This is a genomic window from Paenibacillus sp. yr247, assembly GCF_900103825.1.
Lineage (GTDB): Bacteria > Bacillota > Bacilli > Paenibacillales > NBRC-103111 > Paenibacillus_E.
On sequence record NZ_FNIF01000002.1, the window covers coordinates 55,485 to 113,155 of the forward strand.

Annotated in this window: 53 protein-coding genes, 1 pseudogene and 1 riboswitch (2 of these 55 cut by a window edge); of the genes and pseudogenes, 12 read left to right on the forward strand and 42 right to left on the reverse strand. The window is 44.9% G+C overall.

Features of this window, described 5'->3' with window-relative positions:
• The 6 genes and pseudogenes from BLT91_RS04905 to BLT91_RS04930 all read right to left on the reverse strand — a co-directional run.
• Positions 1–160, reverse strand: a pseudogene (locus tag BLT91_RS04905) (reverse transcriptase domain-containing protein); its annotated part reaches 196 nt to the left of the window's first position; the annotation flags it as partial.
• A 160-nt stretch (positions 161–320) separates the two neighbouring features.
• On the reverse strand, positions 321–494 hold the full coding sequence (locus BLT91_RS31290) for a hypothetical protein (protein WP_175532093.1): 174 nt from the start codon (positions 492–494) through the stop codon (positions 321–323).
• Between the two features lie 283 nt (positions 495–777).
• The gene (locus BLT91_RS04915; RefSeq protein ID WP_090817493.1) at positions 778–1,092 is read right to left on the reverse strand and encodes a hypothetical protein; all 315 of its coding nucleotides are present in this window, start codon (positions 1,090–1,092) and stop codon (positions 778–780) included.
• Positions 1,089–1,472 carry a glucosidase family protein gene (locus BLT91_RS04920; protein ID WP_175532094.1) on the reverse strand — a complete coding sequence of 128 codons (384 nt, stop codon included), beginning with the start codon at positions 1,470–1,472 and terminating at the stop codon, positions 1,089–1,091. Before BLT91_RS04920 ends, BLT91_RS04915 begins: the two co-directional genes overlap by 4 nt.
• A 102-nt stretch (positions 1,473–1,574) precedes the next feature.
• Positions 1,575–2,858, reverse strand: coding sequence for an MFS transporter (locus tag BLT91_RS04925; RefSeq protein ID WP_090817498.1), 1,284 nt, complete (start codon positions 2,856–2,858; stop codon positions 1,575–1,577).
• A 29-nt stretch (positions 2,859–2,887) separates the two neighbouring features.
• The gene (locus BLT91_RS04930) at positions 2,888–3,643 is read right to left on the reverse strand and encodes a PIG-L deacetylase family protein (protein WP_090817501.1); all 756 of its coding nucleotides are present in this window, start codon (positions 3,641–3,643) and stop codon (positions 2,888–2,890) included.
• Between the two features lie 209 nt (positions 3,644–3,852).
• Here BLT91_RS04930 and htpG point away from each other — a divergent pair, with 209 nt between their 5' ends.
• Entirely contained in the window at positions 3,853–5,733 is a 1,881-nt protein-coding gene (gene htpG, locus BLT91_RS04935) for a molecular chaperone HtpG (RefSeq protein ID WP_090817505.1), read from the forward strand.
• 89 nt (positions 5,734–5,822) lie between these two features.
• Here htpG and BLT91_RS31295 read toward each other — a convergent pair whose 3' ends face one another.
• The gene (locus tag BLT91_RS31295; protein WP_175532095.1) at positions 5,823–5,993 is read right to left on the reverse strand and encodes a hypothetical protein; all 171 of its coding nucleotides are present in this window, start codon (positions 5,991–5,993) and stop codon (positions 5,823–5,825) included.
• 84 nt (positions 5,994–6,077) lie between these two features.
• A riboswitch (cyclic di-GMP riboswitch) is annotated at positions 6,078–6,175 on the forward strand.
• 49 nt (positions 6,176–6,224) lie between these two features.
• On the opposite strand from BLT91_RS31295, the gene BLT91_RS04940 reads away from it, so the two are divergent.
• Positions 6,225–6,413 carry a hypothetical protein gene (locus tag BLT91_RS04940; RefSeq protein ID WP_090817508.1) on the forward strand — a complete coding sequence of 63 codons (189 nt, stop codon included), beginning with the start codon at positions 6,225–6,227 and terminating at the stop codon, positions 6,411–6,413.
• A gap of 306 nt (positions 6,414–6,719) precedes the next feature.
• On the opposite strand, the gene nrdR is transcribed toward BLT91_RS04940, so the two are convergent.
• On the reverse strand, positions 6,720–7,199 hold the full coding sequence (gene nrdR, locus BLT91_RS04945) for a transcriptional regulator NrdR (RefSeq protein ID WP_090817511.1): 480 nt from the start codon (positions 7,197–7,199) through the stop codon (positions 6,720–6,722).
• A gap of 108 nt (positions 7,200–7,307) precedes the next feature.
• On the opposite strand from nrdR, the gene BLT91_RS04950 reads away from it, so the two are divergent.
• Positions 7,308–7,532, forward strand: coding sequence for an alpha/beta-type small acid-soluble spore protein (locus tag BLT91_RS04950; RefSeq protein WP_090817514.1), 225 nt, complete (start codon positions 7,308–7,310; stop codon positions 7,530–7,532).
• A gap of 63 nt (positions 7,533–7,595) precedes the next feature.
• Here BLT91_RS04950 and BLT91_RS04955 read toward each other — a convergent pair whose 3' ends face one another.
• The 5 genes from BLT91_RS04955 to polA all read right to left on the reverse strand — a co-directional run bounded on the left by BLT91_RS04955 (position 7,596) and on the right by polA (position 13,381).
• Complete coding sequence (locus tag BLT91_RS04955; protein WP_090817517.1) at positions 7,596–8,207, reverse strand: lytic transglycosylase domain-containing protein; 612 nt, start codon at positions 8,205–8,207, stop codon at positions 7,596–7,598.
• Positions 8,204–8,800, reverse strand: coding sequence for a dephospho-CoA kinase (gene coaE / locus BLT91_RS04960; RefSeq protein ID WP_090817520.1), 597 nt, complete (start codon positions 8,798–8,800; stop codon positions 8,204–8,206). Before coaE ends, BLT91_RS04955 begins: the two co-directional genes overlap by 4 nt.
• Positions 8,801–8,868: 68 nt before the next feature.
• The gene (locus tag BLT91_RS04965; protein WP_090817523.1) at positions 8,869–9,609 is read right to left on the reverse strand and encodes an MntP/YtaF family protein; all 741 of its coding nucleotides are present in this window, start codon (positions 9,607–9,609) and stop codon (positions 8,869–8,871) included.
• Between the two features lie 99 nt (positions 9,610–9,708).
• On the reverse strand, positions 9,709–10,569 hold the full coding sequence (mutM, locus tag BLT91_RS04970) for a DNA-formamidopyrimidine glycosylase (protein ID WP_090817526.1): 861 nt from the start codon (positions 10,567–10,569) through the stop codon (positions 9,709–9,711).
• A 151-nt stretch (positions 10,570–10,720) separates the two neighbouring features.
• Positions 10,721–13,381: a DNA polymerase I gene (gene polA, locus BLT91_RS04975; protein WP_090819703.1), complete on the reverse strand. Its 2,661-nt coding sequence runs from the start codon at positions 13,379–13,381 to the stop codon at positions 10,721–10,723.
• 133 nt (positions 13,382–13,514) lie between these two features.
• Between polA and BLT91_RS04980 the strand changes: the two genes are divergently transcribed.
• The gene (locus BLT91_RS04980) at positions 13,515–14,264 is read left to right on the forward strand and encodes an HAD family hydrolase (RefSeq protein WP_090817529.1); all 750 of its coding nucleotides are present in this window, start codon (positions 13,515–13,517) and stop codon (positions 14,262–14,264) included.
• Positions 14,265–14,269: 5 nt separating this feature from the next.
• Here the strand turns inward: BLT91_RS04980 and BLT91_RS04985 are convergent, their stop codons facing one another.
• Entirely contained in the window at positions 14,270–16,012 is a 1,743-nt protein-coding gene (locus BLT91_RS04985; protein ID WP_175532096.1) for a GGDEF domain-containing protein, read from the reverse strand.
• Between the two features lie 153 nt (positions 16,013–16,165).
• On the opposite strand from BLT91_RS04985, the gene BLT91_RS04990 reads away from it, so the two are divergent.
• A complete protein-coding gene (locus tag BLT91_RS04990; RefSeq protein WP_254776797.1) occupies positions 16,166–17,782 on the forward strand; it encodes a response regulator in 1,617 nt (538 codons plus the stop codon).
• Positions 17,783–17,842: 60 nt separating this feature from the next.
• Here the strand turns inward: BLT91_RS04990 and phoU are convergent, their stop codons facing one another.
• The 5 genes from phoU to BLT91_RS05015 all read right to left on the reverse strand — a co-directional run bounded on the left by phoU (position 17,843) and on the right by BLT91_RS05015 (position 22,171).
• Positions 17,843–18,502 carry a phosphate signaling complex protein PhoU gene (phoU, locus tag BLT91_RS04995; protein ID WP_090817535.1) on the reverse strand — a complete coding sequence of 220 codons (660 nt, stop codon included), beginning with the start codon at positions 18,500–18,502 and terminating at the stop codon, positions 17,843–17,845.
• Positions 18,503–18,526: 24 nt separating this feature from the next.
• Positions 18,527–19,288 (reverse strand): phosphate ABC transporter ATP-binding protein PstB, encoded by a 762-nt coding sequence (gene pstB / locus BLT91_RS05000; protein ID WP_368086777.1) that lies wholly within the window; start codon positions 19,286–19,288, stop codon positions 18,527–18,529.
• A gap of 2 nt (positions 19,289–19,290) precedes the next feature.
• Positions 19,291–20,148 (reverse strand): phosphate ABC transporter permease PstA, encoded by an 858-nt coding sequence (gene pstA / locus BLT91_RS05005; protein WP_090817541.1) that lies wholly within the window; start codon positions 20,146–20,148, stop codon positions 19,291–19,293.
• Positions 20,145–21,080, reverse strand: coding sequence for a phosphate ABC transporter permease subunit PstC (gene pstC, locus BLT91_RS05010; protein ID WP_090817544.1), 936 nt, complete (start codon positions 21,078–21,080; stop codon positions 20,145–20,147). The genes pstA and pstC overlap by 4 nt, the downstream gene beginning before the upstream one ends.
• Before the next feature lie 173 nt (positions 21,081–21,253).
• On the reverse strand, positions 21,254–22,171 hold the full coding sequence (locus tag BLT91_RS05015) for a phosphate ABC transporter substrate-binding protein (protein WP_090817547.1): 918 nt from the start codon (positions 22,169–22,171) through the stop codon (positions 21,254–21,256).
• Positions 22,172–22,479: 308 nt separating this feature from the next.
• Here BLT91_RS05015 and BLT91_RS05020 point away from each other — a divergent pair, with 308 nt between their 5' ends.
• Complete coding sequence (locus BLT91_RS05020) at positions 22,480–24,312, forward strand: methyl-accepting chemotaxis protein (protein ID WP_175532097.1); 1,833 nt, start codon at positions 22,480–22,482, stop codon at positions 24,310–24,312.
• Positions 24,313–24,416: 104 nt separating this feature from the next.
• On the opposite strand, the gene motB is transcribed toward BLT91_RS05020, so the two are convergent.
• From motB to BLT91_RS05035, 3 genes are read right to left on the reverse strand one after another with little or no spacing between them, the layout of a single operon-like run.
• Positions 24,417–25,220, reverse strand: a complete 804-nt coding sequence (motB, locus tag BLT91_RS05025) for a flagellar motor protein MotB (protein WP_090817554.1) — start codon at positions 25,218–25,220, stop codon at positions 24,417–24,419.
• The gene (gene motA, locus BLT91_RS05030; RefSeq protein ID WP_090819709.1) at positions 25,220–26,011 is read right to left on the reverse strand and encodes a flagellar motor stator protein MotA; all 792 of its coding nucleotides are present in this window, start codon (positions 26,009–26,011) and stop codon (positions 25,220–25,222) included. The genes motB and motA overlap by 1 nt, the downstream gene beginning before the upstream one ends.
• Positions 26,012–26,027: 16 nt before the next feature.
• On the reverse strand, positions 26,028–26,492 hold the full coding sequence (locus tag BLT91_RS05035) for a MarR family winged helix-turn-helix transcriptional regulator (protein ID WP_090817557.1): 465 nt from the start codon (positions 26,490–26,492) through the stop codon (positions 26,028–26,030).
• 306 nt (positions 26,493–26,798) lie between these two features.
• Here BLT91_RS05035 and BLT91_RS05040 point away from each other — a divergent pair, with 306 nt between their 5' ends.
• Positions 26,799–27,665 carry an aldo/keto reductase gene (locus BLT91_RS05040; RefSeq protein ID WP_090817560.1) on the forward strand — a complete coding sequence of 289 codons (867 nt, stop codon included), beginning with the start codon at positions 26,799–26,801 and terminating at the stop codon, positions 27,663–27,665.
• Positions 27,666–27,752: 87 nt separating this feature from the next.
• On the opposite strand, the gene BLT91_RS05045 is transcribed toward BLT91_RS05040, so the two are convergent.
• From BLT91_RS05045 to BLT91_RS05115, 15 genes are all read right to left on the reverse strand, one after another.
• Positions 27,753–28,016, reverse strand: a complete 264-nt coding sequence (locus tag BLT91_RS05045) for an HPr family phosphocarrier protein (RefSeq protein ID WP_090817563.1) — start codon at positions 28,014–28,016, stop codon at positions 27,753–27,755.
• Positions 28,013–29,740: a phosphoenolpyruvate--protein phosphotransferase gene (ptsP, locus tag BLT91_RS05050; RefSeq protein WP_090819711.1), complete on the reverse strand. Its 1,728-nt coding sequence runs from the start codon at positions 29,738–29,740 to the stop codon at positions 28,013–28,015. Before ptsP ends, BLT91_RS05045 begins: the two co-directional genes overlap by 4 nt.
• A gap of 29 nt (positions 29,741–29,769) precedes the next feature.
• Positions 29,770–30,927, reverse strand: coding sequence for a mannitol-1-phosphate 5-dehydrogenase (locus tag BLT91_RS05055; RefSeq protein ID WP_090817567.1), 1,158 nt, complete (start codon positions 30,925–30,927; stop codon positions 29,770–29,772).
• On the reverse strand, positions 30,924–31,361 hold the full coding sequence (locus BLT91_RS05060) for a PTS mannitol transporter subunit IIA (protein WP_090817570.1): 438 nt from the start codon (positions 31,359–31,361) through the stop codon (positions 30,924–30,926). Before BLT91_RS05060 ends, BLT91_RS05055 begins: the two co-directional genes overlap by 4 nt.
• 24 nt (positions 31,362–31,385) lie before the next feature.
• Positions 31,386–33,425, reverse strand: coding sequence for a BglG family transcription antiterminator (locus BLT91_RS05065; RefSeq protein WP_090817574.1), 2,040 nt, complete (start codon positions 33,423–33,425; stop codon positions 31,386–31,388).
• Between the two features lie 65 nt (positions 33,426–33,490).
• The gene (locus BLT91_RS05070; protein WP_090817577.1) at positions 33,491–34,921 is read right to left on the reverse strand and encodes a PTS mannitol transporter subunit IIBC; all 1,431 of its coding nucleotides are present in this window, start codon (positions 34,919–34,921) and stop codon (positions 33,491–33,493) included.
• Between the two features lie 204 nt (positions 34,922–35,125).
• Entirely contained in the window at positions 35,126–35,869 is a 744-nt protein-coding gene (locus BLT91_RS05075) for a LutC/YkgG family protein (RefSeq protein ID WP_090817580.1), read from the reverse strand.
• Entirely contained in the window at positions 35,862–37,403 is a 1,542-nt protein-coding gene (locus BLT91_RS05080; RefSeq protein WP_090819714.1) for a LutB/LldF family L-lactate oxidation iron-sulfur protein, read from the reverse strand. Before BLT91_RS05080 ends, BLT91_RS05075 begins: the two co-directional genes overlap by 8 nt.
• A 1-nt stretch (position 37,404) precedes the next feature.
• Entirely contained in the window at positions 37,405–38,148 is a 744-nt protein-coding gene (locus BLT91_RS05085; RefSeq protein ID WP_090819717.1) for a (Fe-S)-binding protein, read from the reverse strand.
• A 104-nt stretch (positions 38,149–38,252) separates the two neighbouring features.
• Positions 38,253–39,020 carry a DeoR/GlpR family DNA-binding transcription regulator gene (locus BLT91_RS05090; protein ID WP_090817583.1) on the reverse strand — a complete coding sequence of 256 codons (768 nt, stop codon included), beginning with the start codon at positions 39,018–39,020 and terminating at the stop codon, positions 38,253–38,255.
• A 9-nt stretch (positions 39,021–39,029) separates the two neighbouring features.
• A complete protein-coding gene (gene rhaB, locus BLT91_RS05095) occupies positions 39,030–40,532 on the reverse strand; it encodes a rhamnulokinase (RefSeq protein ID WP_090817586.1) in 1,503 nt (500 codons plus the stop codon).
• The gene (rhaI, locus tag BLT91_RS05100; protein ID WP_090817590.1) at positions 40,526–41,746 is read right to left on the reverse strand and encodes an L-rhamnose isomerase; all 1,221 of its coding nucleotides are present in this window, start codon (positions 41,744–41,746) and stop codon (positions 40,526–40,528) included. The genes rhaB and rhaI overlap by 7 nt, the downstream gene beginning before the upstream one ends.
• 33 nt (positions 41,747–41,779) lie before the next feature.
• A complete protein-coding gene (locus BLT91_RS05105; protein ID WP_090817592.1) occupies positions 41,780–43,849 on the reverse strand; it encodes a bifunctional aldolase/short-chain dehydrogenase in 2,070 nt (689 codons plus the stop codon).
• A 384-nt stretch (positions 43,850–44,233) separates the two neighbouring features.
• Positions 44,234–44,845 carry an SLOG family protein gene (locus tag BLT91_RS05110; protein WP_090817594.1) on the reverse strand — a complete coding sequence of 204 codons (612 nt, stop codon included), beginning with the start codon at positions 44,843–44,845 and terminating at the stop codon, positions 44,234–44,236.
• Positions 44,846–45,164: 319 nt separating this feature from the next.
• Positions 45,165–46,448: a Gfo/Idh/MocA family protein gene (locus tag BLT91_RS05115; protein WP_090817597.1), complete on the reverse strand. Its 1,284-nt coding sequence runs from the start codon at positions 46,446–46,448 to the stop codon at positions 45,165–45,167.
• 146 nt (positions 46,449–46,594) lie between these two features.
• On the opposite strand from BLT91_RS05115, the gene BLT91_RS05120 reads away from it, so the two are divergent.
• The gene (locus BLT91_RS05120; RefSeq protein ID WP_254776840.1) at positions 46,595–47,425 is read left to right on the forward strand and encodes a helix-turn-helix transcriptional regulator; all 831 of its coding nucleotides are present in this window, start codon (positions 46,595–46,597) and stop codon (positions 47,423–47,425) included.
• Positions 47,426–47,680: 255 nt separating this feature from the next.
• Here the strand turns inward: BLT91_RS05120 and uxaC are convergent, their stop codons facing one another.
• From uxaC to BLT91_RS05135, 3 genes are all read right to left on the reverse strand, one after another.
• Entirely contained in the window at positions 47,681–49,081 is a 1,401-nt protein-coding gene (uxaC, locus tag BLT91_RS05125) for a glucuronate isomerase (RefSeq protein ID WP_090817603.1), read from the reverse strand.
• Positions 49,082–49,272: 191 nt separating this feature from the next.
• Positions 49,273–50,205: a VanW family protein gene (locus BLT91_RS05130; RefSeq protein ID WP_090817606.1), complete on the reverse strand. Its 933-nt coding sequence runs from the start codon at positions 50,203–50,205 to the stop codon at positions 49,273–49,275.
• A 191-nt stretch (positions 50,206–50,396) separates the two neighbouring features.
• Positions 50,397–51,206 carry a phytanoyl-CoA dioxygenase family protein gene (locus tag BLT91_RS05135; protein ID WP_090817608.1) on the reverse strand — a complete coding sequence of 270 codons (810 nt, stop codon included), beginning with the start codon at positions 51,204–51,206 and terminating at the stop codon, positions 50,397–50,399.
• Positions 51,207–51,365: 159 nt separating this feature from the next.
• Here BLT91_RS05135 and BLT91_RS05140 point away from each other — a divergent pair, with 159 nt between their 5' ends.
• From BLT91_RS05140 to rocF, 3 genes are all read left to right on the forward strand, one after another.
• Positions 51,366–52,139, forward strand: coding sequence for a helix-turn-helix domain-containing protein (locus BLT91_RS05140; protein WP_254776798.1), 774 nt, complete (start codon positions 51,366–51,368; stop codon positions 52,137–52,139).
• 67 nt (positions 52,140–52,206) lie between these two features.
• Positions 52,207–53,439: an aminopeptidase gene (locus tag BLT91_RS05145; protein ID WP_090817614.1), complete on the forward strand. Its 1,233-nt coding sequence runs from the start codon at positions 52,207–52,209 to the stop codon at positions 53,437–53,439.
• A gap of 424 nt (positions 53,440–53,863) precedes the next feature.
• Positions 53,864–54,781 carry an arginase gene (gene rocF / locus BLT91_RS05150; RefSeq protein ID WP_090817617.1) on the forward strand — a complete coding sequence of 306 codons (918 nt, stop codon included), beginning with the start codon at positions 53,864–53,866 and terminating at the stop codon, positions 54,779–54,781.
• A gap of 348 nt (positions 54,782–55,129) precedes the next feature.
• Here the strand turns inward: rocF and BLT91_RS05155 are convergent, their stop codons facing one another.
• Positions 55,130–56,557 (reverse strand): aspartate ammonia-lyase, encoded by a 1,428-nt coding sequence (locus BLT91_RS05155; protein ID WP_090817620.1) that lies wholly within the window; start codon positions 56,555–56,557, stop codon positions 55,130–55,132.
• A gap of 260 nt (positions 56,558–56,817) precedes the next feature.
• On the reverse strand, positions 56,818–56,961 hold the full coding sequence (locus BLT91_RS31300) for a hypothetical protein (protein ID WP_175532099.1): 144 nt from the start codon (positions 56,959–56,961) through the stop codon (positions 56,818–56,820).
• A 178-nt stretch (positions 56,962–57,139) separates the two neighbouring features.
• Between BLT91_RS31300 and BLT91_RS05160 the strand changes: the two genes are divergently transcribed.
• Positions 57,140–57,671: the 5' portion of an ornithine--oxo-acid transaminase gene (locus BLT91_RS05160; RefSeq protein ID WP_090817622.1), read on the forward strand. 668 nt of this gene lie beyond the right edge of the window; the window shows 532 of its 1,200 coding nt (coding positions 1–532); its start codon is at positions 57,140–57,142; the stop codon falls past the right edge of the window.

A 57,671-nucleotide genomic window follows, 5' to 3' on the forward strand; every position in this document is an offset into this window, starting at 1 on the left:
GTTCCATTCTCTATGCTTTGGCGAAGGGAATGCCAGATTCGTAGAATGTGCTCTCGTAAGGATTTTACGGGCATGCCATCTACTCCATGGCTTCCTTTATTCGCCTCGACACGGTGTAGTGCCGATAGTAGACCTCATGTGATAGTAATTCTTGAATCATCCTCATACTTCTCCTAACGTGAATTGTTTCCTCTCTTTGTGCCATGGATGAACTCTGCCCTCTCCAAGTCCCCCGCGGATTCACCGCTTCCTCCTTCGAGCAAGTCCGTATGGATTGTCTGCTTTCAATGTCCATCCTTGAACGCTAAGGTATTCAATTCCTATTTCATGTTCAGCCCTTCCGTAAGCTGTTGCAACAGCTTACGTACTACGGCGTCTGCTGACTTCTGTACGTTCAGCCTGCTCTCACAAGTAGGGTTACGAAGTTCACTTCGCGTACCGTACAGATCTCCCCAGGTAAGAACGCTATCTTCCTCTCCATCTATCTGCCTCATTTACTTTCGTACGCCTTTGGCAGTATGGGCTTTAACTTGGTTTGCAGTCTCACCCAACGTACGCTAGCCTTCTATGAGATTCGTGTTCCTCAGACCGGAGATTTGCCGCCGACTTCCTTCAGATTCGACCTCACGGTCGACACCCTTGTCTTGAGCTATGGCTACTACTGCCTTCGCCATTCGGGACTTGAACCCTAGAGATAGCGCCCATGCTGGGCGCACAAACAAGACGCGATCCGATTGGGATCGCGTCTTTGAGCTAAGGAATGGATATCCAGTCCTTTCATCCTATGATAAAAGGATACTCATGCTTCGCATCATCAGATTCGATTGTCCAAGTCCCTTCCTGATAGGAAATGTGATAGCTTTGCCCGCGGAACTGAATATGCTTCATCGAAAAGTTGCCCCAAGGCGGTGTTTTCAGATGGACCTTGTCCTGATCTAGTCTTGGCATCAGACCTAGTCCTCCCATCATCATGGCCGCCGCGGGCATAGCACTCCACCCCTGCAGGTTTGAGCCTTCCCCATAAACGGGTCCGTAATATTCAACGGGGGTCAGCCAGCCATTCTCCAAAGATACTTGGAACCAGCGCGTCAATGGATAGCGCCAGCCTCCGTCTCCTTCATCAGTTTGGCCATTGCATATACCCCATCCCAATACGGCCAGTCGCCGCCGTTGTGATAACGGTAAGGAGCCATGCTTTTCTCCACCTGAAGATGAACGTTGTGATAAAACGGGAATGCAGTCATAATGCCCCAATCCCCATATTGCTGGCTCTGGTTGTTTTTGGTTTCCAGCTGTGAGGTCAGCTGCCCTATTAAGGCTGATTGATCTTCGGGAGACAGTAAATCGAACATAATCAATAAGGATAACTCAACGGAAGTGTTCGTCTCAAGGAATCCATTGCTGTTCCTGTAATTGAAATATCCATGCTCCTTCAGCTGCTGCTGCAAACTCTCTTTCGCTCTCCGATACAACGCTTCAAAACAGCTACATCATATTCTACCGGCATGCAGCTATCTCCCTCCGAGCTGGAGCCACCCCATATCGGTAAGTGTCTCATTTTCCAAGCCTCCCTCTTAAGTGTTTGAGCCTCTGAGTTTTTTTTCGGTCGACGCATACTTTCTTAAGAACACCAGTCCAATCACAAGAATAATGAGCGGCATGCCACCAATGAGAAAGCGGAATCCGAGAATGGCGCTTGAGACTTGCACATTCTTATTGGCATCATAGCCGCTTGTTGCAAAGAAAATACCCATGATGGCATATTGAATGGACATACCAATCCGAATGATAAAGCCGTTAACGCCATAATACATGCCTTCCCGACGGCGTCCTGTTTGCTCCGCATCAAAGTCAATCACATCTGAGAGCAAGACGTGCAAGGAAAGCATGAAGCCCGAAACCGGAATACCGAGAAATGCACCAATCGCGATAACGCTGACAGGCGTGTGGGCCAAAAGGAACCCAAGAGAGATGAGCGCATATAAAACCGATGAAATGATGGCTATTCGAACGGTTGCAAAGCGTAACCCGCTTTTTGCCCAAATGAATGACATCGGAATGGCCACGATAAAGACAGAGCCCAAGAAGATTGAGTTCTGTGTTGGCGTAAGCGCAACCACATACTTGGTGTAAAAAGCAGTTAATGTAACAAACATCGTAGTTGTCAGCTGAATGAGTAAATTCGCCACAACGTAGGAGTTAAAGAGTTTATTTTTCAGCGTATTCACTGTGGCTTCTTTGAATTTCAACGGGTTTGTCAGGTAGGCAGGGTTCTCAAAAGAACCATACAGGGATGTATATAACGAAATGACTGCAATAAGTGAGAATAACCCCGCCATAAGTCCCCAACCGAGGGACAAGCCGAGGGATTTAGCCAGTGCAATACCAATAATCATCCCGACGATGCTGAACATTTGTTGGAACGCCGATACCTGGTAGCGGTCCTTTTTGGTTTGATACATTTCAGGGAACAACGCACCCGTGTTTAACCCAATAAAGGAATAAATCAGATCAAAAAAGAACGTAAGTGTGAAAAAGTAGATTAACAGCATGGTGGAGCTGGCCGCCGGCGGATTGAATAAGAAATAAAAAATAACACCAAATGGCAAACTTCCGAAAAGGATATAAGGAATACGCCTTCCAAAGCGTGTCTTCGTACGGTCGCTTACATAGCCGGCTAACAGATTAAACAATGCATTAAAGAGTCCATACACGGTCATTCCAATCGATATATACGTGCCAGGAACGTTCAAAACGGTTACATAATAAAAAACAGCAATAGCGTTGAAGGCTTGCCATAATACACTGAGCCCGACTTGATTAAAGCTGTATGCAATTTTTTTGGACGTGGCTACCATTGATGTTGTGCCCCCTCTGTCGTGTATGCTTAGCTATAAAGTGCTGCCGGGAAGAAATGCAACTGATGTGAAGTTAACACCTTAAAAGCTTCCGCATAGCCTGCTGCTTCATGGTTTTGCTTCAACTTGCCATACAATTGACCAGCTTCATAGTCAAAATAAGTTTTAACCATGGGCCAATTTAAATTGTCGAATTGGCTCTTGTGCGCTAAGATGGAGGCTATTTTACGTTCCCAGTCCGCGGTTACATCCACATATGTATTAGGATGCGAAGTTGCATAGAAGGCAATTTGCGGAACAGCAAACGGCTCTGACGTTGGAAAGAGAATTTCGTTTGATGAAAAAAGCATGGCCGCGGCTACCGCTTTACCTGTCTTGTAATGGTCCGGATGAGCCTCATATGGCATCCATGGATCCACCGTAAGCAGCATGTCCGGCTTTTCCCCGCGGATAATTGGAATCAGCTTGTGCAGGATATCTTGCTCTGTATAATCCCCCATATCCGGGAAATCGAGCGTAAAATGTTTGGAAACCCCGATAATTCCACCCGCTGCGAGCCTTTCCTTTCTGCGGATCTCAACGATTTCTGCGGGATCCGTAGCGCCCGTAGAGCCGCTGCCGCGTCCATCGGTCACCGTAATGTATACGATTTCACAACCGCGCTGCGCAAGCTTGTACAAGGTTCCTGCAGCTCCTACTTCATTATCATCGGGGTGCGGCTGAACGCATACGATTTTTTTCACGTCCAACAGGTCTGGCAAGCCTAAAATACGTTTAATATCCATTTTACATTCCTCCAATACGACAAATTCTATCACAAAAAATGTCGAAAAAGTACATTGATTATTGATATAGAAGCTTTTTATAGCTATATTAATTGACTTTAAATTTCAGGGATGATATAAAAATAGTGTATAGCACTCAAAGACAGAGAGTGCTAATGGAACGTTCGGTTCAAGATTAACTTCGTTACAAATTGAAAGGAGATCTTCACGTGGAAAAAAAACAATTTCAGGCTGAATCCAAGCGATTATTGGAAATGATGATCAACTCCATTTATACACAAAGAGAGATCTTTCTAAGAGAGCTCATCTCCAATGCCAGCGATGCGATCGACAAGATTTACTACAAAGCTTTAACCGATGACACGCTAGTTTTTGACAAAGATAGCTACTTCATTAAAGTTGTTGCCGACAAAGCAAACAGAACGCTTACGATTCGCGATACCGGTATTGGTATGACCAAGGAAGATCTTGAGAATAATCTGGGGATCATTGCGAAGAGCGGATCTTTGGCCTTCAAGAAAGAAAATGAAGCCAAAGACGGTCACAATATCATCGGCCAGTTCGGCGTTGGCTTCTATTCAGCGTTCATGGTTGCTGATGTTGTAACCGTAACTAGTAAGGCTCTTGGCAGCGACGTTGCTTACAAGTGGGAGTCCACTGGCGCTGACGGCTACACGATCGAGACTAGTGATAAAGATTCCGTGGGTACGGAAATCGTCTTGAAAATAAAAGAGAACACAGAAGATGAGAGCTTCGATGAGTTCTTAGACGAATATCGCTTAAAAGCCATCATCAAAAAGTACTCTGATTTCATCCGCTATCCGATTAAAATGGACATTGCCGGAAAAAGATTGAAAGAAGGCAGCGACAGCGAGTTCGAGGATTATCAGGAAGAACAGCATGTGAACAGCATGGTGCCGATTTGGAGAAAAAACAAAAGTGAATTGACTCCAGAGGATTATGAGAAGTTCTATCACGAGAAGCATTACGGCTTCGACAAGCCGCTTAAGCATATTCATGTTAGCGCGGATGGCGCTGTGGTCTACCAAGCCATTCTCTTTATTCCAGAAAATATGCCTTTTGATTATTATTCCAAGGAATTTGAAAAAGGCTTGGAGCTATATGCCAATGGCGTATTAATCATGAACAAATGTGCGGATCTGCTTCCTGACTACTTTAGCTTTGTTAAGGGAATGGTAGATTCCGAAAGCTTATCTCTTAATATTTCTAGAGAAATGCTGCAGCATGACCGTCAGTTAAAATTGATTGCCAAAAACATTCAAAGCAAAATCAAAGGCCAGCTTCAGAGCTTGTTGAAGGACGAAAGAGAGAAATATGAGCAGTTCTACAAATCCTTCGGCCGTCAGCTTAAATTCGGGGTCTACAGCGATTATGGAAGCCACAAAGAAGTCCTGCAAGACCTGTTGATGTTCTACTCCTCCAAGGAGAAAAAGCTCGTCACTTTGGACGAATATATTTCAAGAATGCCTGAGGATCAAAAGTACATTTATTATGCTTCCGGGGAATCGATTGAAAGAATTGATAAGCTTCCGCAAACGGAGCTTGTATCCGAAAAAGGTTATGAGATCTTATATTTCACCGATGATATCGATGAGTTCGCTATCAAAATGATCATGACATACAAGGAGAAAGAATTTAAATCAGTGTCGAGCGGCGATCTTGGTATTGAAATGGATGAAAACCAAACGGACACCGATTCTGACAAGAACGAAAACAAAGAGCTTTTCGATTATATGAAGACTCTACTGTCGGGTAAAGTGACAAATGTGAAAGCATCCAAAAGATTAAAGACACACCCTGTGTGCTTATCTACGGATGGTGACGTGACGATTGAGATGGAAAAAATATTAAATGCAATGCCGAATAATCCGAGTGTTAAGGCCGAGAAGGTCTTGGAAATCAACATTCACCATGAGGTGTTTGCATCGTTAAAAGACGCTTTTGATAAAGATAAAGAAAAGCTAAATCTATACACAGCTCTCTTATACAATCAAGCGCTCTTAATCGAAGGATTGCCTCTTCAGGATCCAGTTGAATTTACGAACGATATCTGTAAAATCATGGTCTAATACACAGGTAGTAAAGCAAATCTGGATGTGTTAAAAAGAGTGAAGCACTGCAACATTGAGTTGTAGTGCTTCTTTTTTATATAAGATTATCAACTCCGATTGTCGGAAGAGATATCTTTTTCATCACATCGTTTATTCGGTTCCATATTCGAATACACATAAGCCAATAAGCGATCTTGATCAATTCCGAGAGAGCTAGCAACTTTTACGATATCTAATTCATAAGAAATACTTGGAATTTGTTTTGGCTTGACGGACATATGCTTCAACCATCCTTCGAATAAATGTAATAAATAGAAACTCAATCCATAAATATGATATAGTTTTCATACAAGCATTAATCGGTACGATAAAGGCAAAACCACTGAAAAGTGGTGACGCAAAGCTATAGGGGCTAAATTGGGCAATCGTTTCATGTCCAAAATGTCAGCCAGCTGCCTGTACAGCCTCCGTTCGATTAATGTAGAAACACTAGGAGGAGATGAAGAAGGATGGGGAAAATTACGTTGGATGGAAAAATAAGTTTAGATGTACAACAATTGATCGATAACTTGCATCTTCCAGAAGATGATATTTTGAACATGTTCTCCTTTAAGTTGGATGACAACGTTTTATCCCAAGAGGAAGCTATTCGATTTATTCATTTTCTAAGAAGTGAACTGGACAAACGTACTCAATAAAAGAATTATGCACGAAAGCATACAAAAATACAGTCGGTTGATGTCTAAAGATTTATTTTTTTTCATTCCAAATAAAATCTCGTGATTATTGATTTTACAGGAAAAAATAAGAAAAGACGGCGGGAATTCCGCTGTCTTTTTCTTATTTTTTGTCAGATTTAGAGATTAAATTTATTAGTTATTATTCGGTTTAATTAATTTTTTATCTAATCAGAAGATGTACGACTCTGACTTCAATCGTTATGAATAGCAAAAACTGCTCCCGTTCGTCTAAAGTGAACGGAAGCAGTTTATATAATTTGGGTATTATTTATCCCGGAGCAGTCCGGTGTCATGCTTTCCCAGAATTTGCGTAAGCTCCTTCAAGAACATGTTGATGTCCTTGAACTGTCTATAAACGGAGGCAAAGCGAATGTACGCCACTTCATCGACGGGGTACAGCTGCTCCATAACAATTTCACCAATGCCTAAACTTTCCACTTCGGCGTGAGCCGTGGTACGGAGCTGCATTTCCACCTCAGATACGATCATCTCCAGTCTTTCCATTGAAACCGGACGCTTCTCACAAGCTCGAATCAAGCCTCTCATTATTTTCTCTCGACTAAATTCTTCCCGACTTCCATCCTTCTTAATCACGATAAGCGGTGTTTCTTCTATCATCTCAAATGTGGTGAATCTTCTAGCGCATTTCTCACATTCTCGACGTCGACGGATGGATTTGTTTTCATTGGCTGAACGGGAGTCAAGCACTTTGGTACCGGAATAGTCACAGAACGGACACTTCATTCGCTATCTCTCCTTTCTTTCTTTTGATCTATTACCATATGTTACATGTCATGATCTTTTTAGATATGCACACAATACTATTACCAAACGACAAGGAGGTGAACAGACATGGGCGCAGGACAATCCCGCAGCAGCAATACATTAGTCGTTCCTCAAGCTAACGCAGCGTTGGATCAGTTGAAATACGAAGTAGCTCAAGAGCTAGGTATCGCCATCCCTCAAGATGGATATATGGGCAATATGGCTACTCGTGATGCTGGTTCTATTGGTGGTAACATCACTCGTCGACTGGTACAAATCGCAGAACAATCTCTAGCTGGTCAATTCAAGTAATCTTGAAGATTAGCTACTGAATCTGCAAACAGGAAGTATTGGACTCTAGGCCCCCAAAAGGAGCTAGTCCAATGCTTCTTTGTTTTGTGGAGAGTAAGAAACATTATTTTCCCATTGGTGAGAATAAAGTTTCGTGTATTTCTCGTAATAATAAAGTACCCGCTGTACATAATGACGGGTTTCACCGAAAGGGATTTGATTAATATTTGCTTCTGAGCCATCCCAAACGTTATTTTGCTTCCATTTATTCACATTCCCTTGACCTGCATTATAAGCCGCAATCGCATAAATTAAATTCCCATTGTAATGCTTCTTCAGCCAGCTCAAATACCAGGATCCAAGATTAATATTCACATCCACTTTTAATAAATCTTCTTGCACATGGGGCCCTAAATTCGTGGACTCCACAATCCATTCTGCCGTATCAGGCATAAGCTGCATGAGTCCTAAAGCCCCTTTTCTCGACTCCAAATGATACTTATAATTTGTCTCCACCCTAATAATGGCCGCAATTAAAAACGGATCTATATTGTGTTTCGCCGCGCTTTGCCTAATTTCCTGCTCAAAATAGATCGGATACAGCTTTCTTCCTATAAAAGCGCTATTCATAAAGAGAACCAAAACAAAACAAACAAGTAAAAGGGCAAATACTCGTTTTTTTCGTAAAAAGGTCATGAAAGCCCCTTCTCTAGCCAAAACCGCTCCACCTCAGAATTGGTTTCTTCCCAAGTCCCGCTGTTGTCGATAACGACATCAGCTAGTTTGCGCTTCTCCTCAATCGACATCTGCGCGTCAATGCGATTATTTGCCGCACTTTCCGTCAGGCCATCCCTATGAATAAGTCGCTCTAACTGTACATGACGCGGAACATAAACAACCATAACCTCCTGGAACATGAAGGTTAAATTAGATTCTATCAATAAAGGGACATCAGCCACAACAAGCTTGTCCGGATATTGCTGTTCGTATGCTTCCATCTGTTCCCGTATTCGTACACGAATAGGCGGGTGCAGAATACTTTCCAACTGCTTACGTGCCTCCGTATTACCAAAAATGATCTCACCAAGCTTTTTACGATGAAGCGAGCCATCTGCCTGAAGAACGGCTTGTCCAAAATGTGCTGCAACCTGTTCAAGAACAGGGCTGCCGGGCTCGACAACATCGCGGGCAATCGTATCCGCATCTACTAATAGAGCGCCGCGGTTAACCAGCATGGCGCTAACCGTGCTTTTGCCGCAAGCGATTCCTCCTGTTAACCCGATATTCATAGGCAGATCTCTCCTAAGCGTTTCCCATTCGGAAAACTTCTTCATTTCCAAAGACTTTTATGGATAGGTTATAACATTTTCAATAGACCCATGATGATGAGTACACATCCCGGAAGTATAGACAGCTTCTTCAACCAAGTCATCTCCGCATAACGAAAACCAATCCGCAAACCTAATGCAATAAACGAACCACTTGATAGGGATATGACGGAAGCTGTTAACAAGGGAACAAAACCAATTAATGCTGCGCCAATGCCCGCACCAAACGCATCCAATGAGAGCGCTAAGCCTAGCAAAGTAGCCTCAGAAGCGGAAATATTACCGGATTTGTCAACATCAGCAATGGACGGAGTTCGCAAGATTTGAATCACCAGTCCAAAGCGTTTCAGCTCAATATTCAGTATTTCCTTCGTTCGTTGAAGCGTGTCAAATGTAAGAGTTTCACTAGCTCCAGGATATCCAGCATCTTGGGAAGGATGAACATTGCTTAAAGATGCTTGATCTAAGGATGACTTGACAGGATCCTGATGGTCGTCAGACTTTTGTTGTCTCGTTTGTGCCAAAGCCCAGATGCCAATCCCAATCAAGATAAGTGCACCAATCCGCTTAGCAAACAAAGGAGTCATGAAAGAAGACATCAGTACACCGATCTGCATCGAGCTGAAGATAATGATACCAGACCAGAGCGATATAATACCAATGGATAGGAACGGGATTCGTATTTTGCGTAACCCATACATCACACCAACGCCAAATCCGTCTAATGAAACTGCGAAAGCCAGTATAAGCAAAGAAATCACCGGAAGCATAATACCCCTCCTAAGAGTTTTACCTAGAAAACTAGCTGTGTAAGCCGTTTATCTGGGCTAAGTACTCCATATCATATGGGAAGGGCGGGCTTCACGTGCCTATTTCTCTGATTTCTTTGGAATTCTCTTCCGCTTTAACGGTTGACAGGTTGGGCAAATATGCGTTCCTCTGCCGCCAACAACGGTTTTGTAAATTTCACTTCCGCATGTTTTGCAGGATTGAGACTGTCTGCCATAAATGTTGAATTGATGCTGGAACATGCCAATTTCACCTTGTCCGTTAACGTACGATTTAATCGAAGATCCTCCAACTTCAACGGACTCACTGAGCGTATGGATAATGGCTTTATGCAGAAGTTCCTGTTCCTTTCTGCTAAGCGAAGAGGCTTCTCGCTCCGGATGTATACCCGCCATAAAGAGAGACTCGTCTACATAAATATTCCCGATACCCACGATATATTCTTGATTAAGCAGCAGTGGTTTAATCTTTGTCGAACGATGAGCAATCCGGTCACGGAAAGCCTCAAAGGTGAAGCCTTCATCCAGCGGCTCTAGGCCGAGCTTGTTCAGCGGTGGCGACGTGAGCTCCTCGCCTTTCGGGAACAGATGTATCGTGCCAAATTGTCTAACGTCTTTGTAACGGAGCTCACTGCCATCGGTGAAACGAAACAACACATGAGTATGGAGCTCCAGCGGATCTTCACCGTCATACAAACCGTACCGGCCTTCCATCCGCAGATGTGATACCATGACGTAATCGGTGAGTATGAAACGCAAAAACTTCCCTCTGCGTTCTATGGTTTCTATCGTCTGCCCTTGCAGCAGAACCTCAAACATTTGAATATCATCCGGCTTTTGGATGATGCGAGGCAGTCTAACCTGAACATGTTCAATCGTTTTACCGGTGATTAGATTGTTCAAAGTGCGTCTGACCGTTTCGACTTCAGGTAGTTCAGGCACGGATGTTCACCTCTATTGTTGTTAATGTCCGCTAAGCTCGGTTTACGCGGGCTTAGCGGCTGAGTGCGCCGAATTGGCACACTAAGGTGTAAAAAACAGGCATACAAAAAACTACTCCCTCAAATCCGCACAAACACACCCAGACCAAAATTCACTTGGCATCGTACCAAGTAAGGCCGAAGTCGACGTCCGCGCTCAGAGGGACATCCAGCTGCAGGGCAGCTGCCATCACCTCTGGCACAACACGGCGCATAGTCTCTAATTCTTCTTCTGGGACTTCAAAGACGAGCTCATCGTGTACTTGAAGCAGCATGCGGCTCTTGAGCCCATCTTTCTTCAAACGATCGGCCATCTGAACCATGGCTAACTTAATAATATCGGCTGCCGTACCCTGAATCGGCGTGTTCATCGCTGTTCGTTCAGCGAAGGACCGCACATTAAAATTCGAAGCTGTGATCTCAGGAAGATATCGGCGGCGCTGCAGCAGAGTCGTGACATAGCCATCTCTGCGAGCATCCTTCACGATTTCGTCCATGTATTTGCGAACCCCTTGGAAGACAGCAAAGTACTGTTCAATGAACTGTGCTGCATCCCTGCGGGTAATATCTAAGTTCTGGGACAAGCCGTAGTCGCTGATGCCGTAAACGATACCGAAGTTGACGGCTTTGGCCTGGCGACGCATGTTCGCGTCGACGGCGCTCTCTGCCACACCGAAAACGTCCATCGCCGTTTTCGTGTGGATGTCCATATTCTGAAGGAATGCTTCCTTCAGGTTCTCATCCTGCGAGATGTGCGCAAGCACGCGCAGCTCGATTTGCGAGTAATCCGCAGCAAGTATGTACCATCCGGGTTCGGATGGAACGAATACCTTGCGGATCTTACGCCCCTCTTCCAGACGAATAGGAATATTCTGGAGGTTCGGGAACTGGCTGCTGAGCCGGCCTGTGGCGGCAATCGTCTGCCGGTAATAGGTATGCACCTTGCCGGTCTCCGGCCGCACTTCTTTAAGCAGCCCTTCAACGTATGTCGATTGCAGCTTCGCGAGCTGGCGGTAGTTCAAAATCTGCCCTACTACTTCGTTGTAGGGCGCAAGGCGCTCTAGCACCTCGGCATCCGTCGAGTAGCCGGTTTTGGTCTTCTTCGAAGCAGGCAGCCCCAGCTTCTCGAACAAGATCTCGCCGAGCTGCTTCGGCGAGTTGATGTTGAACTCCACGCCGGCGAGCGAATAGATGCTCGTCATGATCGCATCCAGCTTGCTTGCAAGCTCCACGCCGAGCGCTTTAAGACCTTCGGCATCCACGGAGATGCCTCGCAGCTCCATCTCTGCAAGCACGCCCGCGAGCGGCAGCTCTAGCTCATAGAAGAGGCGATGCATCTCGCTCTTCTCCAGCTCTTCGCGCAGCACCGGCACCATGCGCGCGGTGGCCATTGCTTTGCGGCCCAAGTGGTCGCTAAGGGCTGTAAGCTCCGGCAAGCGAAACTTCGCTCCCTTGCCGAACACATCCTCATCAGCCTTGATGCCCGGAAGACCGTACTTCATAGACAAGCCGCTCAAAGTGAGGTTGGACTCTGTCGGGTCAAGTAAGTAGGCCGCCAGCAAGACATCGAAATCCACGCCTTTGAGGTGGATGCCCTGCCAAGCCAGTGCGAGCTGAGAGCGGTGCAGGTCAAAGAGCTGCTTCTTCATAGAATCATCGCCAAGCCAAGCACGCAGCGGCTCGCCCGCTTCACTCTTCAGCAAATGGAAAGGGACAAAATAGGATTTATTCGTATCCCCGTCATACGTGAACCAGACAATACCGACATTCACAGCTTGATGCGGGTTTTCGCCAACAGCCTCTACATGAATCGCTGCGCTATCGCTTAATTTGCCGATCAGCTCACCCATATTTTCTTCCGTTACAACAACCGCTTCCAAACTCTCAACAATCTGCCCCTCATCCAAATCCACGGAACCGAAATCCATCTTATCCAGTAAAGATTTAAATTCCAGTTTGCGGAACATGCTGGATAAAGCTTGTCCATCAAAGCCGTCGTAGCGGAACACATCCCACTCAGTTTCCATCGGCACTTCGCGGAAGATGGTCGCGAGTTCTTTACTCATGATTGCGTCCTTCGCATGCTCTTCGACTTTCTCTTTCATTTTGCCTTTAAGGCTTGCGGTATTGGCAAGTACTTCTTCGACGGTACCAAACTCATGCAGCATCTTGAGCGCTGTCTTCTCCCCTACACCCGGAATCCCTGGTATATTATCAGACGTATCGCCCATCAAGCCTTTGAGATCGATAATTTGCGCAGGGGTAATGCCATACTTTTCCATAATTTCTTCCGGATTATAAAGCTCAACCTCACTGATTCCTTTACGTGTTATCGCTACGGTTACATGCTCGGAAGCAAGCTGCAGCATATCCTTATCTCCGGACACGAGCAGGACCTTCTCGCCCCTCTCATCGGCTGCTTTGGTCAAAGTTCCAATAATATCATCAGCTTCATAGCCTGTCAGCTCAAACTGCGGAATCTTGAACGCTTTAAGCAGCTCTTTGATCAGCGGAAACTGCTCGGACAACTCAGACGGTGTTTTGGCACGCCCACCCTTGTATTCCGTATATTCTTTATGTCTAAACGTTATTTTCCCGGCATCGAATGCAACGAGAAAATGTGTAGGCTTTTCTTCTTCTATTAACTTCAGCAGCATCGTTGTAAATCCATAAACCGCATTCGTATGCAATCCGCTGGAATTGCTGAGCAGCGGTAAAGCATAAAAAGCTCGATTCGCAATCGAATTACCATCAATAATTATAAGCTTATCCATAAGTTCGCACCCCGATTTTTGACATACTTCCTTCATCATAGCATACGAAATTAAAATAAAAAAACCGTTCCGCACATAAACATGTAAGGAATCCATAATTCGATGGTCCGTTCTTTTGAAGGAGGTTCTCCGTATGAGCCCTTTTTTCTCACCAACACGCAAAAAGGTAATCTTTTTCGATATGAATAATACGATACTGGATCGCAGACAATGCTTTGATTCGGCTTTCCTTGAAGTTATGAATGACTACACAGCGAGGTGGGAGCCTGACGAAACGCTCTTCTCTACCCAAGATGTCTTGCAAAGCTATAAGATGGAGTGGAGTCGTCACCGAAAGGCGCCGATAAGGAGTCCCATATCTCCGGATGAGCTGAGACACATTTGTTTACGCAAAGCTCTACAACCCTTACCGGTGAATGTTAGTCCTGCTTTTACCCGGACTTTTTTCGAACAGGTCGAAGAACAGGAGGATAATTTCGTCGCTCTTTTTCCCGGCGTTGAGGACACTCTTGATGCTTTATCACAAAACTATAAGCTTGCTATTATTAGTAATGGAAATCGGAGAAGGCTTCAGCAAAATTTGGAGAAAATGAAATTGACAAAGTGGATTGATCAGGAGCGTTTGTTTAGCTCGGAGAAGGACGGTCCGCGCAAACCGCACCCTGCTATTTTCGAAAGGGCTCTGAAGACAATGAGCGCGGCTTCAAGTCAATGTGTCATGGTTGGTAATTCCTGGCGTAATGATGTGGTGGGAGCCGCATCAAGCGGCATGGATGCGATCTGGATACATCCGGGGAATATTAAGAAAATATCGGAGCGCCGCATCGGGAAACAAAAAGTGATAATTATCCGTTCCTTTAAGCAGTTGATCTATGCCTTCTAATCCTTCTAACCAATATTTTGAAAATAATAAATGCTGCCTTGATGCGCTTTGGCCTTCTTTTTGAGAAGAGCCGCTGTTTGAGAAATGTGTTCGAGTGAAATGGGAGATTCACAGCTGCAAACGACTAAAGAGAGCGACAGTGTGACTCCCTCGCTTTTAACCTTATTACCGATCCGGTCCCAAACATACTCCCATTCCTCTTCTTCATAAAACATTTGCACGCCCTGCTCAAAGCGTCGAATCGTTTCCTGACACAGAAGTTCAGGCGATTTCGTAGAAGAAATAACGATAAAATCATCACCTCCCACATGCCCCACAAAATCATAAGGTGTCCCGCAAACCGCAATTGCCTGCTGCATAACATCCGCTGTGTATTGAATCAATTGATCCCCTTTTTGAAAGCCAAACCGGTCGTTGAACCATTTGAAATAATCCAGATCCGCGTAAACAACATGAAACGGTTTGTTCTCACTCATCCTTTTGTTCAATTCCCTATTGATTTGCAAATTCCCTGGCAGCCCTGTCAAAGGATTGGCCACTCGAGCAGACTCCATCCTTACATTCGTAATACTTTCAAGAATCGTTCTGATTGAAGCTACTCCCGCCAATTTCCCATTGCTCGTAATGACCACAAGATCATATAAATGATTGATTGAGCGTGAGGTCGCCATCTGTGACACTTGCTCAACCGACATGAACTCGTCCACAATCAGCGGCGATCCATCCATGATGCCGTCAATCGTACGGTTCCAGAACAAAGAGAAGGCATACTGTCCAGCCAATTGCTGAAACAAGCGATCTCTCATCATCAGACCGACTGGCGCTTCCTCACTAACAATAACGACACCGACATCCTCTTGTTTTTTTTTGAAATACTCCGCTACTTCCGAAACCTGCACTTTATTATCAAATACTTTTACAGGTGTTTTCAGGTCGCCTATGCTCCAAGTCATGCCGCCTCCTTGTACTTTGCGATGCTGCCAAATTAATATCTTCAGACTGTCCTGAACCTTCGCTGGGGATTCATTTGGCCTTCCTAGCAAAAAGCCTTGCGCGTAATGTACGCCAAGCCGAGTTAATTTGATTAATTCATCTGCATGCTCAATTCCTTCAGCAATTATAGAGATGTTCATTTTTTGGGCAAATGTCACAAACGTTTCTAAAATGTACTCTTTTACTTTGTTTTTATGTATGTTTTCGATGAGGGATCGATCAATTTTTATAAAATCGGGCTGCAGCTCAGCAATAGCTTGTAAGGAGGAATAACCCGCTCCCGCGTCATCTATCGCAATCCGATAGCCTTGTTTACGATAATGCTCTAGAATCTTTTGAGCGAGGGAGAAATCCTCGATGGAGCTTCGTTCTGTAATTTCAAACACTACGTTGCTTGGACGAAGTCCGTATTTCTGCAAAATCTCCAGTGTTTTACCAGGAACAAAGCCTGGATCATAAAGTACTTGCGATGAGATATTAATAAAAAGCAATTGCTGCGGATGCTCCAAAATCGATCCTTGAATCGCTTTTTCACGTGCTAGCTGCTCAAGCATATAAAGCTCGCCCTGCTGCTCAGCGAATTGAAACATAGCCAAAGGTGAATGAAAGGGACTATCTTTGGGACCGCGAATTAACGCTTCATACCCCATCACATGACCATCCTGCAGCGAAACAATAGGTTGATAGACCGAATAAATTAACTCCTTTTCTATCATTTTTTGAAACTGTACCAGCACTTCTGACTGAGCGTTCATGTCCATCATCCCTTACCTAATTATAAGTATATCTCTAGTCTATCAAACCAAATGACTGGCTTTATTATCCATATGTAAAATGTATGTAAAGACTTTAAATAAAAAAGAGGGAATTCCATCTTTTCCACGAAAAAGAGAAGGATGGATTGTTAGGTGCGTACAAAGCAAGTACATGCACGGAAAGGATTTGAAATGGAACATCAAGTAAAAATCTTGGCGGTAGATGACCGTTACGAGAACTTGCTGGCTCTGAATAGCATTTTAGCTTCTTCCCACTATGACGTTATATCTTTGCAATCCGGCGAAGAGGTTCTGAGATATTTACTAAAGGAACCCGCCGATCATATCGCTGTGATTTTAATGGATGTGCAAATGCCGGGACTCAGCGGTTTTGAGACGGTCGAACTGATCAAGCAGCGTAAAGCTTGTCAGGACATTCCCATTATATTTCTAACGGCTCTGAGCACCTCGATCGAGCATGTGTTGAAAGGCTATCATGTAGGATCGATTGATTATTTATTTAAGCCAGTCCATCCCGAAATGCTGCGCATGAAAGTCGATGCCTTCGTTAATATGCACCTAGGTCATCTGAAAATCAAATATCAAAGTGAACTCCTGCACAAGCGAACGTTGGATCTTGAAGAGACTAACCGCAAGTTGGCTGAAGCGGAAGAGAAATTAAAGCAGCAGAATTATTTATTGGAAAAATGGGTGGAAGAGCGGACCTCAGAGTTGGTAGATGCCCATGAAAAACTGATAAAATCACAAGAACATTTCAAGAAAATGTTCATACTCTCACCTTCTTTGATGGCCATCCGCCGTCTACCTGATCTTACCTATATTGAAATTAATGAAAGCTGGAAACAATATACGGGATATGGCGACGAAATCATTGGAACAAAAATGGATCTTTTACGAAAAGAATCGGGTGAATCAACTAGCTGTGATGAGGTTATCCATAACTGCAAAGTGAAGTATGAAACCAAATCTAAGGAAATTCGAACTGCCCTGCTTTCAACGGAAATCATCGATATCGAAAATGAAAGCTGCTTGCTCCAAGTGGCTGTCGATATCACAGAAAGCTTGCGATTTGAAACGGAAATGGCTCGTCTTGCTCAATTAAACCTTGTCGGTGAAATGGCCGCTGGTATTGCCCATGAGATTCGCAATCCCATGACAACGATTCGTGGATTCCTGCAATTATTTCGTGAAAATGATCGGAATATGCAAAAACAATATATCCCTATCATGTTGGAAGAATTGGACCGTGCGAATGAAATTATCACTGAATATTTATCTCTAGCCAAAAATAAGCAATCCTATCAGAAGCCTGAAAATATCAACCGCATTATCGAAATGCTCTTGCCTCTCATACAAGCTGAAGCTGTCATGTCCGGCAAGCATGTTGATTTCAAGTTCGTGGATTGTCCTGATATCCAGCTGGATGATAAAGAGATGCGTCAACTCATATTGAATATGTGTATGAATGGTCTCGAAGCTATGATCGTTGGTGGTAAGCTGAGAATTGAGACGTACCGGGAGAACGAACACGTTGTCCTACTCATTGCTGATGAGGGTACAGGTATTGATGAAAAGCATCTGGAGAAGCTTGGACGTCCATTCTTCACAACAAAAGACGAAGGGACAGGACTCGGTTTAGCCATTTGCTACAGCATCGCAGCCAGACACCATGCATCAATTGAAGTTCAGTCAAGTCCGAAAGGGACAAGCTTCTTTATTCGATTTCCCATTCATGGCTCAAATAAATGAAAAAAGGGACTCTCCAATGTCTTTACGACTTTGGAGGTCCCTTTCATGTTTAAGATTGACTTACACGTTCAAATCTTTGCGTTTCCCTGTGACCATATAAATAACACCTTCACCGATATTCGTTGTATGATCAGCTACACGCTCCAAGAAATGGGCCACTAGCAATAAATGTGTCAACTGACGGTTACGGTTATAATCCGAGCTCATCATACTCATCAGTTCCTGCATCACTGTGCTGTATAGCTTGTCCACGCGATCATCTTTCTCAGCAAGCGATGCCGCTCTGTGAACATCGCGTTCCGTATAGGATATGAGGCTTTCATGCAGCATCTCAATGGCGATTTCTGCCATTGCCGGGATAGTTTCGAGCGGCTTCACTAGCTCTTCTCCAGCGAAACGAATCGTAATCTTTGCAATATCCACTGCATGATCTGCGATACGCTCTAAATCGATGGCTATTTTCAAAGCAGTACCTATAATACGCAGGTCGCTTGCCATTGGTTGCTGCAGGGCTATTAAGCGCAGAGAAAGCTCATCGATTTTTGTCAAATAGTCATCAATAAGGTCATCGTTTTTAATTACTTGCTGTGCTTCCTTCTCATCGAGCTTAGCCAACGACTCCACTGACTGAAAAATCAAATCTTTTACGCTTTCCCCCATATCCAGTAATTCTTTTTGCAATAATGCCAATGATTGGTGAAACCCAGGTCTTGCGTCCATTTGCTTCTCCCCTTCCAGTTGTTGTTAACCAAATCTTCCCGTAATATAGTCCTCTGTGCGTTGATCATTAGGATTAGTGAAAATTTTATCAGTCTTGTCCGTTTCCACTAAAAATCCGTTTAGGAAGAAAGAGGTCATATCCGAAATCCTTGCCGCCTGCTGCATGTTGTGTGTCACGATGATAATCGTGTATTTCTCTTTCAATGTTTGTGTTAGCTCTTCCACCTTGAGTGTTGAGATTGGATCAAGCGCTGATGTAGGCTCATCCATAAGTAGGACATCAGGCTCTACCGCAAGCAAACGAGCAATGCATAAACGCTGCTGTTGTCCACCAGACAAACCAAGTGCCGATTTGTGCAAGCGATCCTTCACTTCATCCCACAGTGCAGCTTGTACAAGGCTGCGTTCCACGATTTCATCCAGAACTGCCTTCTTCTTGGTGCCATGAATGCGTGGACCGTAGGCAATGTTGTCATAAATGCTCATGGGGAAAGGATTTGGACGTTGAAAAACCATCCCTACACGTTTACGTAGAGAAACAACATCTGAATCCGAGCCGTAAATATTATGACCATCAACGGCTACATTTCCTGTAATCCGAACGCTATCAATTAGATCATTCATACGGTTCAATGTTCGCAAGAAGGTGGACTTCCCACATCCTGAAGGACCAATCAAAGCGGCGATTGTTCCCTTTTCTATCGCTAATTCAATATCGTGGAGAGCATGATTTTCTCCGTAGAATAAATTTAATTTGTCCGTTTTTATTTTATGTTTGTTCTCCACGATTATTTCCCCCCGGAAAGTCTTTTTTGTAAAATTCGGCTTGGAATGCTAACAAGCAGGTTGAAAATAAGTACGACGATCAGGAGCAGCGCGGCACTTCCTTTGGCAATTTCCTTGGCATCCGGAACGAGTGCTTCAGCGCCGATATACCAGAGATGAACAGATAATGTCTCCCCCATCTTGAGTGGGTTAAAATCCGGGAAGAAGCGTGAAACCGATAAGCCCGCTGTGTAAATGAGAATGGCAGATTCGCCTAACGCGCGTCCTGCTATGAGTGTGATTCCCGTAATTAAACTAGGCAGCGCTGCAGGAATAAGCACTTTGCGAATGGCCTGCCACTTCGTAGAACCAAGCGCTAAGCTTGCTTCCCAGTAGGACTCGGGAACAGTACGGATAGACTCTTCCGTGACCCGTACCATAACCGGTAAATTAAGCAGCGCAACCGTTGCGGCTCCACCAATAATAGAAAATTTCAATCCTAGCAAATTGGCAAAAAGCAAAAATCCAAATAATCCAAATACGATGGATGGCACAGATGACAAGGCCTCAACTGAGATACGCACGAGATCGGTGAACCAATTTTTTTGAGCGTAAATAGCCAAGTAAATGCCTGAAAATAATCCGATTGGAATCGAGATCAACAGAGACAAAAACAATACATAGAATGAGTTGAATAATTGAGGTCCTACACCGCCGCCAGCTTTAATCTCCTCCGGCTTACCGAAGATGAAGTGCCAGGACAAATGTGGAACCCCTTCGCCCAATATGCGAATGAGAAACCAGGCTAGTATCGCAATAATAACGATACCCGATGCCCAAAAATAAATAGTTGCTATGCGATCGGTCGTTTTACTTGTCATTTGAGTTCACTCCTTTTTGCAACGATGCGAATAATAAGAATCAAGGATAAGGAGATGACAAGTAAAAGAAGTGCCATTAAATAGAGGGCATTATTCCAAGTCGATCCGTAATTCGTATTTCCCATGTCCTTAACGATTGCCGTTGTTAATACGGTTGTGGAATCAAGTAATGACTTTGGCATTTGGGGCGAGTTTCCAATGACCATGAAGACGGCCATCGTTTCACCAATTGCACGGCCCATGCCCAGAATAATTGCTGTCAAAATACCCGGTCTAGCAGCAGGTAAAAGAACACGCCACATCGTTTGCCAGCGCGTTGCACCTAATGCTAGGGATGCCTCCTCCAAACGAGTAGGAAGTGATCGAATAGCATCTTCCGAGATAGATAATATAGTTGGTAGAATCATGATTGCTAAGATAATTGCAGCAGGCAAGATTCCGTAGCCGATACCGCCTGTTATTTTTCCTAGCGCTGGAACAATGACCGTCATCCCGATCAGACCATATACAACTGATGGAATACCTACGAACAAATCCGTTGCAGGACGCATAATTTCGCGCATCCAATTCGGTGCAATTTTGGCCATGAACAGCGCTCCAGACAAAGCCAATGGCACAGAGAATACAACTGCAACAAGGGTCATAAGCAGTGTACTGTACAGAAAAGGAAGAGCTCCGAATTTATTTTGGCCTGGTGTCCAATCCGTTGACAAGAAAAACTCTAAAGGACTGACCCCCTGGAATGTCTTGATTCCCTGCATACCAACGAAAACAATGATGGAAAAAATGATCGCAGAAACAAGGGCAGCACTTGCGACAAACACCCATTTCATGATGCTATCTTGTCTATGTTGTCCTTGGGTCCATTTGGTTACGATTGGACGTTTTTTGTCCAATTTCGTATTTGATAATTTGTCTGCTGCGGAATTCAATGGGAAAATCCCCCTTCTCTTTATACACATCACTCGAAATGCCATACTCCTATAATAGGACATGATTGTAATTGGATCGTTAATGAATTGTTAAGGGAATGTAAAAGTTTTGTTCTATAGGTAACAAAAAAAGAGTGCTGCATGATGCGAGCACTCTTAGCTTGTTCTATTTATTATTTTTTAAGCAGATCAGCAGGCAAGAATTTCAAATCACGAACTTGCTTACCTTGGAACTCTTTGCTGGAGATGTAAGCGATGAATGCTTTAGCTGGATCTTTCGCTTCACCTTTTGTGTACATATGCTCAACACCAAACAATTTGTAAGTGCCGTTTTTGATGTTTTCTTCGGAGTAAGCTACACCATCAAGTTTCAATGCTTTCACTGTGTCATCGATGTAAGGTGTATCAACGTAACCGATAGAGCTGGATTGACCAACAACAGCTGTTTTCATTGCACCGCTGTTCTCTTGTGTGATACCGTCTTTCGTGAATTCTTTACCATCAAGAATAATTTGTTTAACTAGAGTACGGGAACCGGAGCTGTCTGGACGGTGAACAAGAACGATTTTCGCGTCATTACCGCCAACTTCTTTCCAGTTTGTAATTTTACCCATGTAAATATCTGCTGCTTGTTGTTTGGTTACATTATCAACTTTAACATCTTTATTTACGATTAGCGCGAAAGGAGCAATAGCAACTTGGTGATCAACAAGACCTTTATCTTTATATTCAGCAGCTGGCTCTACATCGGAGTTACCAATGTCAGAAGTACCGTCTGCTACGTTTTTAATTCCTGTACCTGATCCGCCTGCTGTAACGTTGATCGTTACTTTCGGGTTCTTTTCCATGAACTCTGTTGCCGCTTGTTTTACTAAAGGAAGAAGTGCGCTGGAGCCGGAAGCTGTTACTGTACCGCTAAGCTCTGTTTTTGTTGCGTCAGCTGGTTTAGCAGAAGCAGCCGCACTAGCAGCAGGTGTTGCAGAAGCAGCGTTTTTAGTATCTGTTTTAGCGCCGCAACCAACCAATGACCCCATCATTAATACCGCGGAAAGTGTAAATGTAATACCTTTTTTCGACATGAACTTAAACATAGTTAGCATGTCCTCCTTTGATTTTATGTTACTTGTTCTGTTAGTTTCGATTTCCACATTGATTGTCTGTCGAACTAACTTACTTTTACATCATAACAACCGAATGTAAAAAACAAACCCTCGAAACGTAAACGTAATGTAAAACTTTTATTTCGACCTCCCTTCGTAGATTATTGGATAATTTTACAGTTCATTAACAGAGTTCGACGCTATAGTTAACAGAAACACCCTATATTTAATAGAAACAACAAGAATCCACTCGAATCATGACTACTAATGGGGGAATTATATTGAGGAAGATATTCAATATGACTATGCGTTTCAAATTGATTGCCAGTTTCAGTGGTGTACTTCTGATATTCCTGGCTATTGCTTTCTTCAACCTGCATCAGATCAATCAAATCAAGCAGCATATGAACAATCAGAATGACAAAGTCGAGCTAAAGGTTTTAGCATTAGAGCTCAAAGAATTGGTTCAAGAAATGAACATCATTGCCTCAGGTTTAGAAATCTCCAAAAAACCAGAATTTATACAGAAATATAATAGTAAGCGTCAACCCTATAATGATTTCATTCAGAAAATAGGAAATACGGCTAGTACCCCTGATCAGCAAAAATGGCGAGGCCAATTGATCCAAGCTTCCGTCGATTACATAAATAACTTTGATACAGCTGCTAAAATGGTTCAAGATCCTAGCCTAAAACCTTCCGATCTGCAAATCAATCTGCTCTATCTATATAATGAATCACAAGATCTTAAGGATAATATTTTTGGACTAGTGGACAAGTTTTATGTCACTTATGCTGAGTCAGCTGACCAAGCAATCGTCAGTTCAACGAATGCGCTGAATGAAAGTAGTAGAATCATGATGATTGCTTCCATTCTCGTACTCGCCGTTACCATCCTTATCGCGTTCCTCATAATTCGTTCCTTTACCCGTCCTATTCAGGTACTGCAGAAGGCTGTTTCACTTATTGCAGCAGGTGATTTAACACAAATGATTAACTCTACGTCGAAAGATGAGTTAGGTCAGTTGAGTCAAAGCTTCGACCATATGATCCTGCAAGTTCGCCAGATGCTAAGTACAACGAAGCATATCGCTTCTTCCTTGTCGGATCACTCTCACGTGTTTCATCGCTTCTCTCAGCTTACGGCTTCCGCGAATACGGACATCCTGAGAGCGATCCATGAAATCTCGAACGGCGCCGACGAGCAAGCGATGAAGACTGAGCAAAGCTCGATCATCATTGCAGAGCTGGAGGCGGAGATTCGCGACATTACCGCGTATACTTATGAAATGAAGCGTGCCAGCGACGAAGCCGCAGCTGGCACGCTGCAAGGCACTGGGTCGGTTCGGGCGCTTAAAGCATCGTCCGAACAGTCTCAAGCGGTGCTGCACAAGGTGGATGCAGCCATGCAGACCGTAGCTGCTAGCTCGAAGCAGATTAGCGCCATCATTCACTCGATCACGGAGATTTCGACGCAGACGAACGTCCTTGCCTTGAACGCCGCGATTGAAGCGGCTAGGGCTGGCGTGCAAGGACGCGGCTTCTCTGTGATCGCGGATGAGGTTCGTCAGCTGTCGCAGCAGACGAACGATTCGTCCAAGACGATCAGCGCCATCATCGGTGCGCTGCAGAAGCAAATTCAAGAGCTGCAAAGCTCGCTGGTTGAAGCTCGCGATTCTGCCTCGGAACAGAACAATCGTGTTACGGATACTCTCGGTTCCTTCGTAAGCATCGAACAATCGATGAAGGGAATCAAGGAACAAATTGAGCAAATTCATTTGAAAATCGAGCAAGCGCGTTCTAAGAACGATAAGCTCGTGGACTCCGTTCAATTCGTGGCCGCGATCGCGCAGGAAACTGCAGCCGGTGTTGAAGAGGTCAACTCGACCTCCATCCAGCAGGATGCTTCCATCCGCCGCATTGCCGAAGAGTCGGACGATATCCTTGAACTAGCAAGGCAATTATTCGCGGAGATAAGTAAATTCCAGATTGCGGATGTAGAGAACACCCAAACGCAGCTCGAAGACGCAGTTCAGATTGCTGACAATGGAACGGTCAAACAATCCACAGAGTTAGATACCCCTAACAAAGGACAAGTACAAGAGAAAAAAGAGACTACACCTGTAAATTAATTGATTTCATACAAAGGACCTGAGGGATTATCCTCAGGTCCTTCGTAATAGCTCCTTATCATTTTTGGCGTTACGGAATCCTCAGTAGCTCCATGATCAAGATTTTATTTCGCAATTTCATCCGTCATCTTAATGTTTCGCAGGATACTTACTTCAACTCGGCGGTTCTTTGCTCTGCCTTCTGTTGTATCATTGGTTGCAATAGGGCGGTATTCCCCAAATCCGACCGACGAGTAGGAGGCAGGCTCAATCTTGCTGTTATTCAGCAGTATTTTCATAAAATTGACCGCACGCTTTGCACTCAAATCCCAGTTCGTTTCAAAGTCGGCTCTGTGAATCGGAATGTTATCCGTATGACCCGCCACTTCAACCTGATATCCTGGATAGCTCCCCAGCAAATTTGACATCGACATAGCCAGCTTTTGTGAATCCTGTTTAATCGCAGCCGACCCCGAATCAAACAGTGCGCGATCACTAATTGTAATCGTCAATTTGTCTTTATCCAGTTTCGTGGTTAGCTGCTCACTCATATTGTTTTCTTTAATGAAAGCATCCATGCTTTTCTTTAACTCTTGGAGATCTTTCTCTTCCTTCTGCAGCTTGGCAGCCAGCTGGCTATCTGTTTTACTTTCTACCTTCGCTGGGGGATTCTGGCTCTTATTATTGTTTTTCGCAGCATTCGCGGAATCGTTAATTGGAATCAAATTCGACATTGCGAAGGGCGCTTCTCCCCCCGTAAAAGCATTATTCAGGGAATGCATAATCGAGTCATATTTCTTGGAATCCAGCTGACTGGAAGCAAATAAAATAATAAAGAGGGCTAGAAGCAAAGTAAGCAAATCCGCATAGGGAATGAGCCAGGTTTCATCCATATGTTCTTCATGATCCTCATGCCTCTTTCTACTCACTATGAAACAGCCTCCTTCGATTCTTCTTCATACGCCGCACGTTCATTGTTGGCTACGAAGATCATCATCTTTTGTTTCACGGAGTTAGCCGATACCCCAGATTGAATGGAGAGTAATCCTTCTACGACCATGAGCTTAATCTCTACTTCTTTCTTCGACTTCTGTTTCAGCTTATTAGCAAATGGATGAAAGACAACGTAACCAAGGAAAATCCCGAACATTGTAGCAACGAACGCCGCTGAAATCAGATGACCTAGTTTCTCAACTTCACTTAAATTACCAAGAGCCGCAATGAGTCCGACGACAGCGCCAAGAACACCGAGAGTCGGTGCATATGTACCAGCTTGCGTAAAAATGCTTGCATATTTCTTATGTCTTGTTTCCATCTCAGCAATATCTTCGAGCAATACATCGCGAACAAAATCGGCATCATTTCCATCAATAATTAGTCGCATACCACTTTTCATAAAGGGGTCAGACAGCTCTTCTGCTTGTTTCTCTAAGGAAAGCAAACCTTCACGCCGCGTAATGGATACCCAGTTGATAAATGTCTCGATGAGTTCTTTTTTAGGCATTAATTTCTGTTCGGTAAAAATAATTTTCAATAAGGTCGGAACCTTCTTTATTTCTTCCAATGAAAAAGCGATAAACAAGGCCGAAGCTGTTCCGCCGAAAATAATTAAGGCAGCAGCAGGATTCAACAGTGCAGCCAAGCTTGCCCCTTTCAATACCATCCCCACACCGATGGAGACAAAAGCTAAAACGATTCCGATAATTGATGATTTTTCCATATGCAAGTCACCTCTCCTATGATCTAATTTCATGAATCGTCGTGCTTCCTAACGTTCTCATCAAATTTGCCAACGTTACCTGATCTTCCCCCAGTTTGGCAAAAAATCTGCGATCGGCTTTCACGACAATATCTAGCGCTTGGGATACCATTCGCTCCCCAGCTTGTGTTAAGGAGATGGACTTGGCTCGTGTATCCGTTGGATGTTCTTTGCGAATAAGAAACCCTTTCTTTTCTAAATTGCGAAGTACTTGTGAGGCCATCATGGGATCGATATGCGCATGCCCAGCAATTTGCGCCTGAGTGACATCTTCCTGCGTGGATTGAGTATTTAACCACTCTGTGGATGCTAGTAAAATAAATTGCACATGCGTAAGATCCAAATCATGCAGAGCCTGACGAAGATTTTTTTGCCATAAATTCGTAACCTGCCAAAGAAGAAATCCCGGGCTGTCATAAGGCTTTCCGTATTCAGATGTCATTTCCGCCTCCGATACTTCGACAAGAAAGTTATATATGTACATATAATAAGTTTATTTACTATAAATTACAATTCCTTTTTGTCGAAAACATAGGACTTTAGTCATGTTACTTTTGTAAATAAAACAATAATATGGACGAAGACTAGCTTCCTTCTCATACCTATTTTATACTTGAGGAGAGTCAATTCCTGCTTAAATCGATATCAGCTTAAAGAATGCCTTTTTAAAGATTGGTATGATCTGGTATCCTTTTAGGAAACGATAGGAAAGAAAAGAATTAGCCTTCATACATAAGGAGTGAATGATGTGGAGAAACGGCCTTTTGGTTCTACGGGACAGCAATTTCCTGTGCTGAGCTTTGGTGCGCAGCGCATTGTCGACGAACACAATTGTACGGAAGAAGAAGCGATTCAAATTGTGAATCGCGCGATTGACGAGGGGATCACCTATTTCGATACCGCACCAAGCTATTCTAGTGGTCAATCGGAGGAAAGACTCGGCAAGGCCTTAGCACTCCATAGCCGCAGGAACGATGTATGGATTGCCACCAAGACACATGATCGGTCGAGAGACGGCTCCCTGAAGCTGTTGGAAGCGAGTTTGAACCGGCTGCAAACGGATCATGTTGAAGAATGGCGGCTGCATAATATCATGACGATGGAAGAGCTGGATAAGTGCTTCGCCAAAGGCGGAGCGCTGGAAGCACTTCTTGAGGCGAAGGAACAAGGGGTCATCAAGCATATCTCGATCAGTGGTCACACGAACCCAAGAGTTCAGCTCGAGGCGATTGAACGCTACCCGTTTGACAGCGCGCTTGTCGCTCTATCGGCAGCTGATCATCTCATCTACAGCTTCGCTCATGAGTTTTTGCCTAAAGCGGTTGAGAAAGGTGTAGCCATTATCGGAATGAAAGTTATGGCGCTAGGCAAGCTAGCTCCATGGTACGAGAAAGCACTCCAATACACGTTCTCACTGCCGATATCTACGGCTATCGTCGGCATGGAATCCATGAAGCAGCTGGAACAAAATTTGGCCATTGCCAAGAACTTCAAGCCGATGACAGAGCTGAAGCAGCTCGAATTCCTCAAAGAAATTGCCCATCTTGCTACGCCGGATGTGCTTCGTTGGAAGACAACCGATTGGGTGTCCGGCGAGTGGTATGTACGTAAATAATAAAATAAGCCAGCTGTTAAGCGCCTTGATAATCGGCAGCTAACCTGCTGGCTTTTTGTTTTTTTGAAAAGATAAACTTCTGCTCACTTATTCTTCGAATATGGTTGTAAGCAGCGCTCCTAACTCTTTAAGTGCTTGCTCTTCTTGCTCGCCTTCTACTTCCAATGTTACTTCATCATTCTGTTTAATGCCAAGTGTCAGCATACTAAGCGAGCTTTTTCCGTTGACCTTTTTGCCGCCTTTAATCACATTAACTTTACAGGGGAATGTGCTAACCTTCTGAACGAATACTTTCGTCGGACGGGCATGAAAGCCGGATGGATTAAGGACAGTAAACGTTTGGGACATCATATCAAGTCACTCCTTGTCTTCTGCTCTACGAATTGTTTAATTTGGGTTTGGCTGCTCATGGCCAAAATCTGCTGCGTGTAGCCTGCCCACTCACGGTATGAGGTTTGTTTAATTAATGCTCTCGCCGGCAAAATCGAGCTGGCACTCATACTAAATTCATGGAGTCCCATGCCAAGTAGAATAGGTATAGCTGTTTCGTCACCAGCCATTTCTCCACACATGCCGACCCATTTTCCTTCCCGCTCAGCAGCCTGAATAACCAATTGGATTAAACGTAAAATGGCAGGATGGCATGGTTGGTATAAGTAAGAAACGGTTTCGTTCATCCGATCAGCCGCCATCGTATATTGAATGAGATCATTCGTTCCAATACTGAAAAAATCGGCTTCTTTCGCCAAGAAGTCCGCAGCCAGCGCTGCAGCAGGTACTTCAACCATAATACCGACCTCTATGTTCTCGGACACTGCAATTCCTTCTTGAACTAGCTTCTCTTTCTCTTCTTGAAGCAATTGTTTAGCAGCCAGCAGCTCATCCACAACTGCAATCATCGGGAACATGATTTTCAATTGTCCATAGCTGCTTGCTCTCAACAACGCTCTTAGCTGTGTGCGAAACAAATCTGTCTTGCTCAGACATAGACGCACCGCGCGCAAGCCAAGGAACGGATTGCTTTCTACAGGTAGCTTTAAATACGGCAGTTCTTTATCTCCACCTATATCAAGTGTACGTATGACGACAGGCTTATTGTCCATACGTTCCAAAACGTGCTTATAGACCTGGAACTGCTCCTCTTCACTAGGCATTGAGCTGCGTCCCATATAAAGAAATTCGGTACGGAACAAACCGATGCCTTCTGCCCCGTTAGCTAACACCTTTTGCAAATCTTCGACACTGCCGATGTTGGCAGCCAATTCTACGCGGTGGCCGTCTGCTGAGATCGAAGGTTGATCCAGCAGCTTGCGCAGCTCGATTCTTCGCTGATCGTATGCCACTTTGCGAGCCTTGTAGCTTTCCATCACTTCATCGCTTGGAGCGATGAGCACGGTGCCTTCTACAGCGTCCATAACAATCATCGTACCCGTCTGGATCTCCGCAGCCGCTGCTCCCGCTCCTACGATGGCTGGCACCTCAAGTGAGCGAGCCATGATCGCCGAATGAGAAGTACGGCTTCCGACCTCCGTTACAAATCCCAGCACATAATCGAGATTTAACTGGGCGGTATCCGAAGGTGTCAAATCTTCTGCTATCAAAATGCAAGGCTCGTTAATGGCTGCAATCGCTGCGTAAGAAACACCGCGAAGTCTGCTCATAATCCGGCCTGTGACGTCGCGTACATCAGCAGCGCGTTCCCGGAGGAGCTCATCATCCATCGAACTAAGCACTTCAATGAAGCTGCTTGCAATTTCATTCAGCTTAAATTCAGCAGTCATCCCTTCTTTATCAATTCCCTCAATAACGGCATCGATATAATCGGGATCTTCCAAAAGCATTAGATGAGCTTCAATAATTTCCGCCTTAGCGGCACCCATGCGCTGTTCGGTCAAATCTTTAATCTCTTCTAGCTCTTGTTTCGCTTCCTCTACAGCCTTGCGAAAACGTACTACTTCTATATGGGCGTCTGCCACCTTCTCGGCGACAGGTTCGAAATGGACATTGTTCAACCGAAAAGCCTTAGCTAGGGCAATGCCGGGGGAAGCAGCAATGCCGGTGAGTCTTTTTGTCATCATTTTAGCCATTAGGGAACTCCCCTTTCTCAAGAAAGATCAGATTGTACTAACTGTTCGAATTGCCTAATAATCATCTCATGAATCGGGTGATCTTCACCAATGGTTGTATATTTCGTAATCGTTTCGGCAACCCCAAGCTTTCGCAAGTCAGCTTGAATCTCTACAGCTTCCGGATCTTCTTGATCATTAAATAGGAAGGCAGCCGCCATAGCCATGGCTAAATAAGCCGGTTTCATTCCAAGCTCATAGGCCTGCAAGGCGGGGCGAACGAGTCGATCATTGCTCGATAACTTACGAATCGGCGATCTTCCCACCCGTGTAACTTCATCGATTAAATAAGGATTTATGAACCTGTTCAATATTTTATCCATATAATGATTATGCTGGGCAAGATCGAACTCGTGCTTTTTGATAAGCAGGGCGCCGGTCTCATGCATCACATGCCGCACTAGCGACGCTATTTGTGAGTTTGCCATCGCTTCTTGAATCGTCGAAAAGCCATGTATATACCCGAGATATGCTGCGCTGCAGTGCCCTGTATTGACCGTGAACAGCTTGCGCTCGATGTAAGGCTCCAAATGTTTCACATAATGGATACCTTCAATGTGATGGAATCCATCCCTCATTTGAGACTCGTCAACAACCCATTCGTAGAAAGGCTCAACCGTTACTTGAAGCGGGTCTCCATTATGCTGAATCGGAACGATCCGGTCGACAGCAGCATCGGGAAAAGCGACGCTTGCGTCAACTTTTCCACGTAAATCCTCACTTAGATGGGTGTATACGTGTTCTTTGAGCTGAGTACTTCCTCCAATTGCATTCTCACATGCGATGATGTGGAGTGGCGCCGCGCCGCGCTCGATACGCATTTCAATGCCCTTGGCGATTCCTGCCGCAATATGTTTCAGAATGTTTACGCCCACTGCTGTTGTAACTAGATCAGCCTGTGCAACGGCTTCAGCTACGTCTGCTAAGTTCTTACCATTAATCGCTGTCACATTCGTAACGGTGAACGTATCTTGAGCCTCATTGGCCAAGCGAACTGAGTACGATTTCCTCTCCTGCAACAGCTCAACCAAGCTATCATTCACATCAGAGAAGATCACCTCATAACCAGCTTGGGACAAAATTAAACCGATGAACCCCCTGCCGATGTTCCCTGCACCAAAATGAACAGCCCTCATGACTCCATCCCGCTTTCGAAAATTTCCAACATTTCCTCCAGTGTCGCGGCCTTCATAATTTGATCCATATTCTCATCTTCGGAACAAATCATCGCGACATTCGTCAAGATGTCCAAATGATCATTACCCGCGGCTGCAATTCCAATGACTAAGTAAGCTTTTTCGCCTTCGCCGAAATCCACACCTTCAGGAATTTGCACAATGGATAATCCTGTCGATGCAATCAGAGATTTGGAATCTTGTGTACCGTGCGGAATGGCCAGACCATTTCCCATATAAGTGGACAAGGTTTGTTCCCGTTCCAGCATTTTATCAATATAAGCCGCGGATACATGACCAGCGTCTACTAACAGTTGGCCTGCGATCCTTATGGCCTCGAATTTATCTTTGGGCTTAGCGCTCAGCTTAATTTTATTCGTTGATAAGATATTCATTGGTTGTCTCTCCCTATATCCGATTTACTTTTTATTTTCTAAGAAGGCGGCCAGTTCCTGGGACAAATAATGCTTGATTTCAGACTGAGTCCCTGATTTCAGCAGTTCAATCATTTCCGGAATCAACAGAAAGGAACTAATTTCACTGAGCACTTCTAGGCTTTCTTTTGAAAGCTCCTTCGGTCCAAGCATGAGCAGCAGCTGCCTTACCTCTGACGCAGTTTCATGGTCTAGCAGCAGGTCCTCCTCTAATTGAAATAATGAGAATGAAGGCTTCCTCACCTGCTCACTCCGAATATGAAAGAGGGCAAGACCTGTGTCAGGAATAAGCTGACTGCTCAATCTTTCTCTTTCAAGCAAAAGATTCACGATTGGCTCCACTTCGTCGATCACACCTGTTCGTCTGACATATTCGCAAATGACTTCCAGTGTTTCTCTCAGGCTGTGAAAGGATTGCTCAATGCGATAAACCGTAAACGGATCGATGATGCTTACGATCTCGTTTACATAGTGTTGAATACGATGCAATTTTTCTGTTGAGTCAGCATCTTGACCCGATTCACCGCTCTCTCCAGCTTCTTTTTGCAAGGTAACATTTTGAATGAATAGCCTCAGTCGCTCGGCCTCTTCCTTCGTTAATAGAGGGCTTAGCTTTATATACTGATCCTCTTCCAAAGGCAGATCGACAGTAGATATAATCAAATCATATTCCTTTTCGGGGATTCGCGCTGCTTCAAACCAAGACGCATGACCGATAATATTAATTTGCGGAAGTTCCTTCGTAAGCCGGACAGCCAGCATTTTGGAAGTACCGATGCCGCTAGTGCATACCAGAATCGCTTTAACGTTACGTCTGAATTGTTTTTGTCTCTCGATGGAAGCTCCGAAATGCATGACTAGAAAACCTATTTCTTCGTCTGGCACAGCAATTTCGATTATTGTTTTATCTACAGCTCTCCGAATAGCATCAAATAGAGCTTCATAGTCTTTTTTAATTTGCGATAAAAGCGGATTACGAATGGTTGCTCCTTCTTGAAGCCTCGTGAGAGCAGACTCCAAATGGCTAAGCAGCCCTTCTCTTAATGAACGATCATCGCTGAAACGAACAGCGATGCTGCTCTCCATGTTACGGATGAGCTTCCATACAATTTCCATATAACTTAGTTCTTCCATAGGAAGCAGCAGATTCGGATGCGTGTGAGACTTGGGCTCAAGTAGTTCGGCTATATAGAAGATTTCAGCTGTTGTTAATTCAATAGGTATAACCTTAGATAGATGCTCAATCGTGTGCGTAAGCAGCTTATTATGGCGAAGCGAGTAAGGTTCAGGGTGCAGTTCGATGGGCTTACCCTGCTGAATTCTAGCGATTGTTATCGACATGTTAATCAGCAGATTGGTGTAACCCTGCTCGGATAATTCACTCAAACCCTCATCTTCGGCAAGCCAAAGAGCAGCCTCCACCTTTGTAAAGTTTTCTTTCCCAATGAGCTCCAACAGTCTTTGTTTAACCGGAGAATGCGAATTCATACTCTTCCCAAATAGATCAGATTCATCCAAACCGTTTTTGGCAAGCATGGCGATCATCCTGCGTTTATTCGCCTCAGAACCGCTCAGTCCAACACCGTACCCTCTTTTGCGTACTAGGATGAGGTTTGCCTTCTTTACCCAGTTTTCCAGCTCATCGAGATCGTTCGTGATGGTCGGGACGGTTACGGCCAAATCATGGGACAATGCGAAAAGTTTGACGGGCTCATCCTCTTGCAGGAGAGTGCAAAGAATCATCGTCCTACGATCCTCGGGGGAATATTCAATGGCCATCATCCCAACTAGCAAACGCCTAAACGCCTCGAGCTGCTCAGGTTCTGCTTGAAGTTGAATGCCTTTCCCCGATTTTTTTTGCAGTGCTAATCCATAAGCTGCCAAAATCGACTCCAGCTCAGACAGCTCCCTATGAACGGTTCTTGTGCTTACATTGATTTCGGCAGCGATTTCTCCAGCTGTAATGTCATCCGTTCGATTCATTAACAGCTCTAGGATTTGGCGATTCCTGTTAGACAGGCTCATGATTATTCTCCTCGTGAACAAAATGGAGATAACGCCGGCAAAAAGCCAGCGTTAGATAGGCGTATTTAACTTAACCGTTTCACAAGAGCGTCGTATTCCGGGCTTTTCATGAAATTCTCGATGGAAATATGTTCGGCTTTCGGAGCCTGATTACGTGCTCGATCGGTTAATGATTTGTGAGTGATAACGATATCCGCATCGGTTGGAATCTCACTAATTGCCGTGTTGACCACGGTAACGTCGATAGCGGCTTCTTTCATCTTCTTTCTTAAAATGGAGGCTCCCATCGCGCTTGAACCCATGCCTGCATCACAGGAGAACACAATTTTTTGTACCTCAGATGCTGGTTTCAACGTGGAAGAACTCACTTTTTCGACTGCCGCAGCAGCCGGAACTTGTTTCATTTCCTTCATTTTCGCTGTAGCCTGCTCCAAATCTGCATGATCGGCTTGCTTCGACGTTTTCAACAATAAGGCACCGACTAGGAAAGAGACAATAGTAGATGTAATAACCCCGGTGAAAATCGATAACATACCGCCTTTAGGAGCCATGGCAATATAAGCGAAAATACTTCCCGGTGATGGCGGCGCGACTAAACCTGCATTAAACAAGGAGAACGTGAACGTTCCTGTCACGCCACCAGCAATAACAGCCAGGATCAGACGCGGATTCATAAGAATGTAAGGAAAATAAATCTCATGAATACCGCCGAAGAAGTGAATAATAGCAGCACCAGGAGCCGAAAGCTTCGCTGAGCCACGTCCGACTATCCAGTAAGCAAGCAGGATGCCAAGTCCTGGGCCCGGATTGGACTCCAGCATGAACAAGATCGACTTGCCTGTCTTGGATGCTTGATCCAGAGCAATCGGACTAAGCACGCCGTGATTAATCGCATTGTTCAAGAACAACACTTTACCTGGTTCAATCAGAACATTCGCAAGGGGGAGTAGACCTGCATTCACAAGAGCCTGAACCCCAGAGGCGAGAGCTTTACTAACGACCTGAACAGCAGGACCAACTACCGTGTAAGCAAGAACGGCAAGTATTCCTCCAATGATTCCTGATGAGAAGTTGTTGACAAGCATTTCGAAGCCGGATTTAATTTTACCTTCAATCGATTTATCGAACTGCTTGAGAACCCAAGCGGCGAACGGACCAACCATCATCGCCCCTAGAAACATAGGGATATCAGTTCCGATGACAACCCCCATCGTCGTTACAGCGCCGATGACGCCGCCTCGTGTTCCGTGAATCATTGTCCCTCCCGTATAACCAATCAGAACTGGGAGTAAATAAGTAATCATTGGACCGACGAGCTTCGCTAAATATTCATTTGGTATCCAGCCTGTCGGGATAAATAATGCTGTAATTAGTCCCCAAGCAATAAATGCCCCAATATTTGGCATCACCATGCCGCTCAAGAACCGACCGAAATTTTGTACTTTCACCCGGAATCCTCCGGAGGATGCTTGCTTTTGTGCAGCTGTTGCACTCATTAGGATAACCTCCCTTTGTCTGTTTCATGTTCTTATCGTAATGCAAAAGCGCTTACATATTCAATCTAATCAAAATCCCTTTTCGTCATGAATGATGTTGACAACATTTTAAGCTGCATTTATTCCATCATTCATTCGTTTTAAAAAATTAACATATAAATAAAAAAGAGCCGCGGGAGAAAGTATTCCCTCACAGCTCTTTGGTTACTCAATGATAAGTGCGTAAACGATGCCGGGACCGTGAACACCTATAGTCAAATCGTTCTCAATGTCGGCAGATCGGCTCGGGCCGGAGATGAAATGAATACCGGCTGGCCTGACTTTGGCAGCAAGTTCATCGAAAGGGCGCAAAACTTCGCCCATCTTTGATTTTAGACGATCTGCGGGGATGATGGCGATGAACGTTGTTGGCAGCAAGCTGACACTTCTGCCTCTAGTTGCATCGGAAGTGATCACTAATGAACCCGTGTAGGCCACAGCATGTTCGACGGCCACGATGCCGATGTCTGCTCCAGCTGCCTTCGCGACAAGCTCGTCTTTGGCAGCTCTACTGGCTCCGTCCGAGTTCCACACGGTGATGTCCGTTTCCGTCTCAGCAAGAGCAGCACGTAGGGACTCTAACTCAGGTTGATCCTGAATGATCAAGTGCTTCGCCCGTGTCTCTGCGATAAAGTTTGCAATGAAGTCCTGTGCTTCCGCCATACTAGCGAGACGCTTCGTATGGCCGCCCGCCTTCTGCCAGTTCGTCATAAACAACTTAATGCGTTGTTCGAGTGGCAGATCCACCTCCTCCCAGAATTCAGGAGCCCCCTTCATGTTGTGCACGGGAGCTGCTTCCAGAGGCTTTGCTCTTCCAAGTCGAGTAGCAATATTAGACAAGAAGGCCTCCTGATCCTTGAGAGCTTCTTCCTTGAGCTTTTGGAGAAATGCGGCATCCGATTTAGCCATGATGATGTCCTCCTCCCTCTTTGCGATCAGCCACAAGCTTCTCCATACGAGCCTTCATAACGGAATCTAGTTCAGGAAAGGTGCCTTCTAATCCTTGCTCAATGTCTTTCCAAGATTCACGGAACGTCTTCTTCGCCATGCTTGGCGCATATCGATACGTATTCCAACCTTTTAACGGACCTATCTTAGCTTTGATGTGACCATCGCGGACTAACAACTTCTGTCCAATGCGTCCGAGCTTGATTAACGCTTTAACCCTCTTCGCATCGGACATCAAGAAATTAAAGCCTTTCATGCCAATTTTCTCTGCAAAATCCGTCCCACCGCGCTCTACCTTGCGTTGACGGAGATAGATCAGCATATCATGCAGCGGAATTTTCACCGGACATGCCTCATAACAGGCACCGCAGAGGCTTGATGCATTTGCAATATCGTCCCATTGGTCGACATTTTTATTTAGTGCAGGTGTGAGTACAGCACCGATCGGACCACTATACACACCGCCGTAGGCATGTCCGCCGATATGGCGGTAAACCGGGCATGCGTTTAGGCATGCACCACAGCGTATACAGTTCAGCAATTCCTGGAATTGCGGGTCTCCAAGCTGCAAGGAGCGCCCATTATCCAAAATAATGACGTGCATTTCTTCCGGTCCATCACCATCCTGCTCCCGCTGCGGTCCAGAAATCACAGACATATACACCGTGAGCTTCTGTCCTGTAGCCGATCGCGGCAGCAGCGTCGCCATCACTTCTAGATCGTCCAAGGTAGGAATGATGCGTTCCATGCCCATGAACGTGATTTGCGTGTTAGGGATCGTACTAACCATCCGAGCATTTCCTTCATTTTCAAAAAGAACGATAGAACCCGTCTCCGCAATAGCAAAATTACAGCCTGTCATGCCAATGTCGGCTTCAAGGAACTTCTCGCGCAGCTTCCTTCTTACATAGCCGGCCAGAATGCCTGTGTCAGGGGCCAGTTCCTCGCCTGCATCCTCAGACAACAGCTCCGCGATCTGATACCGATTTTTATGAATCGCTGGAATAATAATATGCGAAGGTGTTTCGCCTGCAAGCTGAATAATATATTCGCCGAGGTCCGTTTCAATCGCTTCAACGCCGATTTGTTCAAACGCATGGTTGATATGCAATTCCTCCGAAACCATCGACTTGGACTTTACTACACTCTTAGCCTTTTTATGCTCAGCTATTTGCATCGTCAAACGAACAGCGTCTGCTGCATCTGCTGCAAAATGAACGTGCACACCCTGCGCTCGGGCATTTTCAACGAATTTAGATAAATAATAGTCCAAATGAGCAATCGTATGCAGCCTAATTTGTCGACCACGCTCACGCCACTCTTCCCAGTTCCCATGTTCTTCAGTAGCAGCTATCTTACCGTTCTTCAGCCGTTCGGTCGTGAACTTAACCGCGTTGCGAAGAAAGTCATTGTTCAGCGCGACTTTGGATCTTTCCTTAACAGTACCGCCTATTTTAGGCTGGTCGTTTCCTACGGAAACTGCTCGCCTATGCATTCTATGTTCGCTCATGCGCCAGCTTCACTCCTTCAGCCAGTAATTCCGCTAGATGCATGACCTTCACGGGTTTTCCACGATAGGATAAATTGCCTGCAATATTCATTAAACATCCCATATCCAGTCCAACTAACACTTCTGCATCTGTTTCCAACACGTGATCGGATTTCTCTGATACCATTGCCCCGGAAATATCACACATTTTCACCGCAAAAGTCCCACCAAACCCACAGCAATCCTCCGCATGAGGAAGAGGCACTAGCTCCAAGTCACGGATATTTTGCATCAGCAGCATCGGTTCTTCTTTGACACCTAGCAATCGGCTGCCGTGACAAGACGGGTGATACGTCACTTTATGCGGGAATACGGCTCCCAGATCAGTAACGCCCAATACTTGAACAAGAAACTGGCTGAACTCGTATGTTTTTTCAACCAGACGGTTAGCCCTGGCCAGTTGAACAGGGTCATTTTCAAAAAGCTTCGGATAATAATGATGAATCATACTTGTGCATGAACCCGAAGGGGATATCACAAAATCACTGTCATCAAACGCTTGAAGCAGCGTCATCGCAGCTCCCCTCGCCTCATCCCAATACCCACTATTGAAAGCAGGTTGACCGCAGCACGTTTGAACCGCAGGGAAGTCTAGCTTGACACCAAATTTAGCAAGTAAATGAACCATAGACTCACCAACCTTGGGGTAAACAAGGTCGCTTAAGCATGTTATGAACAAAGAAACTTTCATGATGCAGCTATCTCCCTTCTTCAAACCTTCCCTCCTCAGAGGAAATTGGTTATACAAAAAACCATCCTCAGTAGTGCAAACTGGTGATGGGTCAGACGATAGATTTACTCTTTATCTAATTGAAGGACGGACACACCTTTTTCACGGATCAAGTTTACATCATCCTTGTTTGTTTGCCCATCTGTAATTAAATGCTTGATTTCGGTCCAGCCTGCCACTTGTGTCAACGATTGCATCCCGAATTTACTATGATCTGCCAGCAGATAAGTCTCGTCGGCAATACTGATCATTTTGCGCTTAATAAGCGCTTGAAGCTCGCTCGACTCACTTATTCCTCGCTGGATGTGAACCCCTTTGCACGACAAGAACAATTTGTGAACATGGTACATGTCCAAGGATCTTTCCGCTAGTGGCCCTACATAGGACAACGACTTAGGAGAAAGAAGTCCTCCTGTGGAAATGACCTGAATCTTCTCCTTGCCGCTAACCTCTAATGCAACCTTCATCGAGTTCGTTATGATGGTCAGCGGCATATCCGGAATAAGTTTGGCCATAAACCAAGCCGTTGTACTCGCATCTAAAATGATTCGATCATGCTCACGAATATGCGATACCGCTTCCTTCGCGATGCTGTTTTTGAAGTCGGCATGCGCCGTTTCCCTTTCTTTGAAAGGGACTTCCGTCTGAGCTTCCCTCACACTAACAGCGCCTCCATGGCTGCGCATCAGCTTGCCTTCGCTCTCTAACCGATCCAAATCCCGTCGTATCGTTTCTTCCGTTACTTGACACAGCTCACTGAGCTCCGTCACTCGGATACTTCCTCTTTCATTCACTAACTGAACGATTCTCTGCCATCTTTCCGCTACCAGCATCGTTTTCCCTCATTTCACCCTCGATCGGGACGCCACCTGACAAAATGTTGCATACGCTTCCTGCCAACCCGCTCCATCCTCGGGGATGTACGTTTTGACCGGGAACGAATTCCGAATCAGCTTTCTGGCTTCGCGCAAATTCGCGATATACCCTAGTGCTATCCATTGTACTACAAGGTTTCCTAAGGCACTACCCTCAACTGGACCGGCCCAAACCTCACGTTGAATAGCGTTTGATGTGAGTTGACAGAGCAACTCGTTCTGGATACCGCCGCCTACGATGTGAAGACCTTGATACGTTGTCCCTGAAAGCTGTTCCGTTCGTTCTAAAACAAACCGATACTTCAAAGCTAAGCTTTCCAATATGCACCGCACAATCTCACCTTCGGTTTGCGGAACAATCTGTTCGGTATCACGGCAATACTGCTGAATTTTCTTCGGCATATGTTCCGGATTCAAGAACATGTCATCATCCGGATCGATGAACGATTGAAACGGCTTCACTTGATCAGCAAGCCTGACTAACTCCGTAAAGCTGATGCTCTTGCCTTCTTTCTCCCATGTCCGCTTACATTCCTGTATCAACCACAAGCCCATGATGTTCTTCAACAAACGGTTTGTGCCATATACGCCGCCTTCATTGGTGAAATTCCAGGCTAAAGCCGGTTCAGTAAGTATCGGTGCCTTGGTTTCCGTTCCTAGCAGTGACCAAGTGCCGCAGCTTAAGAAAGCGAAATCTTCTTCTAGCGCGGGAACCGCAACTACAGCCGAAGCTGTATCGTGCTCGCCTACGGCAATAACCGGAATGGAAGCAACATCAAGTTCATCGCAAATTTCTTTGGTTAAAGAGCCAACACGCGTCCCAGACGGCACCGGATTCAATAATATTTCACATGGAAGACCAAGCTGTTCTAAGAGCTCTTTATCCCACATCCGAGTTGTCGCATTCAAAAGCTGCGTTGTGGTGGAATTGGTATACTCACTATGTTTTTCTCCGGTTAAAAAGTACCTGAGCAAGTCAGGAATCATCAAGAATGTATCTGCTCGTTCCAAAAGGTCCGGATTTCTTTCTTTTAAAGCATATAATTGAAAAATGGAATTGAATTGAAGGAATTGAAGACCTGTCTTGGCATAAAGCTTTTCACGGCCGACAAGATTAATAACCTTCTCCATGACATAGTCCGTTTGATGATCCCGATAATGATAAGGATTACCGAGAAGCTCGCCATTCGCCGAAAGCAGACCGAAATCTACCGCCCATGAATCAATGGCTAGACTTTCAATATCCGTATAACCCAGATGCTTCGTCTGTAAAATACCTAGTTTCAATTCATGAAACAATCTCAAAATGTCCCAGTGAAGGTGGTTGCCCACTCTCACCGGATCATTCGAGAAGCGGTGAATTTCCTCGATCGTCACTTGGCCCGCTTCAGAATCAAGTCGTCCGACGATCGCTCTGCCGCTGCTTGCTCCTAAATCAAAGGCCAGAACGCTTGAGGGCTTACTCACCAGCTAGCACCGCCTTTGCCACGAACATTAATGCTTTCGTCGTAGCCGCTTTCTAAGTAAGCTTTCATTGGATCAACAGGTACGCCGATCTCTTCACGAACGGCTTGAAGAAGTGGTGTCACATCGAACTCGAAGGCTTTGCGGACAGCGTCTTCTGCGCCTAGAACGTCTTGACGATCTTGTGCGTCTCTTACTTCATCGAGATTGATTAACAAAGCTTTCGCATATTGTGTTTGAACATTAAGTACGGAACGCAGCATCGCCGGAATTTTACGCTCGATATTATGGCTTTGATCGATCATATAAGCAATATTGTCAGCAGCCTGACGAATTTGTGGATTCTGATCATTCGCTGCATCAATGATTTGGAAGAAAATCAGGAACAATTCATACGGATTAACGCAACCAACAATCAGATCGTCATCCCCATATTTGCGGGAGTTAAAGTGGAAGCCGCCAAGTTTATTTTCATCCAACAAGTACGTTACGATATGCTCAATGTTTGTTCCCTGCGGGTGGTGACCAGTGTCTACAAGCACTTCAGCTTGAGGACCCAATTTGTTCGCCAAATTAAAAGCCATTCCCCAGTCAGCAAGATCCGTATGGTAGAACGCAGGCTCATAGAATTTGTATTCAATCAGCATACGCATGCTAGGTGTCATGGTTCCGTACATTTCTTTTAGTGCTTCATACATCCAAGCTTTACGAGCTCGAATATCAACTTGCCCCGGGTAATTGGAACCGTCAGCGAACCATAAGCTCAGTAAGTCAGAACCCACTGTTTTCGCAATGTCCACACACTCCAGCAAATGATCCGTCGCTTTGCGGCGAATGGCTGCGTTTGAGTTCGTTACACTACCGAAGATGTAATCATCCTCTTGAAAAAGGTTTGGGTTCACAGCTCCGATGGACACTCCGTTATCAGCAGCATGCTGTTTCAGCTTCGCGTAATCGTCAACTTTGTCCCAAGGAATATGGATGGCAACCGATGGGCATAACCCCGTCAGTTTATGGACCTGAGCAGCATCCTCGAATTTCTCGAAAGGGTTACGTGGAACACCGTTTTGTTTGAACACTTTGAAGCGAGTTCCTGAATCCCCGTAACCCCATGAAGGGGTTTCTACTTTGAGGGCTTTCAGCTTGGCTTTAACAGCAGCCAGATCAATACCTCTATTTGTTTGCTGCTCTTCGAACAGCGCATATGCTTTATCGCTCATCGGTTTATATCCTCCTTTTGAGTGTGGAAGTGATTAGCGAGTGAAGGCAGCTGGAATGCCACCGTCAACTGTGATCATACAACCTGTCGTTTTATCTGCTTTGGAAGAGGCGAAGTACACGATTGCTTCCGCAACGTCTTTAGGGAAAATGTTAACGAGCAGCGTCGTTCTTTTGCGATAGTGCTCTTCAAGCTGATCCGGTTCAATACCATAAGCTGCTGCCCGTTCATTGCGCCAGCCCGAATTCCAAATCGCGGAGCCTTGGAGAATCGCATCTGGCAATACAGAGTTTACGCGAATGCCATATTCACCACCCTCAGAAGCGATACAGCGTGCTAAGTGAATTTCAGCTGCTTTTGCTGTTGAGTATGCGGAGGCATTTTTGCCTGCAAATACTGAGTTTTTAGAGCCGACGAATACCATGCTGCCGCCCACATTTTGTTTTTTCATTATTTTAAATGCTTCTCTAGCTACTAAAAAATAACCCGTAGAAAGCACGTTCATGTTCAAGTTCCACTCTTTGAGTGAGGTTTCATCAAAAGGACTGGAAGTCGCAAGACCCGCGTTATTCACGATAATATCGATGCCTCCATAGCTGAGGATCACATCGCGGTAAGCCGCTTCCACTTCTTCTTCCTTCGTTACGTCTATTTTGACGGCAATGGCTCTGTTTTCGCCATATTGTTCGTTCAGTTCGGTTGCTAACTTTTGTGCGCCTTCGAGATTCAGGTCAGCCAACACAACGTGCGCGCCTTCTTTTAAAAATTGACGAGCCGTTACGCTTCCGATTCCACCCGCACCGCCAGTAATGAAAGCAATTTTACGTGAAAATTCCGCTTCCGCAGGAGCCAACGTTAATTTATAAAGTTCAAGAGGCCAGTACTCGACATTAAAGGATTCATTTTCGCTTAAGGAAACGAACGTTCCAAGAGCCGTCGCGCCTCTCATAACAGCGATAGCACGATGATATAAAGCTCCGCTCACTTGTGCATTGGACCAGCTTTTGCCTGTGTTGATCATCCCAATACCCGGGATCAGGATTACGCGAGGAGCCGCTTCGTTCATAACGTCGCTATCATTTTTGTTCCGATCAAAGTAAGCTTTGTACTCTTCTTTGTAAGCTGTAATACTCGATTTCAAAGCTTCAATTAAGGAAGCCGCATCACGGGAATTTGGATTCCAGTCGATATAAAGAGGCTTCATTTTCGTATGAACCAAGTGATCCGGGCAAGCCGCTCCTACTTGGGATAACACAGCTGCATCTTTACTGTTAACGAATTTCAGAATATCGTCAGCGCTATCGACGGTAAGGATCATTTTCTTCTCGTTACTTACAGCTCCGCGAACGATTGGCAGCACTTGTGCCAAGATATCCTTTTGCTCGGATTCGGAAATGGACTTGTATATCGCACCGCCATAAAGGCTGCTCTCGTTCACACGAGCTTCAATGAAGCTTTCTGCTTCTTGAATGATGGCCAAAGTCTTGAGGTAGCTCTCTTCGGACGTTTCGCCCCATGTAACCAGACCATGCTTTTCCATCAGCACAAGCTCAGCCTTTGGATTGTTTCTAACGCCTTCGGCAATCATTTTGGAAAGTGTAAAACCAGGACGTACATAAGGTACCCACACGAAGCGGTCGCCGTAAATTTCTTTCGCAAGCTCACGTCCGTTGTGAGCGCAGCAGAGACCGATAATCGCATCAGGATGCGTATGGTCTACGTGTTTGAAAGGCAAAAATGCATGTAAAAGCGTCTCAATGGAAGCACGCGGATGTTTGCTGTCGATCATACAATTCACGAGGTAAGCAACCATTTCTTCATCAGACATTTCATCTCTCTCGAACAAAGGACGAATGTCTTCCATGCGAAGACCTGTGAAATTCTTTGCTTTCATGGTAGCTAGGTCAGAACCGCTGCCTTTCACCCACATCACTTCTACATCACGACCGCGGAAATCCGTTTCGATTGTTTTGTAAGAGGTATTACCGCCGCCCCAGTTGGCAACTGCACGATCTGTCCCCAGTAAATTAGAACGGTAAACCAGTTCCTCCACGCCTCTTGATACTGTATTCGCTTTTTCCGCTTCCCACAAATTCGCAACCATAAGTACCCTCCTAATATGGGGATCTTTGAGTGTAGCTCAAAGTCTCTCCGCTTTACTCCCATGAGTTAGTGTTTGTTTTTGATTGTTTCATCGTAACATATCTTTATTTATTTTTGAATAATAATTTTTGTTTTTGTTTTTCGGAAAAATATTTATGAATTCCCAAAGAATTTCGGAGCCTGTAATAAACAAAACTAAGGCTCTTGCCTCTTCCTCAGGTCAGGTTCTTCATCTAATTTGATTAAATGGAATTTATCATGCTAATTTCTTCATTTGATCGGCTTTTCAATCAGGGTGATTCACAATGCCTTAAAACAAAAAAGGGCCACACGCTCTTCCAAAAAGGAAAAACGTGTGACCCCGTTCAATTTTATCAAAAACTACCTATAACTCCTCAAAATCCTTATTATCACTGGCGTGATCCAGGTCCCCCCACTGATCTCCTTGCTGTTCACCTTGCTCATCTTCGGCGATATTTTGCAAATCATAAGCATTAATTATGATAATCGGGTAAGCATGATTCACAGCAATCTGCACGGCCTGTTGTTTCATGAACTTCGGCGAACCCTCTGTATCTTCATCATAGACAAGTATGATACCGTCCGAATTCCGAAGCAGGAACTTGTCTCGTTCCTTAAACTGCCAAGGTCCTTCGTATTTCGTCTTTGTTACGCTGTTCACGTAATTGGCGCGTTCGATAACGCTCGTATAACTATTTTTCTTATCATCGCTCCATTTTTCTTCCTGCTCTAGAAAAGGCGTGATGACAGCTAATTTCAACTCTGGATAGGCGCTTCCTCTAAGTTCAAGCACAGCCTCAGCTGCCCACAATTCAACGCCCCATTGTCCACTGACAACAACCCATTCAAGGCCCTCTTCCAGAAGTGCGATGAGTCTCTTTTGGATCGCTTTTTTTATAATAGAAATGCCGGGATGCTTCAAAGAAAAAATACCTAATTCTGATGCTTTGTATCCTGTAATTAAGACTCGTTTCAAAAGAGGTACACCACCTTGTTGACTCTTCCTAACAGGTTAGCATAGATATGCCTCTATATAAAGCAAATTAGAGCCGCTGGTTTTATACCAGACAGCTCTTTTGCACTTCTATTCATCTATCCTAAAACCTTAACCAACCAAGGATAGGCCTCGCTGCCATTCACTTCATATCAAACAGATAAATACCAAACTATTCTTCGGCACCCGCTTCTGCGGAATTCTCAGATTGTTTCTGCTGAAGACGCTTTTTCTCATAGGAGTGGTAAAGATTTTCATGATTGAATCAGGATTCCACAAATGGCTTCCCCCGTTCACCTTTTTAAAAGGTGACAAGCTTATCTACCGCAACCGGTTGACCCGTACGCAGCGAAATATTTCCGGCAATCCCCGTTAGAATGGACATCGCACCGTCCACATGTGAGGCTGCCCTTTGAAAGCGATCATCGGATGCCTTGTCAAAAATATCTCGAAGCAGTACAGGGTCGCCGCCGCCGTGACCTCCAATTCCTTCTTCAATTTGAACCTGGTAAGGAGCCGCGAACATCGGAAATACCTTGATTGTTTTCCTTTTCAAAGCTCCTTCTTCTTCTTTAAGGCCACCCGAATTCACATATGACCTCTCCACAACTCTCATTTCGATACGTCCCTTACTGCCATTGATTTGCACATTGAAGCCTTCCCAAGGCATGTAGGCGTTCAGCGAGTAGGTGAGAATGGCTTTATTTTTATAACGGACCATAACGCCCATTGTATCTTCAATGTTTATTCCGTCGCCGAAAACGCTCTGATCACGTTGGTAGCCGTCTTCATGTTCCGCATCTAAATACAAACCTTTGAGGTGTTCATGTTCGTCCAAGTGAAGTGCAAAAGGATCACCCTTCGCGTTTTCACTCCCTGTAGCACGTTGGTAAAACTTTGTCACTCCGCGCTTCTCGGCATTTTCCCTGCCATAGAACATCAAGCCGCCCATTGCAAAAACCGTCTCTGGCCGTGTTCCCAACCAAAAGTTCACGAGATCAAAATGATGCGTCGATTTGTGTACAAGCAACCCACCGCCATTGCGCTTATCGCGATGCCATCTGCGGAAATAGTCCGCCCCATGCTCGGTATTCAGCAGCCACTCAAAATGCACAGAATGAACATCACCAATTGTGCCATCCATGATCAACTCGCGGATTTTCGTATTATGCGGAGCGTAGCGGTAATTAAATGTCACGCGAAGCTGACGCCCCGTGCGTTTAATCGTGTCGAGTATCTCTTGGCATTTCTCTTCATCCACGGTCATCGGTTTCTCCGAAATGACATCACAGCCAAGCTCCATTGCTTTAATAATATATGTATGATGCGTGCGATCAACCGAGGTGACAATCACATAATCGGGCTTTTCTCTGCGAATCATTTCCTCGAACTGTTCGGCTTTATAAGTTGGAACAGCATTATAATCATATTTATTGACAAGTAAACCATTCGTAAAATTCATTCTCGTTTGATTGATATCGCAAATCGCAACCAGTTCAGAAGTTTCTTGAAAATCCTTAGCGATGGCGCCATAGAAAAACTCCGCTCTTCCTCCGGTACCAACTAACGCATAACGTTTTTTCATCCAGTTTAAACCCCTCTCGAGTATGAATATGTCATACTTCAAGATTAATACAATATTTGCTGTGTTTCTATTCAAATCTTGCCTATTGACTTTCATTCCTTGCATATTTTGCTATAATTATAGTACTTATAAGAATGAACGATGAGGTGTACCCTTTGGTACTTTACGAAATTGAAAGACTGCGCAGAGATCACCCTTACTCCATGACAGTGAATCATTTCCATGATCACTATGAAATTTATTACTTACTAAGCGGGAAACGTTACTACTTTATACAGGACCGATCTTATTTCATTCAAGAGGGCGACCTCGTCTTTATCGATAAAAATGAGCTTCATAAAACACGAAATGTGGATATTGACCCACATGAGCGCATTCTGCTCAGTTTTGATGATCGTTGGATACGTTCTATTGGAGAAGATGCATCAACACATTTGCTCGTTCCTTTCCAGCAAAAGAAGATTATCTTTTCATTAAGAGGTTCGAATCGTACGTTTGTGGAGAGCCTCCTATTCCAATTATTACGTGAGCAGCAGCAGGTGCTAAGCGGCTGGAAGCTCAACAGTAGAGCACTGTTCACGCAATTACTGATCTTCTGCTCGCGTCTCACAGATAAGTTAAGTTCAGTCGAAGAACACCCGCAAGCGTACAATCCCAAAATATTCGAAATCGTCGCGTATATTAACGAACAGTATAGAAACCGGCTGACGTTAGGTTCAATTTCCGAAACGTTTTTTATCAGCCCCAGCTATTTTTGTCGTTCTTTCAAGGAAACAACCGGTTTTTCATTCGTTGAATACTTGAACAATGTGCGTATACGCGAGGCGCAGCGGCTGCTGCGAGAAACGAAGGAGAAAGTCATCCACATTGCAGAGCAATCTGGCTTCGATAGTGTCGCTCACTTCGGCCGTGTGTTTAAACAAGTCACCTCACAGACGCCACTGGAGTGCCGGAAGCTGGCGCGCCACATACATTGACGTACTTACTCAACTGGTTGCTGTAAGTCAACAGTAAGCATTGATATTCATCCTCTTAGTTCGCCGCGATAACTGCCCTTAAGCGGGCTTTTTCCAACCTCTCAGAGCGAATCCGCTATCTTTACGACGTGAGAGGTCATTTTATGACCGCTCATCCTTCACTCGCCGCGCAAACAAAAAACCTTCGCTCCCTTGGGAGGACACTGAAATTCAAATTTCAGCATCCTTTAGTCAAGTACGAAGGTTTACATTTATTTAAAATCCAAAATATTGTTTCGCGTTGTTATAGGAAATCCCTTGTACCAGTTGTTTCAGCAGCTGCTCGTCGTTCGGAAATTCTCCGGCTTCCACCCATTCGCCAAACATATTACACAGGATTCTGCGGAAGTAATCATGTCTTGTGTAAGACAAGAAGCTTCTAGAATCGGTAAGCATACCGACGAATCGGCCAAGCAGCCCAAAATTGCCAAGCGTTTTCATCTGCTGAACCATGCCGTCTTTTGTATCATTAAACCACCAAGCGGATCCTAATTGAATTTTGCCAGGGATACCGTCGCCTTGGAAGCTGCCCATGAGTGAAGCGAGAATTTCATTATCACGTGCATTCAAGGAGTACAAGATCGTTCTCGGCAACGAATCCGCAATAGCAAGTGAGGACAACAAACCAGTAAGCGCGCTGGCTACAGCGCTATCATTAATGGAATCAAATCCGGTATCTGGACCCAACGTGGCGAAAGCTCGTCCGTTATTGTTCCGAGAAGCATTGATGTGGTACTGCATTGCCCAATCCAGCTTTTTGTACACGCCCCCTAAGAACAGTAAGGTGAAAGCTTTATATTTTCTCTCGTCTTCCAAACTAACAGCGTTCCCGTTTAGAGCTGCTTTAAAAATCTGATCCACTTCTTCTTTGGTTGCTGCCGCATAAGGCACATAATCCAGGGCATGGTCAGAAACCTTACAACCTACCGAATCAAAAAATTGCGCTCTGCTCTCGAGTCCCGCCAACAGTTCATCGTAAGAACTAATCGAAATGCCAGCGGATTTCTCCAACTGGGCTATCCATGGAAGGAATGTAGCGCGATTAATTTCTAGTGCTTTATCAGGACGGTACGAAGGTAGGACTTGTGTGTTAAAATCTTTAATCTCTTTGATTTTAATGTGATATTCCAGTGAGTCCACCGGGTCATCCGTTGTGCAAATGACCGTTACTTTGGAATTCGTAATCAGATCTCTGGCTCGTGATCCGCCCTCTGCAAGCTTCGCGTTCACTTTTCCCCAAATCGCAGGCGCATTCTGCTCGTTAATAATGTCAAACACTCCAAAATACGTTCGAAGCTCCATATGGGACCAGTGGTAGAGCGGGTTTCCAATAGCCATAGGAAGTGTTCCGGCCCATGACAAGAAACGATCATAATCGCTAGCTTCCCCAGTGACTTTCGTCTCCTCTACACCATTGGCGCGCATCATTCTCCACTTATAGTGATCGCCATACAGCCATGCTTCCGTAATATTATTGAATTGTTTATTTTCATAAATTTCCTTTGGGCTAAGATGGCAATGATAGTCAATAATCGGCATATCTTTGGCAAATTCGTGGAATAGATGAACTGCAGTATCGTTGGTAAGTAAAAAGTTCTCATCTAAAAATGTTTTCATGAAGCTAAATTCCACCCTTCTCAACCTGAATGATCTGCCCTCTATTTTAGCGAATGCGCTGCCAAAAATCTTGTGATTTTTTGCTTTCATTTTGAAAAATATGCATATCTTGACCTTTTCCACCGGCCTCTAGGCCGAACAAACAAGAAGCCCCATTCACCAACTATGGCGTTGGACGGGGCTTCTGAAACTTACGGAGCAGATTGTTCCACGTCCGAGCCTGCATGAATTTCTTCAGGCAGTACTTCGGAAGCGCTCGGAACATGCCGCGGCTTATGATTAATGACATCGGAGGATGAAATACTGACGACTACTCGGCCAGGTAAAGCCTGCACCCTAATCAAGATCGGTTGATTGTAGTTGTTCTTAAAGCTAAAGTCAGGACCACCCCAGTTCACAGTAGCATCCCTCCCAGGCGGAACATACGGAACAGACCTGCTGTGCGAATATCTTTCCACGATGGTGAGTCCGGCTCGATCCACTGCGTTAAATAGCGTAGAGGAAATTTGGCAAATGCCTCCGCCAATCCCTTCCGAGAATTCACCCCTAACAATAATCTTTGCTGGCATATACCCCCTGCCTCGCGTCCGGACGCCGACAACACGGTTAAAGGAGAACGTTTCATTCGGTTGAACGACGTAACTGTTAATCGCTTGGGCGGCAATCTTGATGTTCGTATAACGGTGCTTATTATTCGAATTAAAATACGTAACATAATAGCCAATAGGATGTACACGAATGTTAGCAAGCAGCTCGCTGTCAACTTTGGGATATATGGGTAGCTGAGGAACTTCAAATTTCATGGGTCCCTCACTATAAAAATGCTGATAAAACTGCTCAACAAAAGCGAGACGATTCAGTCTTACCCCTGCAACCTCCTTCACGATTCTCCCCTCGTCATTGATGGTCGCATTAACTGGCTTGCGATACATTTTCTTATCGAGCTCGTCAATTAAACGATCTAATCGTTCATTGTCAATCAACGGCACATCCAGGAGATTGAGCGAGTACGGCTTACGTTCCACATCAGCTATGGTCTGATTACTTTTATCATTGATTATTCGATCCGGTACCTCACTCTGCTGCAAAAGAAGCAATAGGCCCGCAATCCATCCATAAATCATGAATTCAAACACCCCCTCCCCTATTGTAAACAATTGAAATCATTCCATACTATGTAAATGGATTCTCCTATCCTATTTCATTGTTAATTTTTCCCATAATAAAGAAGTGACCGCCCACAGCCAATGACTTGGCCTTAAGGACGGTCCCTTCCTGCTATCTGAAATTAGAAAGAATGAGTACTTCTCCCCTGTTAGTGGGGGTAAACATTCTGGAATTCGTCACCGCATGGGCCTCCATTAGAGTTGATCTCTAAATTGACAAGTGCTCCATTCTGTCGATACAAAGGGCGATAGTGGTTGCTAATATGCGTGGCCGATTCGTTCGCATAATGGCAAATGAACGCTCGGCGATACCGATCCTTTGACTTGTTTCGATAGGAGCCATGGATGAGATTACCGTTAAAAAAGAGAACGTCGCCTCGTTCCATGATAATAGGCATCGCTTTTTCATCTTTTGGCGGCTTTACATAGTGTGTCGTAAATGACTCTTTGGCGTCCGCAACATCAGGACAAGCAATTTCCAATGTATTTGTTTTCGGTACCACGAGTAAGCCGCCATTCTCCTCATCTGCAGCATCAATAGCGGTCCACGCTGCTATACAATTGCCAGGTTCGACCTGCAGATAGAAATTATCCTGATGAAGAGCTTGGCCGCGGGAACCTGGCGGCTTGTAATAAAACATGCTCTGCGCAGCTAGCGCCTCTTCCTCATACAAATCTGCTAATACTTCCAATACAGGCTGGTGAAGCATATATTTCTTTGCGGTCTCGTTAAAGCGGTGAGGATGCATAACACGCGGGTAACGTTTTAATGGATCTGATCCATCCGCATGTAGATCAGGTTCAAAATACCCCGGCACCGTTTGGCGGCTAATCTCTTCAAATGTTTCATCGATTTCGGCCAGATTTTGCTCGGAAAATAACCCTTTGACGATTACATAACCTTCCTTTTCAAAATGCAGCTTTTGTTCCTTCGTAAGCGTAAGCAATGGATGTGACATGTTAGTCCCCCCAAGTAATATTGTAATTCCCTTGACTTTAGCATATCGATTCTTCAGTTAACGTAGAAGTAAGAATGTTGCTAATTACTCATACGATCCTGCTATTTCCTGTTATACTAATCATATAATCTCTAATGCGCAAGAAAGGGGTACATGGCCATGAAATTCGAAGTCAACACCTTCTTAGCCGGACATTTTATAGAGTCAGATACGTATGTAATCAAGCGCCCCCAGGGACGAAGCGATTGGCTTCTTTTTTTCACGATTGAAGGAGAAGGTTACTTTAACAACGCTGGTCATATACAAAGCTGCAAAGCGGGTGATCTCACACTGCTGAGGCCAGGAACACCGCATCACTACGGTACTCAGAAAGACCAAACCTGGCACTTCGTTTGGGCGCACTTCCCTTCCATCTTCACAGAGACCAATCTGCTGCCAAATGAAGAGCAGCTTATCCTTACTATCGAAAGTGAATCGATCCGTGACCGCATCTATCAAGCTTTCACACGCATACTGGAGGATTCCCGAGAACGCGGTGAATATTGGTTTGAGCTGTGCAGCAGCTCTTTGCGAGAAATTCTGTTCATCATGGCTCAGAAAACAAGCAAAAAAATCGACTCGCGAATTGAGGAAGTCCTCCATCTGCTGTCCCAATTCATGCGTCAGCCTGTTCAGATTGAGGATTTAGCTCAGAGTGTCGGGCTCTCCCCTTCGAGACTGTCCCATCTTTTCAAAGCCAGCACAGGCCATTCCATCATAGATTCGCTCAACCGGATGCGGATACAGCAAGCTGTGCTAATGCTAGAGCATACCGAACGCAGTGCATCGGAAGTTTGTTATGATGTTGGGTTTCAAAACTATAATCACTTCACAAATCAATTCCGCAAATGGGTAGGAATGAACCCAAGTACATTTATGAAAGAGCGACGGTAAAATTTATTTGACAGTTTGCTTTTAGCAAGATAAACTGCAAGCAAGATTAAGAAAGAGGAGGATTTCCATGACCTTTGAAAGTAATCTTGATAAATATGCGGAGCTAATCGTCCGCGTCGGACTGAACATTCAGACCGGTCAAACTCTTTGGATCAACGCACCCATTCTTCACCCTGGTCTTGTTCGCCTCATATCCCGCAAAGCTTATGAAGCAGGGGCCAAACATGTACATATTGAATGGCAGGATGAAATTTGCACACAAATTAGGTATTCCTGCGCGCCAGACGAAGCGTTTCATGAATATCCATCATGGAGAGCGCAAGCGCTTGACGAATTGGCCAACAACAACGGTGCTTATTTATGGATCGATGCTGATGATCCTGAATTGCTGAAGGATATCGACCCTGGTCGTATTTCCGCAAACTCCAAAGCCGCAGGACCTAAATTAGTCAAGTGGAGAGAGAGCATGTCTGCCTATAAGATGACATGGTCGATCATCGCCGCGCCTTCTCCTGCCTGGGCGAAGAAAGTGTTTCCTCATTTGGAAGAAGACGCAGCAATCAGCGCTTTATGGGATGCTATCTTCCAAGCCACACGGATAGACCAAGAAAATCCTGTGCAAACTTGGAAGGATCACAATGAGACACTTCGGACCAAAAGAGAACAACTTAACGAGAAGCAATTTTATAAGATCCATTACCGTGCCCCAGGCACAGAGCTTACCGTCGAGCTGCCAAACAACCATATTTGGCGAGGCGGTTCCGCCACCAACGGGACAGGAAATTTCGACTTCAACCCAAATATTCCGACGGAAGAAGTCTTTATTTCTCCGAACAAAAGAGGAACACAGGGTACCGTTCGCAGTACGAAGCCACTAAGCTATCAAGGCAATTTGATTAACAATTTTACGATCACTTTCGATAACGGACGGGTCGTGGACTATACAGCGGAACAAGGCTTTGAGTCCCTTAAAGCAATGATCGAAATGGATGAAGGTGCACATTATTTAGGGGAAATCGCGCTCGTACCGCATCTTTCACCAATTTCAAACTCTAATTTGATCTTCTTTAATACGCTTTATGATGAGAATGCCTCTAATCATTTGGCCCTTGGCAGAGCATTCACTACTTGCATTGAGGGAGGGTCATCGATGTCCAAAGAAGAACAAGAGAAAGCTGGTCTTAACGACAGCCTGATTCATGTTGACTTTATGATTGGCTCTGACGAAATGGACATTGACGGCGAATACGCGGACGGCAGCATGGAACCCATTTTCCGCAATGGCAACTGGGCATTTTAACTAAAAAACAAAAAGCTTATTCATCCATTCGGATAAATAGGCTTTTTGTGTTAATTTCTTTGTTTTCGAAGGGGGCTTTATTCCATAAAAGAAGGACGGACATAAGAAACAAAGAAAGTATGGCTTCATATATTGAAGAAAACAAAGCAATTTGGATTCGTACTTCGCATCGCATATTTATCACCTTCAAGAACAATTCTATATAAGAACACGAAGCCACAACTCAGTTAATTATGGTAACAGGCACGCAAACTGCAGCAATTACCACAGGGACCAAATTACAATTCTCGAACAATGAGCTTGATTATGATAATCTAGTTACAAACGAGACCCTATCTGAGATAGTTATACTAAGCAGCCCTCTTCTGCATCAATCGATTCGTTAGGAATTTCTTGCAACCCCATCCAAAGAGGAGTTGATCATATGAGTAACAAACCAACAATTGCTGCGATTAGCGTGCCATTTGATCTTGGAGCAGGCCGACGCGGGGCCAGTAAAGGACCAAAAGCCATTCTGCAAGCAGGATTATTACGAGGTCTGCAGCAAATGAATATCACCGTTAATCACGTCGCTGATATTCGTCTACCCGACGATAAAGCGACTCCTTTGGCGACTGAGGTAGATAAAACAAACCTCAATTATTTGGCTGAGGTTATCGAAGTAAATTCACTTCTAGCTGAGCAAATTTCTCAGGTGGTTGAGGAAGGACGTTTTCCACTCGTATTAGGCGGCGATCATAGTATTGCTATCGGTACATTAGCTGGGCTATCTGAACATTATAAAAACTTAGGCGTCATATGGATCGATGCTCATTCCGACTTAAATACAGCTGACACCAGTCCATCTGGTAATATTCATGGGATGTCTTTGGCCATCAGCCTAGGGATGGGGCATCCTTTGTTGACCAGCATTAAGGGCAGTCATGCCAAAGTGAAGCCGGAGAATATTGTCCTTATTGGATCCCGATCATTGGATGAGGGCGAAAAGAACTACATCCGCTCAATGGGCATCAAATGCTATACCATGTATGATATCGATCGCAAAGGAATGGCTTACATCATGCAAGAAGCCATTGCATATATAAGCGGCAAAACAGACGGTGTACATGTTAGCTTTGACGTCGATTCTCTGGATCCAATTGAAGCACCGGGCACAGGCACAATCGTTAAAGGCGGACTTCATTTCCGTGAAGCCCACCTTGCGGTTGAGATGCTGCATGAAGCCGGTATTGTGACCTCGGCCGAATTCGTTGAGGTGAATCCTCTCCTCGACGACAACAACAAAACATCCCAATTGGCAGTTGGCCTGATCAGCTCCTTGTTAGGTAAGCAGATTTTATAACACAACGTCATCGATCCGTTTGTGAACAAGATAACATTAGGCATGTTTGGATGTCTTTGACGACCACTACCATGTCTCTTACGTTTTTAAAAAGCAGTAGGTTGAACTCGCCTTTTAGGACGAAAGGTTTCTCATAATGTCCAGCCATCTCGCAGACGTTGCCTAGTCTAGGATCACAATAAAAACGCCCCCAGCTCATCAACCGATGAGTCGGGGGCGTTCGTTCTATTCAAGCATGTGCCAACCATTGCTAGCTTGTGCTTACTTCCCAGCGCCAGCGATGGCTGGCTTGCAGCATACTTTCAAACGCCAGTCGTCGCTGGCTTTTGATAATTCCTCCACCCTGACCTAATCGGCAGGCTGCAGTAATCTCTCGCCCGCGATGCCCGGCGTCGTCATCTGAATCGGATTGAGGATCTCTTCGATCTCCTCATGGGTGAGTAACCCACGCTCCAAGATGAGCTCTTTGAGCGTCATGCCAGTGCGTATAGCTTCTTTCACCAATTGCGCGGCAACTTCGTAGCCGAGATGTGGGTTCAAGGCTGTGACGATGCCGAAGCTTTGCTCGACGTAGTTCGCGCAGCGTTCACGGTCAGCTTCCAAGCCTTCAATCGCAAAGCGCTCGAACACATCAGCTGCGTTCCGTAATATTTTCAGCGATTGAAGAAGGTTGAACGCGAGAACTGGTCCCATTACGTTAAGTTCGAATTGACCTGCCTCGCACGCCAAGCAGATCGTATGATCGTTTCCAATGACTTGAAACGCCACTTGGTTAACGACTTCCGGCATAACAGGGTTTACTTTCCCCGGCATGATGGAAGACCCTGGCTGTCTTGGGGGCAGCTTCAGCTCACCTAACCCTGCGCGAGGACCTGAAGCCATCAAACGAATGTCATTACATATTTTTGAAAGGTTCACAGCGCATACTTTCAAGGAGGCAGAAAGCTCCGTGTAAGCGTCCATGTTTTGGGTGCCATCAACCAAATGCTCGGCTAGCTCAATGGGTATTCCTACTTGCGCTTTTAGATGAAACATGACGCGCTCCACATACTCAGGCTTCGCATTAAGCCCTGTTCCTACGGCAGTAGCCCCCATATTAACAGTCAAAAGCCCTATAGAAGCATGACGGATACGATTGATATCACGCTGAAGGACACGTGCATAAGCCCCGAATTCTTGGCCAAGTCGAATAGGAACAGCATCTTGGAGATGCGTACGTCCCATTTTAATGACATCATCGAATTCTGTTTCCTTACGGGCAAAAGCTTTCTGCAGTGAAGTCATAGTTTCTATCAATTGCTCTGATAAACGGAAAGCGGCTATTTTGATGGCAGTTGGTATAACGTCGTTTGTGGATTGCGACATGTTCACATGATTGTTTGGATTACAATGGAAATAATTGCCCTTTTCCTCGCCCAGCAGCTCCAACGTACGGTTAGCAAGTACTTCGTTCATGTTCATATTGATGGAGGTTCCCGCTCCGCCTTGAATAGAATCAACAATAAATTCCTCAATCAACTGACCTTGTCTCACTTCTTCAGCTGCCTTAACTAGTTGTTCACCGATTTTCTTAGGCAGCATATGTGTTTCCATATTGGCTAATGCAGCTGCCCTCTTTACTTCTGCTAAAGCAGTAATGAGTTCTGCGTGAATTTTAACTCCCGTGATTGGGAAATTCTCTAGCGCACGCATCGTTTGAATGCCGTAATAGGCATGGGATGGGACTTGTTTTTCACCTATAAAATCTTTTTCAATGCGATGGGTCATCGTACACACCGTTCCTTTTTTCTACAAAGTATACTGCTCGATGTTGCTAAGTTGGTGTTCCGAAAATTCTTTTAAACTCTTCAGCCGCTTGCCCCCATTTGTTCTCGACTAAAGCTGCGACTTCCTTGGCAGCATCCTTCGATTGTTGAGATACTTGCTGAACGCCAAGCAGGGCATGGCATTCATAAGCTCATCAGAAGAATTCGCTACCACTTGCAAAGAATCCTGCAATACCTCACACGATCTGTAATAAATTTATTTTTTCAGCATTATAAATGAAGGCGGATCGCATGTTTCGTATCGCCTTCAAGTTCAGCCACCAATTTCTCAATGACAGCGATATAATCAGTATATTCACTTTCATTAATATTTCCTATTTTGAAAATTTCCAGTCTTTTTCCCTCATGTTTCACCTCTATAATAGGAAGAACCAACTTCCTGCAACTAAGGATTAGCACAAGATGATTGAACTAGGTACAGCAAGGTCGTGAACTGAAGAATACAATGGATTACATGCTAGCTATATGAGAAAATTAAACTGTCATTGAGAATGTCATAACGGATACGCATTTACTCCAGGGAGGAATAATTATGGATACAAAGAGTTCTATGATTATTGAAAAAACGGAAAAATACGGGGCACATAATTACCACCCGCTGCCCATTGTGATATCCAAAGCAGAAGGCGTTTGGGTTGAGGACCCGGAAGGCAACCGTTTTATGGATATGCTAAGCGCTTACTCGGCTTTAAATCAGGGACATCGTCACCCCCACATTATAAGAGCGCTGCATGAGCAAGCGGAGAAGGTGACGCTGACATCCAGAGCATTCCACAGCGAGACGCTCGGGGCGTTCTATGAAAAATTAGCGACTTACACAGGTAAGCCGATGATTCTACCGATGAACACGGGAGCTGAAGCGGTCGAAACCGCGATCAAGGCAGTTCGTCGTTGGGGCTACGAAGTGAAGGGCATCGAGGCCGACAAGGCAGAAATTATCGTCTGCGAAGGGAATTTCCACGGAAGGACGTTAACGATCACTTCGTTCTCATCTTCACCGGAATATAAACGCGGATTTGGGCCCTTCACGCCGGGCTTCCGCATCATTCCTTACGGGGATGTGG

What these genes read in the sequence shown, in the direction of transcription:
- BLT91_RS04985 (WP_175532096.1), bottom strand. Translation starts at nt 16,012, where the DNA reads ATGAACGCTCAGTCAGAAGTGCTGGTACAGTTTCAAAAAATGATAGAA.
- BLT91_RS04965 (WP_090817523.1), bottom strand. Translation starts at nt 9,609, where the DNA reads ATGCTTCCGGTGATTTCTTTGCTTATACTGGCTTTCGCAGTTTCATTA.
- BLT91_RS04940 (WP_090817508.1), top strand. Translation starts at nt 6,225, where the DNA reads ATGGGGAAAATTACGTTGGATGGAAAAATAAGTTTAGATGTACAACAA.
- BLT91_RS05055 (WP_090817567.1), bottom strand. Translation starts at nt 30,927, where the DNA reads ATGAGGGCTGTTCATTTTGGTGCAGGGAACATCGGCAGGGGGTTCATC.
- uxaC (WP_090817603.1), bottom strand. Translation starts at nt 49,081, where the DNA reads ATGAAAACATTTTTAGATGAGAACTTTTTACTTACCAACGATACTGCA.
- BLT91_RS05045 (WP_090817563.1), bottom strand. Translation starts at nt 28,016, where the DNA reads ATGATGTCCCAAACGTTTACTGTCCTTAATCCATCCGGCTTTCATGCC.
- pstA (WP_090817541.1), bottom strand. Translation starts at nt 20,148, where the DNA reads ATGACAAGTAAAACGACCGATCGCATAGCAACTATTTATTTTTGGGCA.
- BLT91_RS05090 (WP_090817583.1), bottom strand. Translation starts at nt 39,020, where the DNA reads ATGCTGGTAGCGGAAAGATGGCAGAGAATCGTTCAGTTAGTGAATGAA.
- BLT91_RS05075 (WP_090817580.1), bottom strand. Translation starts at nt 35,869, where the DNA reads ATGGCTAAATCGGATGCCGCATTTCTCCAAAAGCTCAAGGAAGAAGCT.
- BLT91_RS04925 (WP_090817498.1), bottom strand. Translation starts at nt 2,858, where the DNA reads ATGGTAGCCACGTCCAAAAAAATTGCATACAGCTTTAATCAAGTCGGG.
- rocF (WP_090817617.1), top strand. Translation starts at nt 53,864, where the DNA reads ATGAGTAACAAACCAACAATTGCTGCGATTAGCGTGCCATTTGATCTT.
- BLT91_RS05130 (WP_090817606.1), bottom strand. Translation starts at nt 50,205, where the DNA reads ATGATTTATGGATGGATTGCGGGCCTATTGCTTCTTTTGCAGCAGAGT.
- BLT91_RS05105 (WP_090817592.1), bottom strand. Translation starts at nt 43,849, where the DNA reads ATGGTTGCGAATTTGTGGGAAGCGGAAAAAGCGAATACAGTATCAAGA.
- BLT91_RS05015 (WP_090817547.1), bottom strand. Translation starts at nt 22,171, where the DNA reads ATGTTTAAGTTCATGTCGAAAAAAGGTATTACATTTACACTTTCCGCG.
- BLT91_RS05070 (WP_090817577.1), bottom strand. Translation starts at nt 34,921, where the DNA reads ATGAGTGCAACAGCTGCACAAAAGCAAGCATCCTCCGGAGGATTCCGG.
- ptsP (WP_090819711.1), bottom strand. Translation starts at nt 29,740, where the DNA reads ATGACAAAAAGACTCACCGGCATTGCTGCTTCCCCCGGCATTGCCCTA.
- motA (WP_090819709.1), bottom strand. Translation starts at nt 26,011, where the DNA reads ATGGAAAAATCATCAATTATCGGAATCGTTTTAGCTTTTGTCTCCATC.
- BLT91_RS05065 (WP_090817574.1), bottom strand. Translation starts at nt 33,425, where the DNA reads ATGAGCCTGTCTAACAGGAATCGCCAAATCCTAGAGCTGTTAATGAAT.
- BLT91_RS05085 (WP_090819717.1), bottom strand. Translation starts at nt 38,148, where the DNA reads ATGAAAGTTTCTTTGTTCATAACATGCTTAAGCGACCTTGTTTACCCC.
- BLT91_RS31290 (WP_175532093.1), bottom strand. Translation starts at nt 494, where the DNA reads ATGAGGCAGATAGATGGAGAGGAAGATAGCGTTCTTACCTGGGGAGAT.
- coaE (WP_090817520.1), bottom strand. Translation starts at nt 8,800, where the DNA reads ATGAATATCGGGTTAACAGGAGGAATCGCTTGCGGCAAAAGCACGGTT.
- rhaI (WP_090817590.1), bottom strand. Translation starts at nt 41,746, where the DNA reads ATGAGCGATAAAGCATATGCGCTGTTCGAAGAGCAGCAAACAAATAGA.
- phoU (WP_090817535.1), bottom strand. Translation starts at nt 18,502, where the DNA reads ATGGACGCAAGACCTGGGTTTCACCAATCATTGGCATTATTGCAAAAA.
- BLT91_RS05115 (WP_090817597.1), bottom strand. Translation starts at nt 46,448, where the DNA reads ATGAAAAAACGTTATGCGTTAGTTGGTACCGGAGGAAGAGCGGAGTTT.
- BLT91_RS05080 (WP_090819714.1), bottom strand. Translation starts at nt 37,403, where the DNA reads ATGCATAGGCGAGCAGTTTCCGTAGGAAACGACCAGCCTAAAATAGGC.
- nrdR (WP_090817511.1), bottom strand. Translation starts at nt 7,199, where the DNA reads ATGAAGTGTCCGTTCTGTGACTATTCCGGTACCAAAGTGCTTGACTCC.
- BLT91_RS04955 (WP_090817517.1), bottom strand. Translation starts at nt 8,207, where the DNA reads ATGACCTTTTTACGAAAAAAACGAGTATTTGCCCTTTTACTTGTTTGT.
- BLT91_RS05035 (WP_090817557.1), bottom strand. Translation starts at nt 26,492, where the DNA reads ATGACATCTGAATACGGAAAGCCTTATGACAGCCCGGGATTTCTTCTT.
- polA (WP_090819703.1), bottom strand. Translation starts at nt 13,381, where the DNA reads ATGGATAAGCTTATAATTATTGATGGTAATTCGATTGCGAATCGAGCT.
- BLT91_RS05135 (WP_090817608.1), bottom strand. Translation starts at nt 51,206, where the DNA reads ATGTCACATCCATTGCTTACGCTTACGAAGGAACAAAAGCTGCATTTT.
- BLT91_RS05020 (WP_175532097.1), top strand. Translation starts at nt 22,480, where the DNA reads ATGACTATGCGTTTCAAATTGATTGCCAGTTTCAGTGGTGTACTTCTG.
- BLT91_RS31295 (WP_175532095.1), bottom strand. Translation starts at nt 5,993, where the DNA reads ATGTCCGTCAAGCCAAAACAAATTCCAAGTATTTCTTATGAATTAGAT.
- BLT91_RS04980 (WP_090817529.1), top strand. Translation starts at nt 13,515, where the DNA reads ATGAGCCCTTTTTTCTCACCAACACGCAAAAAGGTAATCTTTTTCGAT.
- BLT91_RS04950 (WP_090817514.1), top strand. Translation starts at nt 7,308, where the DNA reads ATGGGCGCAGGACAATCCCGCAGCAGCAATACATTAGTCGTTCCTCAA.
- BLT91_RS05140 (WP_254776798.1), top strand. Translation starts at nt 51,366, where the DNA reads ATGAAATTCGAAGTCAACACCTTCTTAGCCGGACATTTTATAGAGTCA.
- BLT91_RS05060 (WP_090817570.1), bottom strand. Translation starts at nt 31,361, where the DNA reads ATGAATATCTTATCAACGAATAAAATTAAGCTGAGCGCTAAGCCCAAA.
- BLT91_RS04930 (WP_090817501.1), bottom strand. Translation starts at nt 3,643, where the DNA reads ATGGATATTAAACGTATTTTAGGCTTGCCAGACCTGTTGGACGTGAAA.
- BLT91_RS05145 (WP_090817614.1), top strand. Translation starts at nt 52,207, where the DNA reads ATGACCTTTGAAAGTAATCTTGATAAATATGCGGAGCTAATCGTCCGC.